Origin of the sequence: Streptomyces sp. NPDC127595, assembly GCF_042671685.1 — a bacterium.
Lineage (GTDB): Bacteria > Actinomycetota > Actinomycetes > Streptomycetales > Streptomycetaceae > Streptomyces.
In genome coordinates this window covers 548,788-606,458 of record NZ_JBHXWK010000001.1, presented here as the reverse complement: position 1 = coordinate 606,458, position 57,671 = coordinate 548,788, and the positions used below count along the sequence as shown (strand labels likewise).

The following is a 57,671-nucleotide window of genomic DNA, read 5'->3' as shown; positions in this document are numbered from 1 at the left end:
CGTCGACGAGGACACTGCTGCCTCCGCGCCAGGCGTCCGCGAAGTCGAAGGTGACGGCGGGGCGTTGGCCCGTGGTCCGCACCACCCAGCGGCGGGACGGCAGCCGGTCCTGGAGACCGAGGTGGTTCCAGGCGGTGTCGGAGGTCGCCGTGCCCTCCTCGTACCACTTCAGGCCGTGGCCGGTGTTGAAGGCGGTCGCGAAGGGGACGGCTGTCACGGTGGAGCGGTCGGCGACGGAGACGGCCGGCGCGCGCCAGGTGGCCGTCAGGTTGGGCTTGGAGGGGTCGAGGGTGGCACCGGTCCAGAACAGGTCGTCGGAGGCGTGGAAGTCGCCGGGGGTGCGGCTCGCGGGCAGGTGGTTGCGGGTCCACTCGGGCCGGTAGAAGCCGATGGAGGTGACATGGGCCCCGGTGGTCGGCACGATCGCGTTCCAGTTGACCGACTTGCTGGTGCCGCTGGCCTCGACATCGACGCCCGCCCACAACTCGTAGCGGTTGCGGCCGAGTTGCCCCGCCAGGGTGCCCGATGAAGCCAGGGTGGTCTGCGACCAGCGGAAGTCGATGAACATGGAGTCGGCGGACTGGAAGAAGGTCTGGTTCTGGCTGTTGAGCGCGCCCTGCCAGCTCACCGAGCCGCCCACGGTCATCGAGTCGTACCAGGTGACCCGCTGCCCCTTCGCCGTGCTGAGCGCCTTGAGCTCCTGCAGGAAGCCGAGCATGTCGGTGGCGAGCGCGGCGTTGCCGCCGCTCGTCTCGGCGTTCACGAACCAGCCGTCGAAGCCGTATGCCTCGGCGACCGCGACGAGTTGGGCGGCGAGCGGGTAGTGCCCGGTGGCGTCCTTCTGGACCAGGTCGCGGGTCCACTGGAGCTGTCCGCCGTAGGCGGCGGGCGGCAGGAAGATGTTGCCGAGGACGGGCACGCCGTGGCGGTGGGCCGCGTCGACGATGGGTGCGTTCGGGGCGAGGATCAGGCCCTCGCCCGAGGAGCCGCCCCAGAAGATGAGTTCGTCGACGTACGCCCAGTGGGTGAGGGCGTAGTAGTCGGCGGTGGCCGCGCCCTGTGAGGGGTTGCTCGCGGTGGGGCCGAAGGAGACGAGGGACTGGATGCGGGCCTGGTCGGTGCGGGCGGTGGTGTTCGCCGGGGTGGGCGTGAAGCGCGCGGCGAGCGGCACGGAGGAGGCGTTGAACGCCAGGTCGGCGTCGGTCGCGGCGCTCCAGGTCTTGAGGCTGCGCCAGGTGATGCCGGTACCCGGGGTGCCGGCGGGCAGTGAGTCGGGGTACCAGTAGGAGGCGTACGGCTGGAGGTCGCGGGTGGCGGCGACGGCCGTACCGGCGAGGCCGGGGACGAGTCCGGCGGCGACGCCGGCTCCGGCGAGCAGGACGGTGCGTCTGCTGAGGTTCACTGCGTGCTCCGTATGGTCGTGGGGGGCTACTCGTTGACCTGTTCGGGGGTGACGACTTCGGTGATGCCACGGGCCGCCAGGTGTTCCTTGTCTTCGGCGCGGCTCGCGAGAACGGTGGTGGGACGGACCCCGCCGGCGGTCAACCGGGCGAAGGCCTCGAAGACCTGCCCACCCGGAGCACAGACCGAACGGCCGCCCGAAGTGGTCTCGACCACTAGCGCCGTGGTCCGGGGTGCGGGTGCGTATGCGCGCCGCTCCTCGATGATGCGCGCGATGGTCTCACCGGCGGGCTTTGGCCGCCGGTCGTTGGTCAACAGGCCGAGGCTGTACTCGAGTTCGGGGAAGTCGGCGAGGTCGCGGCTCACGTCGTGCGAGCACCACCAGGTGACGCCCCAGACGTCGGTGCAGTCGAGGGCGTTCGCGACGGTCGCCTCGGTGAACGCCGCCGCGTGCCCGGCCGGGATCAGCGGGGCGGGCGCGCCGACCTCCTGGAGCCACACCGGACGGTGCGGGTCCTCCGCCCACGCCTTGGACAGCTCGATGAGGTACGCGGCGTGGTGTTCGGTGGCGACGCCGGTCCGGCCGTGGCGCTGAGCCGTGCCGTTGAACACCCAGGAGTGCACGGCGGTGACCGCGCCGAGCCGCGCCGAGTGCTCGGGGGTGAACGGCTGGTCGTCCTGGTACCAGGCGGCGTCGTACGAGGCGTGCAGATGCAGTTTGCCCGGCGCGCCCTCCTCGCAGGCGTCGAGCAGCCGCCGCAGCCAGGCCCCCGCCTGGTCCGGCGTGATGCGGTCCGGGTCGGGATGCGGCCCGGCCGCGAACTGGTTGACCTCGTTGCCGATCGTCATGCCGATGAAGTTCGGCCGGTCGGCGAGCGCGGCGGCGAGCACCCGCAGATACTCGGCCTCCCCCTCGACCACCGCCGGGTCGGTGAAGATGTTCCGCCGGTGCCAGGTCTGGGTCCACGCGGGCAGGAAGTCGAAGCTCGACAGGTGCCCCTGCAGACCGTCGACGTTGACGTCGAGTCCGCGTTCGGCGGCGGCGTCGGCGAGCGCGACGAGCTGTTCGACGGCGCGCGGGCGGATCAGGGTGCGGTTGGGCTGGAAGTAGGGCCACAGCGGGAAGACCCGGATGTGGTCCAGGCCGAGCGCGGCGATCGAGTCGAGATCGGCGCGTACGGCGTCGAGGTCGAAGTCGAGCCAGTGGTGGAACCACCCGACGCTCGGGGTGTAGTTGACGCCGAAGCGCACGGCAGCAGGCATGCGGGTTCCTTGCGGATCGGATGTACGGAAAGGTCCGGGGAGGTCAGCCCCACGGACAGGGAAGGTCAGTCCTATGGACAGGGGAGGTCAGCCCCATGGACGGGGGAGGTCAGCCCTTGACCGCGCCCTCGCCGACCCCGCGGAAGAAGTACCGCTGGAGACAGGCGAAGAGAGCGATCAGCGGTGCCACGGCGATGATCGTGCCCGCGGCGACGAGCCGTTCGTCGTTGGCGAAGGTGCCGTGCAGGTAGTTGAGGCCGATGGTCAGGGTGAACTTCGAGGGATCGCTGAGCACGATGAGCGGCCACAGGAAGTCGTCCCAGGCGCCCATGAAGGCGAAGATCGCGACGACGGCGAGAGTCCCCTTCACTGAGGGCAGCGCGATCCGCAGGAACCGCTGCCAGGCGTTCGCCCCGTCGACGAAGGCCGCTTCCTCGATCTCGTACGGCAGGTTGAGGAAGGCGTTGCGCATCAGCAGGACGTTCATGGAGCTGACGCAGGCCGGCAGCACCACCCCGATGAGGGTGTTGTTCAGGCCGAGTTCCCGCATGGTGGTGAACTGGGCGATGATGATGCTCTCCGCGGGGACCAGCATCGCGAGGATGAAGACGAGGGTGGCCACTCGTCGGCCCCGGTAGCGCATCCTGGCCAGGGCATAGCCCGCGAGGGCCGAACCGACGCAGTTCGTCACGACGTTGGCGCCCGCGACCTTCAACGAGTTGAGGGCGTAGTCCCAGACGGGGATGGTCTCGGCGACCCGGTCGTAGTTGTGGAGTGTCGGGTGGCTCGGCAGGAACTTGGGCGTCGAGCTGTAGATGTCCTCGGTCGGGCCCTTGAGCGAGGTGGACAGCTGCCACAGAAAAGGCCCGACGGTGAGGGCGAGGACGGCGAGCAACAGCAGGTAGCGCAGGGCGAGTTCCCAGACGCGTACGCGGCGGCCCTGCTCGTCGGTGACATGACGGCGGGGCTTGCGCGGTGCCACCGGTCGCTCGACCGGCGGCGCCTTCTCCAGCACACTCACGCGTCCTCCTTCCGATCGGCGCGCAGCACGAGCAGCATCAGCGCGACGGTGACGACGAAGACGACGACGGAGATGGCGGAGGCGTAGCCGACGCGGCCGGTCAGACCTGTGCCGGTGCGCTGGACCAGCATCACGAGAGTGGTGTCCTCACCCGCCGGACCACCATCCGGACCAGCCATCAGATAGACCTCGGAGAACACCTTGAAGGCGGCCACCGAGGACAGCGCGCCGACCAGCACCATCGTGGAACGGACGGCGGGCACGGTGACCGTGAGGAAGCGGCGCACCGCACCCGCGCCGTCCACCGCCGCGGCCTCGTGCAGCTCGCGCGGCACATTGGCGAGCGCGGCCAGGTAAATGATCATGTAGTAGCCGAGGCCCTTCCAGACCGTGACGGCCATGGCGCTCAGCAGTAGCAGCCACTGGTCGCTGAGGAAGCCGACCTTGCCGACCCCGATCGCCTCCAACAGCGAGTTCACCAGGCCGCGTTCGTCCAGGAGCCACACCCAGATGAGCCCGACCACGACGATCGAGGCGACCACCGGGGTGTAGAAGGCCGACCGGAAGAAGGCGATGCCGGGGATGTTCTTCTGGACCAGCAGGGCGAGCAGCAGCGGCAGCAGGACGAGCGCGGGGACGACCCCGAGGACGTACAGCGTGCTGTTGCGCAGCCCGATCCAGAACATGTCGTCGTGCAGCAGCTCCCGGAAATTGGCCAGGCCCACGAACTCGCCGGGGATCAGGGTCCGGCGGTCGGTGAAGGAGTTGACCAGGGTGGAGACGAACGGGTACAGGATGAAGATGCCGATGACCAGCAGGCCGGGGGCGGCGAACAGCCAGGGACTGGTGGGCAGTTGCCGCCGCACCCGCGCCCCAGGAGGCCGCGCACCACGCCGGGCTCCGCCGGAGACGGTGGAAGAACTCGCCATAACTGGTCAGCCCTGCTGTTCGAGCAGCTTGTCGCAGGCCTCGACAGCGTTGTCGAGAGCTTCCTTCGGGCTCTGCTTGCCCTGGAGCGCCTTGGCGACCTCGTTGCGCAGCGCGGTCTTCATCTGCTCGCTGAACAGGACCGGCGTGTAATTCACCGCGTTCTTCAGGGACTTGGCGGCAGCCACCCGCACCCGCGTCACGTCGGTCCCGTCCTCCTTGGTGAAGTACGGGTCGTCCAGCGAGCCCGCGGTGCTCGGGAAGATCGCGACCTGCTTGGCGAACGACATCTGGTTCTGCGCGTCGGTGACGAAGTGCGCGAAGGCGACCGCGGCCGGGGTGTGCTTGGTCTGCGAGTTGACCATCACACCCATCACGTACATGTTCACCTTGCCGGTGCTGGTGATCTGGTCCGTGATGCCGATGTTCTTGTACAGGTTCGGCGCCTGCTTCTTGAAGTTCTCGAGATCCAGGGCGCTGCCCGGGTTCATGGCGACGGCGCCGGTGAGGAACTTCTTGCCGGACGACTCCGGGGTCGCGGTCAGCGCCTGCGAGTCCAGCGCCTTGGCGTCGTACAACTCCTTGTACTTGGTGAGGAGTTCGATGCCCTTGGCGTCGTTGAAGGCGAAGCCGTTGCCCTCCTTGTTCATCAGCTCGACGCCGTAGCGCCCGAAGTCCTCGATGGTGGGTACGTTGGCGAGTGTGGCCACCTTGCCGTCGCTCTTCCGGGCGAGCTCCAGGGCGTCGCTGAAGAGTTCGTCGTACGTCGTCGGGGGCTTGTCGGGGTCGAGCCCGGCCTCCTCGAAGAGCGACTTGTTGTAGAAGAGCGGGCCGGTGTTGAGGTACCAGGGGAAAGCGTATGTCCCGGTCATGCCCGGTATCTGGTGGCTGGCCCAGGCGCCCTCCAGGTACTCCTTCTTGTACTTCGAGGCGGCCTTGTCGAGGTCGAGCGCGAACCCGGCCTTGGCGAGCGGCGCGACGAGGTCGGGCGAGACGTTCACGACGTCGGGCAGGGTGCCGCCGGCCGCGTCCGCGCTGATCTTGTCGGCATAGCCCTCGGCGGGCTGGTCGATCCACTTCACCTTCGTGTCCGGGTACTGCTTCTCGAAGTCGGCGATCACGCCCTCGAAGTACGACTTGAAGTTGGCCTGGAGGTTCCAGGTCTGGAAGGTGATGTCGCCCTCGACCTTGCCGGATGCGTCCGTGGAGCCGCCCCCGTCGCCCCCGGAGCCGCAGGCGCTCAGCGGCAGGACGAGTGCGATGGCGGCAGCGGCGAGTGCTCTGCGAGATGTGCGCACGGTGACCGGGCTCCTTTGCGGCAGGATGGGCGAACAGTGCCGGGGCAGACCTTGCAGGCAACTCGCCGGGCAAGTCAATGGATTGGCGCGAGCTAAATTCATTAGTAGCAGAACAGAGCAGGTCAGAGCCGTGCTGCCCGCCTCTTGCAATCGATCACTAATGCGCTTTAGATTGCCTCAACTCAAGCGCATTAGTACACGGCCCCGGATGACTCCGGAAGAAGGCCCCGAAAGAACGGGGAGCAAGGGTGCCAGCCAAGCGGTCTCCGGCACGCCGGCCGACGATGAAGGACATCGCGCGCCGCGCCGGAGTCTCCGAGAGCGCGGTCTCCTTCGCGCTCAACGACCGGCCCGGCGTCTCCGAGATCACCCGCGACCGGGTTCGCCGGGTCGCCGAACAGCTCGGCTGGCGGCCGAGTACAGCGGCCCGCGCGCTGTCCGGCGAGGGCGCGGCCACGGTCGGCTTCGTGCTGGCACGGCCCGCGGACACCCTCGGCGTGGACTCCTTCTTCCTCCAGCTCGTCTCCGGCATCCAGGAAGTGCTCGCGGAGCGTCATCTCGGCCTGCTCTTCCAGGTGGTGGAGGACGTGACCGCCGAGTGCGCGGTCTACCGGCGCTGGTGGGCCGAGCACCGGGTGGACGGGGTGCTGGTCGTGGACCCGCGCGTCGACGATCCGCGGCCGGACCTCCTCGACGAACTGGGCCTGCCCGCCGTGGTCATCGGCGGCGTGCCGGACGCCCGGCACCCCGGTCTGTCCATCGTCTGGGCCGACGACGCGGCAGCGATGGCCGCGGTCGTGGACGAGCTGTACGCGCTCGGCCACCGCCGGATCGTGCACATCGCGGGGCTGCCCGGGCTCGCCCACACCGAGCGCAGGATCCGTACCCTGCGCGCCGAGGCCGAGCGCCGGGGGCTGAGCGAGGTCCGCTCCGTGCCCACGGACTACTCCGACACGGAGAGCACCGCCGTCACCCGCCGCGTCCTGGAGAGCGGCACCCCGCCGACCGCGCTGGTCTACGACAACGACGTGATGGCCGTAGCCGGGGTCGCCGCCGCCACCGAGCTGGGCTTCGCCGTGCCGGGCGACGTCTCGGTCGTGGCCTGGGAGGACTCCGCGCTGTGCCGCATGGTCAAGCCGTGGCTGTCCGCGCTCTCCCGCGACACCGTGGAGTTCGGCCGCACGGCCGCGCAGGAACTGACCGCGCTGCTCGACGGCGGTCCGGCACGCACCGTGCAGGTGCCGGTGCCGCGGCTGATCGAGCGGGACAGCACGGGACCCCGCGGGAGATGAAGAGGGCGGACATCACCCAGGACGTCCGCCCCCGGCGGGTCAGCTCTGCCAGTCCACCTTGAACACCCACACATGCTGCCCGGCCTTACGGGCGGCCTGCGGCACGTCGATCACCAGCGAGCCGTTGCTGACCGTCCAGGTAAGCGGCCGGGGATAGCCGAGCATGGTGACCTTGTCCCCGCCGCGGATCGGTACCGGCGCCTCGACGGTCAGCTTGCTGCCGGGTGCGGTCAGCGAGTGGATGTAGAAGGCCTTGTTCTGCCGGACCGTGAAGCGCAGGTCCGCGCCGAGTTCCGCCATCCGCGACCAGTACGTCGTGTCGTAGATCGCCTCGCCGTTGGTCTTCAGCCATCGGCCGGTCTCGCGCAGCCGGGTCTCCATGATCTCCGGGATGGTGCCGTCGGCGCGCGGGCCGATGTCGAGGAGGAAGTTGCCGTTCTTGGAGACGATGTCGACGAGGCTGTGCACGACCTCCTCGGTGGTCATGTAGGCGTCGTCCGGGGTCGCCTGGTTGTAGCCGTAGCTGCGCGGGTCCAGACCACGGCTGGACTCCCACTTGGCGACGACGGTGTTCTCGTACGTCGTGTACTCGGGGGTGGTGAAGTCGTGGAAGCCGATTCCCGAGCGGTCGTTGACCGTCACCTCGTATGGCTTGCGCCTGTTCTTGCCATGGTTGAAGTATTCGGCGAGCACCTCGATGCTGTCGTTCGCGCCGCCGATGTCGCACCAGATCAGAGCCGGGTCGTAACCGTGGATCAGCTCCAGCATCTGCGGGGCCTGATAGTCCTTCACATAGTCCTTGCCCGCGGTGTATCCGGTGTAGGGAAGCGGCTCCAGGGTGTACGGGTTGCGCGGGGCGTGGCCCGTCCACGGGTTGTCCGGGTTGAACCACTCGGGCATCGAGAAGTACAGACCGCGCTTCAGCTCCGGTGTGAACTGCTTCGAGGCGTCGAAGAGTTCGCGGATCAGATCGCGCTTGGGGCCCATCTTCACGGAGTTGCGGTCGGCGAGCTTGGTGTCCCACAGTGCGAAGCCCTCGTGGTGTTTCGAGGTCAGCACGTGGTACTCCGCGCCCGCGTCCCGGAACAGCTCCACCCAGGCCCGCGGATTGAACTTCTCCGCCGTGAACATCGGGATGAAGTCGTCGTACGCGAAGTCCTCGCCGTACGTCGCCCGATGGTAGGCGTACACCTCGTTGTCCGGGTGCTCCAGGTGGTCCCAGTACCACTCGGCGTACTGCTTGCCGACCGGCGACCAGGCGGGCACCGAGTACACGCCCCAGTGGATGAAGATGCCGAACTTGGCACGGTGGAACCAGTACGGCGCCTGATGTCCCGTCAGTGATGCCTCGGTGGGCTGGTAGTCGGGGACGCCGAGGGTCAACTCACGACTGCTGCTGGTGACTTCTTTGCCGCGTCCGCTGACGATCACCTTGCCGTCCTGCGCCGTCCCCGGTGTCGTCCCCACGCGGTTGCGGATGCCTACGCGGACGCGCGCCTGTTCGCCGGGGTCGAGGCGGATCACGCTCGCGGGCTCCACGGTGCGGGCGCCGGGCACGTCGACGCCGACCGACACCCGGTCACCGGCGAGGACGGCGACGGTGCCGGCGTTCACGACGGTGGCCTCCACGCTCTGCGCGCCGCTCGACTCCAGGAGGGAGAAGGTGGAGTGCGCGTCCCGCACGGCCAACGCCCGCCCCTGAGCCGCCGGTTGGAGCGAGAGGGCGAAGACGTGCAGCGAGGTCTTGTTCTCCTCGGCGGGGTTGATGGTCGGCAGCGTCAGGGCGACCGCCTCGCGCCCCGGGTCGATCCAGACCTCCGCAGTGCCGATGCCGACACGGTGCTCGTCCTTGCTGCCGTCCGGCCGGTAGCGGTACGGCGCCGACAGCGACCCGCCCGCCGAGTACCAGTCCGAGCCGCCGAGCCCCGCGCTCGTCGTGGAGCCGTCCGCGTAGTGCACGGTGGCCTTGCCGGACGCGTTGCCATAACTGCCCGCCGTGAGGAACAGGGCCGACAGGTAGCTCCCTTTGGGCAGTTCGATGCGCTGGCCGAGGGCGACCACGTTGTTCTTGGCGCCCGCCCCGGCGGACGGGAAGAGGAAGGCGATGCCGTCGACCTCGACCGGGCCTGCCGGAAGTTCCTCACCCGGGAACGTGTAGCCGGACCCGTCGAAGCTCCCGCCCCGCGCGTCGGCGGTGTCGATGCCGTCGTTGTCGAGGTGAGCGTCGAGCGGCACGGGTACCGGATCGGGGACAGGGACCCACTGGTTCCCCTGTCCACTCTGGTCTCCCTGTCCGTCCACGGACCGCGCCTCCGCCGTGGCGGCGAGGGGAAGAGTGGCGGCCACGGCGACCGAGGCCGCGGCTCCCAGTACCTGACGTCTTGGATACGTACTCATGGGCGGCTCTCCCATTCATCGGATGTCTGATGATCGAGCTGCTGCCAGAGCCTGTCAATGGAGTGCGCAGGGAAGGAAGTTGAGCAAGTGATCGGATGATCTCGTGCGTGTCGCAGGAGACAGCCCTCGGTCGAAAGCCGCCGGAGAGCTATTCCCTGAGTTCCGAGGTCCCGGGCTCTCGACGGGGCGCCGCTCCGCGGGCAGAGTGCACCTCGTACTACCCACCAGTACGCAAGGAGTGCCCGTGACCACCTGGGTCGGCCGGACCGCCGCCGAGATCGCCGCTGCCGTACGGGAGAAGCGGGTCACGCCTCGTGAGGTGGTGGCCGAGCACCTGGCCCGGATCGACCTGCTGGACACCCGCGTCGGCGCGTTCCGCACGCTGCGGGCGGAGGCGGCACTCGCCGAGGCCGACGAGCTGGCCACGCGGGATCTCGGCCGGCTCCCGCTCGCGGGCGTGCCGGTGGCCGTCAAGGACAACCTCCCGGTCCGCGGCGAGTCCAACCGCCTCGGCTCCGCCGCCTCCCCGGACACGCCCGCCGACCACGACCATGTCACCGTGGCCCGGCTCCGCGCTGCGGGCGCCGTCGTCGTGGGCCTGACGAACGTGCCCGAGCTCTGTGTCTTCGGCACCACCGACGGTGTGCACGGCATCGCGCGCAACCCGTGGGACACCTCCCGCACGGCGGGCGGTTCCTCGGGCGGCAGCGCGGCCGCGGTCGCCGCCGGGATGGTGCCGCTCGCACTCGGCAACGACGGTATGGGCTCGCTGCGCATCCCGGCCGCCAACTGCGGCCTGGTCGGCCTGAAGCCGGGCCATGGCACGGTCCCGGCGGGAATCGGCCACGGCGACTGGTTCGGCATGTCGGAGAACGGGCCGCTCGCGACCACGGTCGAGGACGCGCGCCTGATGTTCGCGGTACTGGCCGGCGCCGAGGCCGTACGTCCGCCGGGTAAGGAAGTCCGCAGGGTTGCCGTCTCCGTACGCAGCCCGCTGGTCGGTGTGCAGATCACCCGTCCGTACCGGGCCGCGGCACGGGAGGCGGCCGCCCTGCTGGCCACGGCGGGCCACCAGGTAGGGTCCGCCGACCCGCCCTACCCGCTCTGGCTGAGCACGACCTCACTCGCGCACTGGACGGCCGGCACCGCCGTGGACGCCGAGGAACTCGACCCGCGCCTGCTCACCCGGCGCACCCGCGTGCACGCCGCTGTGGGACGCCGCTTCCTCAACAGCGTCCGCAAGGGGGATCGCCGCGAGCAGCTCCGCAGACGCCTGGAGCCGTTCTTCGCCGAGCACGACGTGCTGATCACTCCCGCGCTGGCCCGGCGGGGTCCGGCGGCAGCGGCCTGGCACGAGCGGGGCTGGCTGCGCAATCTGCTGGTCAACACCAGCTACTCGCCGCTGACTCCGCCGTGGAACCTCACAGGCTGGCCCGCGATGTCGGTGCCGTTCGGCACGCTGCCGGGCGGCGCCCCGTGCGCCGTACAACTGGTCGGACGTCCGGGTTCAGAGCTCGATCTCCTCGCGCTGGCGGGACAGTTGGAGGAACTGCATCCGTGGCGGCGTACGGCAGCACTGGATTGAGCTGCTGCGCCCGGTAGCTGGACTGAAGCTACAGCGCCCGGTACATGATGTGCAGCCCCACCCGTCCGTGCCGGGGGTGCTCGAACGCGTCCGGCACGGTGCCCAGGATGGTGAAGCCGAGCGAAGTCCACAGCTTGACGGCCGGGTTGGTCTCCACGACGGCGTTGAACACCATGCCCCGGTAGCCGGCCGCCTGCGCCGCGACGAGGACGTGTTCGGCGAGGGCGCGGCCGATGCCGCGTCCGGCGTGCTCGGGGTCGACCATGAATCCGGCGTTGGCGATGCGGTCGGCGGGACCGGCGTAGTTGGCGGTGACGAAGGCCGAGCCGACGACGGCTCCGGTCAGGTCCTCGGCGACGTAGACGCTCTTGCCCGGCGCCATCCACAGGGCGCGGGCGGCCTCCTCGGAGGTGTCCGGGTCCCAGGTGTAGGTCTCGCCGGCCGAGACGATCCGGTGCCAGAAAGGCCAGATCCGCGGCCAGTCGTCAGGTGTGGCTTCTCGGATCTCACTGATCAGCATGGGCGTGAGTCTCACACGCCCATGCTGTCAGGGTTCGCGATGGGTCCTGCCGGGGGATCGCGAGGGGTTCTGCCAGGGTCAGTCGACGCTGGGCAGGATGTGCGGCTCGGCGAGGTCGTCCTCGTAACCCGCCAGGCGGATCGGGGCCGACCTGGCCCACACGTCGAGGCTGCCGAGCTTCTTCTCGGGCCGACGGCCCGCACCCTCAGTGAGTTCACTGGGGCGTTGATCGCGATTCTTCTCCGGTGTCACCGCGCACTCCTTATGTGTCGGGTCACCCTTGGGACGTACAAGACCAGTCAACTGTCGGCCGCTTGACGTCCGCTCGGGTCTGGGTCGAAGGCAGTTAGGGACGCGGTGGCGCCGGTAACTCATGTGAGAGCAGGCCGTGATGACCGGCTTGTCCCGTGACGGACGTGGGTGTGGGTGGAACCCAGTATGGCTGCCCGTCCGATACAGACTAACCAAATGAGCGGGTGCCCGCTCGATGGGGCTGAAAACACGAGGTAACCGTCTCGCGTCAATCAGTGTCCACCCGGCCCCGGTCTGCGGCGATTTGAAATATTACGGCCTCTTCGTCGCCACCCATTCGGCTCAATACCGACTGTGGACGGCGGACACCGCAAGCCGGGCGATCACACTCGGCGCGGAAGACGGGGCGCAGTTCAGATCCCGTTGGCCGGTTCGCAAGGAGGCCATGATCTGCTGACGATCCGCAACGGCTTTTCTCGCGGGAGGACTGGCGTATGGAGCTGCGCAGCGTCGAGGAGCTGATGGATCTGCTGCACGCCTGCCGGGGGGCCTGGGACACCCCGGACCGCAGTGGCGACCCGGTCGACCTGCACGATCACGCCCTGCAGACCGCCGCGCTGCTGCGCCGCGGCCATCCCGCCGACAAGGAACTCCAGGTGGCAGGCCTGGTTCACGACATCGGGCATCTGCTCAGACCGGGCGAGGACGCCGGTCACGCCGACCTCGCGGCCGAAGCGGTACAGCCGCTGCTCGGCGAACGGGTCTCCCGTCTCGTACGACTGCATGTGGCGGCGAAGCGCTATCTGGCCACGACCTCGCCGGGCCGCGGGCTGTCCGCCCAGAGCGCGCTGACCCTGGCCGTGCAGGGCGGCGCGATGACGCCCCTGGAAGCGGCCTCGTTCGAGCGTGATCCGTACGCCGAGGACGCGGTCACGCTGCGGCAGGCGGACGACGCGGGCAAGGTCGTCGGCCTCGACGCCGGGGTCATGGAGGACTGGCGTACGGTCCTGGAGCTGGTGGCGACACAGCACTCACGGCTGAAGGCGGGGAACCGGCCGACGACGCGGGGCTGGTGACCGCCCGACGGCACAGGACCAGTGACCGCCCGACGGCTTGCCGCCGAGGGCTGTTGACTGACGGCCCGTCATGAGACCGTACGCGGATGATGCCGCCGCATGGGCTCGAGGGCAGGGCCGCGATCGTCACCGGGGCCTCGCGCGGGATCGGTCTGGCCATCGCCGAGGCGCTGGCCGGAGCGGGGGCGCGGGTATGCGTGACCGCTCGGAACGCGGACGCGTTGAACCTGGCCGCCGAGCGGCTCGGCGGCGTCGGGCTCGCGGGTTCGGTCGCCGACCCCGCGCACCTGCGGGAGCTGACCGAACTGACAGTGCGGGAGTTCGGGCGGATCGACATCGTGGTGAACAACGCGGCGGCCAACGAGCCGTACGGCCCCCTCATGGACACCGACCCGGACCGCTGGCGCGAGGCGTTCACCGTCAACGTGGAGGCGCCGCTGCGGCTGGTGCGGTGCGCCTGGCAGGCGTGGATGCGGGAGCACGGCGGCACGGTCGTGAACATCTGCACGGAGGGTGCCGGACACGTCGGCCCCAACGTGGGCGCGTACGGCACGAGCAAGGCCGCGCTGCTCCACCTCACCCAGCAGCTCGCGGGGGAGCTGGCCCCCAAGGTGCGGGTCAACTCGGTCTCCCCCGGACTCGTCCGCACCGAGATGGCCCGCTTCGTGTGGGAGGGCGCCGAGGACGAGCTCGGCGCCGGCCTCCCGCTGGGCCGCATCGGGCAGCCCGAGGACATCGCCAGGGCGGTGACCTGGCTGGCCTCGGACGCGGCCGGCTGGATCACCGGTACCGACCTGCTGGTCGACGGAGGGACGCGGGTCAGGGCCGCCTATGCCGGCTCCCCCGGCCACGGGGTGCACGAGCGGCTGAGGACGCGGGCGCCGGGTGTCTAGGGGGTGTCGTCTGGACTCGGCAGGACAAGGGCCGCGACCGCGCGTTGAATGGTGGGTATGGGTGTTCGGCGGAAGACGAGACCCCGCAGAAGGACGCCGTTGATCGCAGCGGCTGTGGCCTCCCTGCTGTCGGCGGGCTATGCGGCCTCCGGATCCGCTGCGGCAGCGGATGGACCACCGCCTCAGCCGCCCCCGCAGCTCACGCAGGCGAAGGTGGATGGCGCCGTCGACGCTCTCGACCGCGTCATCCAGGACGGCATGAAGAAGACCGGGGTTCCCGGCGTCGCCGTGGCCGTCGTGTACAAGGACAAGGTCGTCTACTTGAAGGGCTTCGGCGAGCGGCAGGTCGGGCGGTCCGGAGCCGTCGGCCCCGACACCGTCTTCGAGGTGGCGTCGCTGTCCAAGCCGCTGGCCTCGACCGTGGTCGCGGGCGCCGTCGGCGACAAGTCCATCGGCTGGGACGACCCGGTGGCCGGGCAGCTGCCGCGCTTCGCGCTCAAGGACCCCTGGGTCACCGAGCACGTCACCGTCGCGGACCTCTTCTCGCACCGCAGCGGCCTGCCGGACCACTCCGGAGACCTCCTCGAAGACCTCGGCTTCGACCGGACGTACATCCTGGAGCATCTGAAGTACGAGCCGCTCTCGCCCTTCCGCGCGAGCTATGCGTACACCAACTTCGGAGTCACCGCCGCGGGTCAGGCCGTCGCGAACGCGAACGGCACCACCTGGGAGAAGCTCGCCGAGGACACGCTCTACGACCCGGCCGGCATGAACTCCACCAGCTCCCGCTTCAGCGACTACGACAAGGCCGAGAACAAGGCGGTCATCCACGTGAAGGGCGCGGACGGCTCCTGGGAGGCCAAGAACGTCCGTGACGCCGACGCCCAGTCGCCCGCGGGCGGTGCGAGCTCCACGGCCCGCGACATGGCCACCTGGATGCGGCTGCAGCTCGCGAACGGCAAGCTCGGCGGCGAGCAGATCATCCCCGCGGACCCGCTGGAGCGCACCCATCTCCCCGAGATCGTCAGCACCCCGCCGCATGCCCCGGCAGGCCGCACCGGCTTCTACGGTCTCGGCTGGAACGTCAGCTACGACGACCAGGGCCGGCTGCGCCTGAGCCACTCCGGCGCCTTCGCACTCGGCACGAACACCAACGTGTCAATGCTGCCCGGCGAGCAGCTCGGCATCGTGGTGCTCACCAACGGAGCGCCCGTGGGTCTTGCCGACTCGGTCGCGCTCGACTTCTTCGACACCGCCCAGTACGGCAAGCCCACGGCCGACTGGCTCTCGCTGGCCGCGCAGATCTACCAGCAGGGAGAGGAGGCGGGCCGCTCCCCCACCGACTACACCAAGCCCCCCGGAGACGCGGCCGACGCCCAGCCCGACGACACGTACACGGGCACCTACGACAACGACTTCTACGGTCCGCTCACCGTCACGGCCGCGAAGAACGGTGAACTGACGATGAGCCTCGGTCCCGAGCCGACGACGTTCCGGCTCACGCACTTCGACGGCGACACGTTCTCCTTCGAGACGGTCGGCGAGAACGCGACCGGCCTGTCCGGGGTCACCTTCAACGGCGCCTCGAACGGCGCGAAGGCGGGGAAGGTGACCGTCGAGGCCTTCGACGAGAACGGCCTGGGCACCTTCACCCGCCCCTGAAACACCCGTCGGTCACCACTTGCCGGGCGCGTAGTCCTTCATGAAGACGCCGTACAGGTCCTCGCCCTGCTCGCCGCGGACGATCGGGTCGTACACCCGGGCCGCGCCGTCGATCAGGTCGAGCGGAGCGTGGAAGCCGGCGTCGGCGAGGCGCATCTTGTCGGGGTGCGGGCGCTCGTCGGTGATCCAGCCGGTGTCGACGGCGGTCATCAGGATGCGGTCCTTCTCGAACATCTCCTGGGCGCTGGTGCGCGTGAGCATGTTCAGGGCGGCCTTGGCCATGTTGGTGTGCGGGTGTCCCGCTCCCTTGTAGCCGCGGTTGAAGACGCCCTCCATCGCGGAGACGTTCACGATGTACGTGCGGTTGGCGTCGGCCGCGGACATCGCCCCGCGCAGGCGGCTGATGAGGATGAACGGCGCGGTGGAGTTGCAGAGCTGGACCTCCAGGAGCTCGACCGGCGTGACCTCCTCGACGGACTGGATCCAGCTGTTGGTGTCGTGCAGGTCGGGGACGAGCCCGCCCGCGTCGATCGCCGTACCGGCCGCGATCCGCTCCAGGGACGCGGAGCCGGACACCAGGGCGAGGTCGGTGACCTCCTTCGCGGTCAGCGCACCGCCCCCGGCGACCGGCAGCGCGGCCACGGCGCCCGAGCCGAAGGTGCCGATCACCTCGGCGGGCGGCAGCTCACCGGCGGGCAGCGGGCCCGACTCGGCGGCGAGCAGCTCGCTGTAGGCGCCCGGTGAGCGGCGTACGGTCTGGGCCGCGTTGTTGATCAGGATGTCGAGCGGGCCCTCGGCGGCCACCGACTCGGCGAGCGCGACGACCTGGGCGGGGTCGCGCAGGTCAAGGCCGACGATCTTCAGCCGGCCGATCCACTCGTCGCTGTCGGGCATGGCCTTGAAGCGGCGGATCGCGTCGTTCGGGAAGCGCGTGGTGATCGTCGTGTGCGCGCCGTCGCGCAGCAGCCGCAGCGCGATGTACATGCCGATCTTGGCGCGGCCGCCGGTGAGCAGCGCGCGCTTGCCGGTGAGGTCGGTGCGGGCGTCACGGCGAGAGCGGTTCTCGGCCGCGCACTCCTGGCAGAGCTGGTGGTAGAAGTAGTCGACCTCGACGTACCGCTTCTTGCAGATGTAGCAGGAGCGCGGGCGCTGGAGTATCCCGGCGATCTCACCGGCGTCGGTCACGGACGAGGGCAGGATGCCTTCCGTCTCGTCGTCGATGCGCTGGGCGGAGCCGGTGGCCGTGGACTCCGTGACCGCCTTGTCGTGGGCGGTCTTGGCGGCCCGCCGGTCCTGGCGGCGGCGCTGCTTCACCGTGCGGTAGACGCCCGCGGTGGCCCGGCGGACGGCGATGGCGTCCGGGTGGTCGACGTCGATCTTGTCGAGTTCGTCGAGCACGCTGAGACAGACGGCGAGCCGTTCCGGGTCGATGCCGGGTCCGTACGACGCCTCCGCGACCTCTGCCGTGTCCACGGCGGGGGTCGCCGGGCTGTCCTCTGTCACCGTCATCGCCGTTGCCGTTCCTAGGGTTCCGCGCCGCGCCGAACCGCGTTCGCTTTCGAAGGCGGAATTTTACGGAGCAATCGTGCGTGGACCAAACCCGCGATGATCACCGGCCTCCGCAGGGGGCGCGGGAGGCCTGCACCGGGAGCGCGGGCGGCGTCTTCAGGAGGCGCAGGCGGCGTTCAGCGCCGCCACCTCCTCGGTCAGTGCACGGGCCAGCACGTCGAGGTCCGGCACGGCCTCCGCGTCGGCCACGAGCCCGTAGTGGACCTGCCCGCGGTACGTCGAGACGGCCACGGAGAGGGCCTGGCCACGGGCCAGCGGGGCGAGCGGGAACACCGCGTCGAGGGAGCAGCCGCCGAGCTTCAGGCCCAGGCTGGGCAGCGGCACGCTGGTGACGAGGATGTCGAAGAGCAGCCGGGCCGCCTGGCCGACGACGGGTCCGCCGATCCGGTGCCCGAGCGGCGGCACATGGTCGGCGAGGAGTGCGACGGCGCCCGCGCCGCGGTTGGGCCCGGCGTCCTTGTTGCGGTCCATGGCCGTGCGGACCGCGCGCAGCCGTCCGAGCGGGTCCGGGTCGTCCACCGGGAGCCTTATCAGGTAGCCCGAGAGCCGGTTGCCCTGCGGGTGGGCGGTGCGCGGACGGCGCTTGGAGACGGGGATCAGGGCCCGCGGCGCGACGCCCTCGCTGCCGTCGCCGCGCTCGTCGAGCCAGCGGCGCAGGGCGCCCGCGACGACGGCGATCAGCACGTCGTTGACGGTGCCGCCCACGGTCTTGCGGACACGGTGCACATCGTCGAGGTCGACGACCACGCCCGCGGTGCGGCGGGTGCCGGTGGGCTCCGAGGTGAGGGCGGGTGAGGACCGTACGTCCAGGGTCGCGCGGGCGACGGAGGCGCCGATGTCGAGGGCCCGGCCCACGTCGGAGAGGGCGCCACGGACCAGTCCTGGCAGCTTGCGGATGTCCGGGAAGAGCCCGCGGGGCGGCTCGGCGGGGCGTGGGCGGGGCTCCGGCAGGTCCATCGGGTCCATGATCGCCGCAGCGAGCATCAGCGCCCGCAGACCGTCGGCTAGCGCGTGGTGGAACTTGAACAGCACGGCGAACGACACACCGTCCTCACCCGGCAGGACATGGGCCTCCCACGGCGGACGGTCCCGCTCCAGCGGGCGTTCCATGAGGCGGCCGGCGTCAGCGTGGAAGTCGGTGGTCGGCGCGTGCAGCGTCACGTGGTCGAACGGCTCGAAGTCGGGCGCGGGCTCGCGGGTCGCGCCGCCGAAGGCCGGCGGGAAGGTGAGCGGGAAGGCCAGCGGCTGCCATACGTCACGGATCCGCATGCGCAGTCCGGGGACTCCGGCCGCGCGGGCCGCGAGCAGGTCGGCGGCGTGCGCGCCCGCGGTGGGTGAGTGGGCCGCGAAGACCCCCAGGGCGCCGAGGTGCATGGGGTGCTCGGCGGACTCGATGTTCCAGAACGCCAGGTCGAGTGGTGCGAGCAGGTCGGAGGTCAAAGGCTTGCTCTCGCGTCGACGACGGGTGAACAAGCAGTCAAACCCGGACAGGCGATTACGGTCAAGTACGATCAAGCTACACACAGTTAACAGCAGATTAAGTCCAGCCACCTGTGGCTTCGGTCGGGCGACTCCTGTGACTTCGGGTCGGGCGACTCCTGTGATTTTGGTCAGGCGACTCCTGTGAGTCTGGTCGAGCGACTCCGCTGTGACTTCGGTCAGGCGGTCCCGCAGCCCGCCGGGGTCGCCCGTGACGCGTCACGGATCAGCGCCTCGTGCGCGGCGCGCATCCGCTGGACGTCCGGCTTCAGGACCTTGCGGTCGTAGGTCAGGAGCCCGTTGAGCTCGCCCTCTACGTCCGAGATCTGGGTGTAGACGGCGCCGTTGGATCCGCGGCAGGCCAGCCGGCGCACCTCGTCGAGGCGGGCCAGATAGTCGTCCGTGTAGGTCGCCGGGTCCACGTCGACGTACGACTGCTGCACCGACCAGGCATGACCCGGTACCGCAAGCCCGAGGCCGCCGTACTCGCCGGTGACCAGCGCCCGTCTCCCATCGGGGGCCGGTGGCAGCGCGGGGCTCGGATAGCCGTGCTCGTCCATGATGTCGCCGGTGCCGCCGTCGGCCCCCAGGTTGAGGCCTGACATGCTGTTCACGAGCCGCGTCGGATCCCAGGACTTGGCCTGGTCCGCGATGCGGGCCTCGTCGTACTGTCCCCAGCCCTCGTTGAAGGTCACCCACATGACGACCGACGGGCTGCTGATGTGCTCGTCGATCATCTGCTTCATCTCACGCTCGTACTCGGCGCGGGCGGCGGCGTCCGGGTTCACCCCGGCGGTCATCGCGGGCATGTCCTGCCAGACCATCAGTCCGAGCCGGTCGGCCCAGTAGAACCAACGGTCGGGCTCCACCTTGATGTGCTTGCGCACGGCGTTGAAGCCCAGCTCCTTGTGCGTCTTCAGGTCGTACGCGAGGGCCTCGTCCGTCGGCGCCGTGTGCAGGCCGTCGGGCCAGAAGCCCTGGTCGAGGGTGGCCATCAGGAAGACGGGCTCACCGTTGAGAACGGTGCGCGGAGTGCCCTCGACCTGCTCCACCGAGATCGACCGCATCCCGAAGTAGCTGCCGACACGGTCACGGCCGACGCTCACCCTGAGGTCGTAGAGGAAGGGGTCGTCCGGGGACCAGAGCCGCGGATCGGTGATCTTCAGTGTCAGGGGCTGCCCGGTGCGGCCGCGCACGGTGGCGACCTTGTGCTTTCCGGCGTACGCCGTCGCCGTGACCGCCAGTCCGTCCCGGACGCCCTTGACCTCTACGGCGAGTTGACCGTTCGCGACGTCGGGCGTGAGCTTGAGCGAGTCGACGTGGTCGGCCGCGACGGGTTCCATCCACACGGTCTGCCAGATGCCGGAGGACGGGGTGTACCAGATGCCGCTGGGGTCCAGGCGCTGCTTGCCGACGGGAGGGTTCTCGCCGCTCGCCGAGTCGGTCGGGTCGTACACGCCGACGATGAGTTCCTGGGTGCGGCCGGGCTTCAGCGCGTCGGTGATGTCGGCGCTGAACTTGTCGTAGCCGCCCCGGTGTTCGGCGACCTTGACGCCGTTGACGTACACCTCGGACCGCCAGTCGACGGCGCCGAAGTTGAGCTGGAGCCGTTTGCCGGAACCCACCTTCCAGTCGGCGGGGACGGTGAAGGTGCGGCGATACCACATGCGGTCCTCGTGCCGCTCGATGCCGGAGAGCTGTGACTCGACCGGGTAGGGGACGAGGATCCGTTCGCCGAGGGTTCTGCCGACCGGCGGCTGCTCGCCCGCCGTGGCCGCGGCGAACTGCCAGCTTCCGTTGAGGTTCCGCCAGGCGTCACGGGTGAGCTGGGGCCTGGGGTATTCGGGGAGCGCGTTGTCCGGTCCGACCTCGTCGGCCCAGGGGGTGCGCAGTTGGTACGTGGAGTGGTTGGGGCCGCTGCTCCAGAAGGCGCCGATCGCCTTGGCGGCGGTGGCGAGTCCGCCCTGGCCGTCGTAGCGGACGTCGGCGATGCCGGGGGCGGTGCCGGTCTTGTTGCCGACGACGGGTTCCTTGAGCGTGACGAGGAGGGCTTTGGGGTCGGCGGGGTCCAACTCAGCTGTTTCCAAGGGCCACTTGGCGCCGCCGATCACCGCTTCGAGGTGGTCGGTGAGTGTGGCCGGGGGCGCGGCGAGGGCGTGCGCGAAGTCGAGCCTGAGGGTACGGCCGTCGCCCAGGACCGTGGTCGCGACGGCGCCGTCGTAGTCGTAACCCTCGGGCAGGCGGAACGCGGACTGCGGGACGGCGGCCTTGCTGCCGCCGGGCTCGGTCCAGCGCAGGCGGAGGTTGGAGCCGCCGTAGTGCTCGAAGTACTCAAGCTTGAAGTCGTAGGCCTGACCTGCCGTCAGGTCGAGCGGCGCCGCGGTCTGTTCACGGTCCCAGTCGTCGACCCAGTGGTCGATGGCGAGCCTGCCGTCGATCCAGAGGCGGAAGCCGTTGTCGCCGATGACCGAGAACGTGGTGGGCCCGGTCTTGGCGGGCACGATCCTGCCGGTCCAGCGGACGCTGACATCGTTGTCCTGGCCCGTGGCGGACTTGAGGCGGGATTCCAGGTTGCCGAAGTCGAGGTTCGGGTCGAAGCCGGTGGCCTTGAGCTCGTGGAAGTCGAAGGCGCCGGGGGCGGACTGGGTGTAGTACTCGCCCTTGAGTCCGTGGATCTCCACGGGGTCGTCGGCCGCAGCGGGGACGGCGGTCAGGCCGGCCAGGCCGAGGGCCACGGCGAGCAGTAACGCGAGTCGGTCTCTGAGTCGTCTGATGCGCACGGATCCTCCTCGTTGAGGACGGGTGTGGCGGCTCTTGCTCAGGCGGAACAACGTTGTCATCAACGGCAGTTGGCATGACACCACAGACACCGCTTTCCGTCCAGGGACATGACAACGGACTTGACGACAGACATGGCAGCGGACATGGCAGCGGACATGACGACGGCCCTGATGGGCACCCCGCCCACCAGGGCCGTCGTCACGCGGTTACGACACGTGCTGGCCCTTGCCCAGCGCGATCACTCCGCCCTTGGAAACCGTGTAGAGCTCCGAGTCCCGCTCAGGGTTGACGCCGATCGTCGCCCCCGGCGGCACCTCGACGTTCTTGTCGAGAACCGCGCCGCGCACGACGGCGCCCCTGCCTATGTGGACGTTGTCGTGCAGGACCGAGCCCTGGACGACGGCTCCCGGGTCGACGACGACACCCGGCGAGAGCACGGACCTCGTGACCTGTCCGCGGATCAGGCAGCCCGCGCTGATGATCGACTCACTGGCGATGCCCCCGGCGTTGAATCTCGCCGGCGACAACTGCCCGGAGTGGGTGTAGATCGGCCAGCTCCGGTTGAAGAGGTTGAAGGCGGGGCGTTCGGCGATCAGGTCCATGTGGGCGTCGAAGTACGCGTCGAGGGTGCCGACATCGCGCCAGTAGCCCTGGTCCCGGGTGGTCTCGCCGGGCACGTGGTTGTCGCTGAAGTCGTACAGCTGAGCCTCGCCACGGTCGGTGAGCATGGGCAGGATCGAACCGCCCATGTCGTGCACGGAGTGCTCGTCCTCGGCGTCCCGCTGGAGCGCCTCGATCAGGGCCTTGGTGGTGAAGATGTAGTTGCCCATCGAGGCGAAGACGCGCTCGGGGTCGTCCGGCAGGCCGGGCGGGTCGGCGGGCTTCTCCAGGAAACCCTGCACGGTCTGGCCGTCCGAGCCCGGACTGATGACCCCGAACGACGAGGACTCGGCGCGCGGCACCCGGATGCCGGCCACGGTCACGCCCGCGCCGCCCTCGATGTGCTGGGCGAGCATCTGCCGCGGGTCCATCCGGTAGACGTGGTCGGCGCCGAACACCGCTATGTAGTCGGGCCGTTCGTCGTGCACCAGGTTCAGGGACTGCAGGATCGCGTCCGCGCTGCCCAGGTACCAGCGCGGGCCGAGCCGCTGCTGCGCGGGAACGGGGGTGACGTAGTTGCCGAGCAGGCTCGACATGCGCCAGGTCGTGGTCACATGGCGGTCCAGCGAGTGCGACTTGTACTGCGTCAGGACGCAGATGCGCAGGACGTCGGCGTTGACGAGGTTGGACAGGACGAAGTCGACGAGGCGGTATGTGCCGCCGAAGGTGACCGCGGGTTTCGCGCGGTCCGCGGTGAGGGGCATGAGCCGTTTGCCCTCTCCACCCGCTAGTACGATTCCCAGCACCGAAGGTCCACCGCGCCGCATGCCGCCGCCCCTCTGAACACGGTCGGGCCACACTCTCCTCGCGGAGCCTGGCCCCTGTTGCTGAACTGCGCCTGTCCGATGGTTACCCCGGTTTGAGGACTTCTTCGTACAACTGGACGGTGCGCCTGGCGACCGCGTCCCAGCCGAACTCCCGCACCGCGCGCTCCCGTCCGGCCTCGCCCATCCGCCGGGCGGCCTCCGGGTCGGCGAGCACCGAGTCGAGAGCGCGTGCCAGATCGGCCTCGAAGTCCTCCTCGACCTGCACCAGGACGCCGGTCACGCCGTCCTCGACCACCTCGGGAATCCCGCCGACCCGGGACGCCACCACGGCCGTTCCGCAGGCCATCGCCTCCAGGTTGACGATGCCGAGCGGCTCGTAGACCGAGGGGCAGGCGAAGACGGCGGCGTGGGTGAGGAGTTGGATCACGTCCGGGCGCGGCAGCATCTGCGGGATCCAGTGCACTCCTTCGCGTACGCCGCTCAGCTCCTGGAAGAGGTCGCGGAACTCCCGGTCGATCTCCGGGGTGTCGGGGGCGCCCGCACACAGCACCACCTGCACGGCCGGGTCGATGTTCCGGACCGCGCGCAGGAGGTGGGGCACGCCCTTCTGGCGGGTGATACGGCCGACGAAGAGGATGTACGGGCGGGAGGCGTCGATGCCGATGCGGTCCAGGACGTCCGTGCCGTGGTCCGGCTGGTAGAGGGAGGTGTCGATGCCGTTGTGCACGACGCGCACCTTGGCCGGGTCCAGGGCGGGATAGCAGGTGAGGATGTCCTCGCGCATGGCGCCGGAGACGGCGACGACGGCGTCCGCCGCCTCGATGGCGGTGCGCTCGGCCCAGCTGGAGAGGGCGTAGCCGCCGCCGAGCTGCTCGGCCTTCCAGGGGCGCAGGGGCTCGAGCGAGTGCGCGGTCATCACGTGCGGGATGCCGTACAGGAGCTTGGCGAAGTGGCCCGCGAGGTTGGCGTACCAGGTGTGCGAGTGGACGAGTTCGCGGCCTTCGAGGGCGGCCGCGATGGAGAGGTCCACGGAGAAGGTGCGCAGGGCGTCGTTCGCGCCGTCCAGTGTGGGCCAGGGACGGTGGCGTACGACTCCGTTCGCGACGCCCTCGCCCCAGCAGTGCACGTCCAGCTCGGTGAGGGCGCGCAGCTCCCGGGCGAGGAACTCGACATGGACGCCCGCACCGCCGTACACGTCCGGCGGGTACTCCCTGGTCAGCAGTCCAACTCGCACACAGAACCCCCGTCATAGCGGCTGGTGCCCTCATGGTCACTCACCTGGGGCGGATGGGGAAGAGCTGGGCTTCCCCAACGAGGCTTTCCCGCTCGGGGGTTTCATGAACACGACCGCCGTCAGTGCTTTGACGGTTTCGGCGGTCGGATGAACCAGCAGTCGCCACAGAGTCCCCCGCCCGGGACGCGGTAGTAGAGGCAGCAGCTGCGACGGCGGAGCGTGTTCGGATCAAGAGTGCCGGAGAGGTCGGAGTGGGAGAAGAGTTCGGCGGCGAGCATGCGGGCTCGGTCACCCACCTCCGCACGACCGTTGGCCCGCGCCCAGCGGTCGAACTGGCGCACGGCGCCGGCCAGCGCCGATCCCGCGTTGCCCCACAACAGACCTGCGGAGATACGGCAGCGGGAGCGCAGGGCAGCGGCCAGCGGGACGAGATGACCGGCTCGTACGACCTCGCCGATCGCCGACACGGGCAGGGGCCGTACCTCGGACAGCCACAGGTCGTCCGGAGCGCTGCCGTCCGGATCCCAGTGCAGCAGACGGGGATCGAGGTCGGGCAGGTGCCCGTACAGCGCGGCGGTGCCCAGCGCCACGGACCACAGCCGGGCGGCAAGGGCCTGGTGCGCCACGGAGGCGGCGACCCGCGGCTCGGGCGCACGAATACTCTCCGCCACTTTTCCGATTCGGAAAGTTACCGGATCCTCGTAAACATCCCCGTGTGCGTCGAGTTGAGGTGCCGCGTACGCCTGGGCGAGCGTGGGCAGCGGGCCTCGGGGCGGTACGCCGGTGCGTAGTACGAAGAAGCCGCCGAGCGGGCCGAGCGCCGCGAGTTGGGGGTCGAGGTCCACGAGGAGCAGTAGTACCAAGCCCCCTAGGGGGCTCCACCAGCGGGCCCGCCGCCTCTGTCGCCCACCTTGGGTATGACAGAGGGCGATTCGTACTCCATCGGCAGTAGGACCCAATGACTGCTCAGGTACGACGACGCGAACAGTTTCGCGAGGCATCGTAGTCACCATGGAAGCCGACCGTTCGTGGCGCCGGGCACAGCGCCCCCGCCGTACGCAGAGGAGGGACTCATGAGCGCCCTCGCTTTGTCCGTGTTGCTCTCATTCGTCTCCGCCGTCGCGTATGCCGGCGGAGCGATCGTGCAGGAGCAGGTCGCGGTGACCTCCCCCGAGCAGACGTACGCGCCGCTGCGCAGGCCCATCTGGTGGGCCGCGGTGGCGCTGAACGGCCTCGGCGGGCTGCTGCACGTGGTGGCCCTCGCCTACGGCCCGCTGAGCCTGGTGCAGCCGCTGGGCGCGCTGACCATCGTGTTCGCCCTCCCCATGGCGGCTCTGTTCGTCGGCCGCAAGGCCGGGGCGACCGCCTGGCGCGGCGCGATCATGGCCACGGTGGGCCTCGCGGGCCTGCTGTCGCTGGTCGGCTCCTCCGATTCACAGTCCCTGGGCAGCACCCAGCGCGTGGTGCTGGCCCTGGTGACCGGCGGCGCGGTGGTGGCGCTGATGGTGGCGGGACGCGCCGCGCACCGGCATCCCGCCGTGCGCAGTGTGCTGCTCGCGGTCGCGGCGGGCATCGCCTTCGGTATGTCCTCGGTGTTCACGAAGACGGTGGCGGTGGACTGGACGAACCAGGTCTCCCTGGCCGACCTCCCCAGCCTCGCCGTGATCGGTGTCTTCGCTACGGCCGGAATGCTGTTGTCGCAGGCCTCCTACAAGGGAGCCGGTCTCGCCGCACCGCTGGCCACGCTGACGGTCGTGAACCCCGTCATGGCGGCCGCCGTCGGCATCACGATGTTCGGCGAAACCTTCCGCTACGGCACGACGGGCACCGTTCTCGCGCTGGGCTGCGGGGTCGTCGCCGCGGGCGGCCTGATCCTGCTGACCACGGAGCGCATCGGCGGTACGCGGCGCGCGCCGGTATCAGCCGAGCTCGAGGACAGCTCGGCTGCTGTACCGATTGAGCCGATCCCGGTACCAGCCGCCGCACTGACGGCTGGTAGGACCACCATCGAGTCGAAGGCGGAGTCGGCGGTCGAGGGACTGCTGGCGGCGCTTCCCGAGCAGCCGGCCGGCGCGACCCGCGCGGACGTTCTCCAACCGGGTCCCCTGCCGGTCCCGGCACCGGAGAGCACACCCGGGGACGCGGAGCCGGCGGACGAACTGCCCTACTACTCCGCCCTGTACGGCGCTCCGTACGTGCCGCTGTCTTTCGTCGACCACCGCCGCACCCGCGTCAGATCCTGACGCCTCCGGCCCTCAGGTAGGCGACCGGGTCGATATCAGTACCGAAGCCGGGCCCCGTCCGCACCTCGAAGTGCAGATGCGGGCCCGTGCTGTTGCCGGTGGATCCGGAGCGCCCGATGCGCTGGCCGGCCGCCACGCTCTGCCCGGCCTTCACGGAGATCGCGGAGAGGTGGGCGTACTGCGTGTACCGGCCGTCGGCGTGCCGGACGACCACCTGGTAGCCGAAGGAGCCGCCCCAGCCTGCGCTGACGACACTGCCGGCCGCGACCGACTTCACGGAGGTGCCGGTGGGCACGGGGAAGTCGACGCCTGTGTGGTAGCCCTTCGACCAGGAGGAACCGGTGGCGTGGTAGGGCGTGCCGGTGGCGGCGTTCACGGGGGCGACGAGGGTGGCGGTCTTCGTGGCGGTCTTTTCGGAGGACGACTTGTCCGTCGAGGACTTCGGGGTGGTCGACGGCTTCGGAGTCGCCGTCGACTTAGGGGTCTGCGTGGACTTCGGTTTCGTTTCGGGCTTCTTGGGCGTGGTGGTCGTCGGGGCGGAGGCGCCGTCGGTGCCTGTTCTGGAGGCCGTGTCGCGCAGGCTCAGCCGCTGCCCGGGGAAGATCAGATCGGGGTCGGATCCAACCGTCGTGCGGTTCGCGGTGTAGAGCCCCTGCCAGCCGCCCTGGACGTCCCGGGAGTCGGCGATGCCAGACAGCGTGTCGCCGTGGACGACGGTGTACATCTCGGCGGTACCCGCCCGCGACTGGGGCGTGGTCTGGGGCTTCACGTCCTGCGCGGAACTCTTGGTGCCCTGGGCGCTCTTCGTGCTCGGGGAAGCGGCCGGGGAAGGGCTGATGTCGGGGGTGTCGCCGCCCCGGGTCAGACCGGCGCGGACGGAGCACACCGGCCAGGCGCCGGGCCCCTGGCCCTTGAGCACCTTCTCCGCGATGGCTATCTGCTGGTCCTTGGTGGCCTGATCCGCACGCTGCGCGTAGACGTTTCCGCCGTACGCCTCCCAGGTGGACTGGCTGAACTGCAGCCCTCCGTAGTAGCCATTGCCGGTGTTGATGCTCCAGTTGCCGCTGGACTCGCAGGCCGCGACCTTGTTCCAGGTGCTCACGTCGGCCGCGTGGGCGACACTGGTTCCGACGAGCGGGAGCGCGATCCCCGCGCCGCCTGCCGTGAGGGTGAGGGAGGCGCGGTTTATCCTGTTCGGCTGATACCGGCGGTGCCGGCCGCGTATGGCCATGAAGGAGCCCCCCTCGACATGCTCAGGAGCGGCAAAAGTAAGCGCCGCGAACAGGCCATGACAAGAGGGCAATCAGCCGTCCCCTCGCCTCAAGTGACCAGGAATCCACTCTGGTTGCGCGAACCACTGAGGCGAGTGGGCCCTTCGCCGCGTACAGAACACTGCCAAGCCAGGGTGCGCTGACGGCGAACCGGCCAACAGTGGTCTCGTCGGCCCGGTGACCGGTGTCTCGCCGATCGGGCGGGGCGGCGCGACACAGCCGCCGCGGCGCAATACTGGCGGGCAGCACGGCATTACCGATTACAGCAGCTATGGGAGCCAACCGTATGAGCACTTCAGCCCAGATCGGCGTCACGGGTCTCGCGGTCATGGGGCGCAATCTCGCCCGCAATTTCGCGCGCAACGGCTATGCCGTCGCGTTGCACAACCGCACCGTGGCAAAGACGAACGCGCTGGTGGAGGAGTTCGGTCACGAGGGCGAGTTCGTGGCGGCCGAGACCGCGAAGGAGTTCGTGGCGGCGCTGGAGCGACCGCGCCGCCTGGTGATCATGGTGAAGGCGGGCGAGCCGACCGACGCGGTGATCCAGGAGTTCGCCCCGCTCCTGGAGCCCGGCGACATGATCATCGACGGTGGCAACGCGCACTTCGCGGACACCCGGCGCCGGGAGGCCGACCTGCGCGAGCAGGGCATCCACTTCGTCGGCATGGGTGTCTCGGGCGGCGAGGAGGGCGCGCTGCACGGGCCGAGCATCATGCCGGGCGGTCCTGTCGAGTCGTACGACTCCCTCGGTCCGATGCTGGAGAAGATCTCCGCGAAGGCGGCCGACGGTGCGCCCTGTGTGACGCACGTGGGTCCCGACGGCGCAGGGCACTTCGTGAAGATGGTGCACAACGGCATCGAGTACGCCGACATGCAGCTCATCGGCGAGGCGTACCAGCTGCTCCGTGACGTGGCCGGCTACTCCCCCGCGCAGATCGCGGACATCTTCCGCACCTGGAACACCGGCCGGCTCGACTCCTACCTGATCGAGATCACCGCCGAGGTCCTGTCGCACGTGGACGCGGCGACGGGCAAGCCGTTCGTGGACGTGGTGGTGGACCAGGCGGAGCAGAAGGGCACGGGCCGCTGGACCGTGCAGATCGCGCTGGACCTGGGCGTTCCGGTGTCCGGTATCGCGGAGGCGGTCTTCGCCCGCTCGATCTCGGGGCACGCGGCGCTGCGCGAGGCCTCGCGGGGGCTGGCCGGGCCCAAGGCGACGGCGCTCAGCGAATCCGAGGCCGCGGCCTTCGCCGACCGGGTGGAGCAGGCGCTGTACGCGTCGAAGATCGTGTCGTACACGCAGGGCTTCCACGAGATCGCCGCGGGCAGCGACGAGTACGACTGGAACATCGACCTCGGCGCGGTCTCCGCGATCTGGCGGGGCGGCTGCATCATCCGCGCGGCCTTCCTGGACCGGATCCGCGCCGCGTACGACACCCGGGCCGACCTGCCGAGCCTGCTGTCCGACGAGACCTTCGCGCAGGAGATCGCCGCCGCGCAGGACGACTGGCGCGAGGTGCTGGTCGCCGCGACCCGCCAGGGCGTGCCCACGCCGGGCTTCTCGGCGGCTCTCGCCTACTACGACGCCCTGCGCGCGGAGCGGCTGCCCGCCGCCCTCACGCAGGGGCAGCGCGACTTCTTCGGCGCGCACACCTACCGGCGCACGGACCGCGAGGGCTCGTTCCACACGCTGTGGGGCGGGGACCGGTCCGAGGTGGCCGGCTGAGCAAGGCCCAGGACGACAGACCGGGCCGCCGGTCTGTGGTGCTAGTCCTGCAAGGCCGGTCCCGGCAAGGGTCCCGGGTCCTGCGAGGCCGGTCCCGGCAGGGGTTCCGGTGTCGGGTCGGGGCCCGGCGGCTGCGGGATCGGCGACGGCGACGGGAACGGCTCCGGTGCCGGTGACGGGCGGGGGCCCGGCTTCGGGATCGGGTCCGGGAAGGGCTGCGGGCGGTCGGGGCCCGGGGTGGGGTCCGGTTTCACAGGGTCGGGATACGGGTGGGTCATGGTGTTGTCCTCCAGCCAGTCGGTACGTCGGCCCTGGACTTTTCCCACGCGTACCCGGCTCCCGCGCACCCACTCACCCCCTCGTGCGGAGGATGGCGACCAGGTGGGCCAGGCAGCACGGCGGATTCAGCTCCCCCGTACCGCCCGAGCCCCAGCGGCGAGACCCGGGCGAGGGCTCGACAGAACCGGGATCGTGGTCGTGGTCAGCCGCTGGGCCGAGGCCATGGACCCCTGGGCGAGGACGATCGCATCGGCGTCGGTGACCGCGTCGGCGGCCGCCGCGACCGTGCGGGCACAGCCGTCGAGGTCACCCGCCTCGAAGAGCGCCCACGCGCCCTCGACGAGGACGGTACGGACGTCGAGGGCACGTCCGGCGGCGCGGGCCTCCTCCTCGACGAGGGCGACCGTCGGCTCCAGGGTGCTCTCCAGCGACGCGAGGACGACGACACGCGGTCCTGCGGCCACCGCCGCGGCGGCCATCGGACGGTCCGCGCGCAGTACGGGCACCTCGGCGCCCGCGCGCTCGACGACGGCGCCGATGGTCGAGCAGGTGCACAGCACGGCCGCCGCGCCCTGTGCGACGGCCCGGTCGAGCACCGCCCGCACCTCGTCGGCCACCGCCTCGGGCCCTTCCCGCCGGGCCCTGGCCAGCAGTTCCCCGTCCACCAGATGCCGCAGTTCCAGCCCCTGGTGGTCCTCGTCGCGCAGGGCGTCGAAGACGGGGATGTGCGCGGGCGAGGTGTGCAGCAGGGCGAGCGGACCGGGCCCGGAGGCCGTCGCCGACCGCGGAGGCATCAGAAACGTCCCGGGTGCGCGTCGAGCCACTTGATCGCCGCCGTCTGCAGCTCCGGGTCGGCCGCCGGAGCCTCCTCGGGATGGCGCGCCGCCCACTTCACGACGTACGGGCACAGCGGCGCGACCGTGATGCCCTCGCGCGCGGCGATGGCGTACAGCTCGCGGGCGAGTGAGCCGGCGATGCCTTTGCCCTCGTGCGCGGGTTCCACGATGGTGTGCACCGGGACGAGTGCGCGGGCGGGGGCTTCCAGGACGAAGTACTCGATGTGGCCGACGACTTCGCCCCCGGCGAAAGCCTCCAGACGGCCCGCCGCCCGGTCGTCGCGGATCTCGATGTCGCTCATGGGCACCACTCCTCGTCTTCCTCTGCTGAGGTCACGTTCCGCCGGTGAGGTCAGGCCGAGACGGCCTGCGGGCTGCGCTGCTGGTCCGAGTCCGGTACCGGCTCGGACGGGTCGGTGCCCAGCGCCACGATCCGGTTGTCGCGGTCCACGTGCACCACCCGCGGCCGCAGTGCCCGTGCCTCGGCGTCGGAGACCTGAGCGTAACTGATGATGATCACCAGATCACCGGGTTGCACCAGATGGGCCGCCGCTCCGTTGATGCCGATGACTCCCGAACCGCGTTCGCCCTCGATGACGTACGTCTCCAGGCGGGCACCGTTGGTGACGTCGACGATGTGGACGAGCTCGCCGGGCAGCAGATCGGCCGCGTCAAGGAGGTCGGCGTCGATGGTGACGGAGCCGACGTAGTGCAGGTCGGCCTGGGTGACGGTGGCGCGGTGGATCTTGGACTTGAATACTGTACGAAGCACGAAGAAACTCCCGATTCGTCTGCTCCCTGCCTGCCATTGCAGGTCAAGGGCGGTCTTCGGAGATTACATCGTGCGCATGTTCAATCGGCTGTCGCCAGGTGTTCGAGGACTCGCACTGACCCCTTGCTGACTTTTCTGATGCCGCGCAAGACGAGAGCCGGCCAGGTCAGGGGTCATGCGAGCCATGCGGACTCCTTGTGACGTGTGCGTGGGGAGACGTCCGAGCCGCCCGCGGCGGACGTGCCTGTGGTGCCGGGTGCGGCCGAGTGGCCCAGGTGCCGGTGCACGAAGTGGATGGCCATCGCGCCCTCACCGGCCGCCGAGGCCACTCGCTTCACCGAGCCGCTGCGGACGTCCCCTACCGCGAAGACCCCGGGCAGGCTGGTCTCCAAGGTCATGCACGAGCGCCCGCGGCCGTGCCACACCTCCGGGTAGGCGCAGGCTTCCTGGGCCCCCGGGCCGGTGAGGACGAAGCCGCGGGAGTCGAGGGCGATGGCGCCGTCGAGCCACTCGGTGTGGGGGTCGGCGCCGGTGAAGACGAACAGGCCCCGTACCGCGAGCCGGCGGTGCCCGCCCGTGCGGTTGTCGACCACGGCGAGCTCCTCCAGCACCTCCTGGCCGATGACCTCGGTGACCTCGGTGTGCAGCATGACCTCCACCCGCGGATGGCGCTCGACCTGGTCGACCAGGTAGCGGGACATGCCGGCCTCAAGGCTGGGCCCTCGGACCAACAGGTGCACCTTCGGCGCGTACCGGGCGAGGAACAGCACCGCCTGGCCCGCCGAGTTGCCTCCGCCGACGACTGCCACCGGGTCGGTGCGGCACTGCTGGGCCTCGTAGACGGTCGCCGAGTAGTGGACGCTCGTTCCCTCAAGGTGTTCGATGCCGGGCACTTGGAGCCGACGGTAGCGGGCACCGGTGGCCAGGACGACGGCGCGGGCGGCGATCTCGCTGCCGTCGGCGAACGCCACCACGTAGTGGTCCTCGTCCTTGGGACGGAGACCGGTCGCCTCCACCGGAATGCTGATCCTGGCGCCGAACTTGTCGGCTTGGAGCACGGCGCGTTCGGTGAGTTCGGCGCCTGAGATGCCGGCGGGGAAGCCGAGCAGATTCTCGATACGGGACGACGTGCCGGCCTGGCCGCCGGTGGCCATCGCCTCCACCACGGTGGTGCTCAGGCCCTCGGAGGCGGCGTACACCGCGGCAGCGAGGCCGGCTGGTCCGGAGCCGACGATGAGGACGTCCCCGTGGCGGCTTCCGGCGGGCAGTGACGGCAGGCCGATGAGCCGGGCCAGTTCGGCGTTGCTGGGGTTGCGCAACAGGGTGGTGTCCCGCCAGATGACGAGCGGTGTCTCCTCCGGGCCGACGCCGAAGCGGCGCAGCAGGTCCTCGGCCTCCTTGTCGGTCTCCAGGTCGATCCAGCGGTGCGGCAGCCGGTTGCGGATGGCGAACTCGCGCAGCCGCCTGGTGTCGGGCGAGTAGCGCGAGCCGATGACGCGGAAGCCGGCGCCCTGTCCGACGAGCAGCGCACGACGGCCCAGACAGGCGCGCAGCACGATGTCCCCGAGGGTGGAGTCCTGGGACACCAGCCGGCGCAACTGGTCCAAGGAGACGACGAGGACCTCGCCCGGCTCCCTGGCGACAGCGCTGTAGAAGGCCACCTGTCCGTGCAGCAGCCCGAGTTCGCCGATGAAGCGACCGGGGCCGTGCACGCGCAGCACGTGCTCGTCGGGAGTCCCGTAGTCCTCGACGACGGCGACGGTACCGCTGAGGACGACGTAGAACGTCTCGCACCGCTCCCCTTCCCGGATCAGCACGTCGTTCGGAGTCATGCTCCGGCGTTGCCCGTGCTCCGCCAGACGTGCTGTCAGGTCCTCCGTGAGGCGTGGATACGCGCCGTAGATGTCCGGGGTCTCCCAGAAGACGGCCTCGTCCGCTTCCGCCGGCACCGGTCCTCCGCCCGGCAGCGACTGGTCGTCGGGCATCAGACGAACGCCTCGTGGACGTAGCACCAGCGCCAGTCCTCGCCCGGCTGGAACGACTGCACGATCGGATGGGCGTCGCCAGCCGCGTGCCTACGCGCGTGCTTGTTCGGCGAGGAGTCACAGCAGCCGACGTGCCCGCAGGTCAGGCAGAGCCTCAGGTGGACCCACGGGGAGCCGAGCAGCAGGCACTCCTGACACCCTTCCGGGGTCAGCGGCTGGACCGGCCGGACAAGCGCGAGGTGGGGGTCTGCGTGCAGGGTCATCCTGATCACCCTTCCCGGGTCGTGATCGACTGTTCCACCCACTGGCGCAGAGCGGGGGCGGGGGCGGCACCCGCCTGCCGGGCGATGGTCTGTCCTTTGTCGAGGACCAGCAGCGTCGGTACGGCCTGGACCTCGAACCGCCGCGCCAGGCGCGGGTTCTTGTCGATGTCGACCTTGACGAGTTTGATTCGGCCGGCGAGATCGGTGGCGACCTTCTCCAGCGCGGGGCTCACCATGCGGCAGGGGCCGCACCAGGTGGCCCACAGGTCGACGACGACGGGCACGGTGGCCTGCTCGACGACCTCGGTGAAGTCGTCGTCGCCCGCGTCGGCCATCCACGGCAGAGGCTGCTTGCAGTTGCCGCACCTGGGGCGGCCCTCGGCGGCCACGGGTACCCGGTTGGTGCGCCCGCAGTGCGGGCAGGTGACGGTGGTGGCCTGGACGGTACTCATGCCGCCCTCGCTCCCTGTACGTCCCCGGACCGGTCGTAGGTGACCACCAGCTCGCCGTGCTCGGCGTCGACGCGCACCGTCGCGCCGTCCTGAACGTCGCCGCGCAGCAGGGCGCGTCCGACCAGTGTCTCGACCTCGTGGGAGATGTAACGCCGCAGCGGCCGGGCTCCGTACACCGGGTCGTAGCCCTGGTGGGCGATCAACTCCCGCGCTGCATCGGTGAGTTCGACGGTGATGCGGCGTTGGGCGAGCCGCTGCCGCAGCTCGTCGAACTGGAGCTCCACGATCCGCTCGATCTGCCGCTCACCGAGCGGCTTGAACAGCACGATGTCGTCGACGCGGTTGAGGAACTCCGGGCGGAAGTGCCCGCGCAGCTCGCCCATCACCAGGGCGCGGGCGTCCGGCTTGATCTCCCCCTCGGCGGTGGCGCCGTCGAGGAGGTGCTCGGAGCCGATGTTGGACGTCATGATGATCACGGTGTTGCGGAAGTCGACCGTGCGGCCCTGTGCATCGGTGATGCGGCCGTCGTCGAGGATCTGCAGCAGGGTGTTGAAGACATCGGTGTGCGCCTTCTCGATCTCGTCGAACAGCACGACCGAGTACGGCTTGCGGCGCACGGCCTCGGTGAGCTGGCCGCCTTCCTCGTAGCCGACGTATCCGGGCGGTGCGCCCATGAGCCGGCTGACGGTGTGCCGCTCCTGGTACTCGCTCATGTCGAGGCGGATCATGTTCTCCTCGGAGTCGAACAGGGTCCGGGCGAGGGTCTTGGCCAGCTCGGTCTTCCCGACGCCGGTGGGGCCGAGGAAGATGAACGAGCCGATGGGGCGGCGAGGGTCGCGGATGCCGGAGCGGGCGCGGATGATGGCGTCGGTGACGAGCTTGACGGCCTCGTCCTGGCCGATGACGCGCTCGCGCAGGATGTCGTCGAGGCGCAGCAGTTTCTCGCGTTCGCCCTCCTGGAGGCGGGAGACGGGGATGCCGGTCCAGGCGGCGACGATCTCGGCGATCTCCTCCTCGGTGACGACCTCACGCAGCAGCCGGTTCTGCCCTTGTTTGGCTGCCAGTTGCTCCTCCTCCGCGGCGAGTCGGCGTTCCAGGTCCTGGAGGCGGCCGTAGCGGAGTTCGGCCGCGCGGTTGAGGTCGTAGGCGCGTTCGGCCTCCTCCGCCTCGTGGCGGACCTGTTCCAGTTCCTGGCGCAGCTCCTGTACGCGGCGGATCGCCTGCCGTTCGGCCTCCCACTGGGCGTGTTTGGCGTCGGCCTCGCCGCGCAGGTCGGCCAGTTCCCTGCGCAGTTCCTCCAGGCGGGCCTTGCTGGCGGGGTCGGTCTCCTTGGACAGGGCGGCGTCCTCGATCTCCAGGCGGGTCACCCGGCGGGTGATCTCGTCGAGTTCGGCGGGCATGGAGTCGATCTCCGTACGCAGCCGGGCACAGGCCTCGTCGACGAGGTCGATGGCCTTGTCGGGCAGGAAACGGTCGGTGATGTAGCGGTGGGAGAGCGTCGCTGCCGCGACCAGCGAGGTGTCCTGGATCTTGACACCGTGGAAGACCTCCAGGCGTTCGCGCAGGCCGCGCAGGATGGAGATGGTGTCCTCCACGCTGGGTTCCTCGACCAGGACCTGCTGGAAGCGGCGTTCGAGGGCGGCGTCCTTCTCGATGTGCTTGCGGTACTCGTCCAGGGTGGTCGCACCGATCATGTGCAGTTCGCCGCGTGCCAGCATGGGCTTGAGCATGTTGCCCGCGTCCATGGCTCCTTCGGCGGCGCCCGCGCCGACGACCGTGTGCAACTCGTCGACGAAGAGCAGGATCCGTCCCCCGGCGGCCTTGACCTCGCTCAGCACGGCCTTGAGGCGTTCCTCGAACTCGCCGCGGTACTTGGCACCCGCCACGAGCGAGCCCATGTCGAGGGCGAACACCGTCCTGTCGCGCAGGCCTTCGGGGACGTCGCCGCGAACGATGCGCTGGGCCAGGCCCTCGACGATGGCGGTCTTGCCGACGCCGGGGTCGCCGATCAGAACGGGGTTGTTCTTGCTCTTGCGGCTGAGGATCTGGGTGACGCGGCGGATCTCGGCGTCCCGGCCGATGACGGGGTCGAGCCGCCCGGACCTGGCCTCGGCGACCAGGTCACGGCCGTACTTCTCCAGGGCCTCGTAGGCCACCTCGGGGTTGGCGGAGGTCACGCGCTGGTTGCCGCGGACCTGGGTGAGCGCGCCGAGGAAGGAGTCCCGGGTCACGCCGTGCTCCTTCAGCAGGCGCCCGGCGGCGGTCGCCGAGCCCTCCTCGGCCAGCGCCAGCAGCAGGTGTTCCACGGACACGTACTCGTCCTTGAGGCGTTTGGCCTCCCGCTCCGCCGCGTCCAGCAACCGGGCGAGGCGCTGTGTGACGAAGACCTGGCCCGGTGCCGCGCCCGGGCCTGTCACCTTGGGCCTGCGGGAGAGCTCCTCGCGTACAGCCGCACGCACCTCCTTGGGCTCGGTGCCCGTCTGCTGCAGCAACCGCGGGATCAGGCCCTCCTCCTGGTCGAGGAGGGCGAGCAGCAGATGCTCGCCGTCGACCTCGGTGTGCCCCAGGCCGACGGCCGCGGTCTGGGCCTCTTGCAGGGCTTCCTGGGACTTCTGGGTCAGGCGGTTCATGTCCATGGTGGTAGATCACTCCTCATGCCTGCACGCCGCAGCGCGGCTTCGAGCAAGCTGATGTGGTCGAGCAGGTCGAGCACCAGACCGATGGATGCGTAGTTCAGGCACAGCCCTGTGCGCAACCGCTCGACGCGGGCCAGGGCGGCCGGGGCCGTGGGAGCAAACACCAGGCGCCCCGCGGCGTCGCGTTCGGCGTCGACAAGGCCGAGGGCTACGAACCGGCGGATCAGATCGGGGTGGAGGCCCGAGCGACGGGCCACGGTGTCGAGGGAGAGCCTGGGGGCGGGCACGAGCGCGTACCGGACAGCCGTCGAGGCGGTGAGGTCGGCGCCCGTCCGCACCGGACGGGCGCCCACGCCGGCCCGGCCGATGCCTGCTCCCGCGGATCGGTCGTTCATCACGTCCTCCTGGGGTCGAACGAGGAGGTGGCGGCGAGCTCCTCGAACAGTTCGCGCTCCCGGTCGCCGAGGGTGGGCGGCACCATGACGCGGAGTTCGGCATAAAGGTCGCCGTTCGCGCCCCGCGGGTTCGCCATCCCCTCGCCGCGCAGCCGCAGCCGCCGGCCGCTGGACGAGCCCGCGGGCACCGTGACTTTGGCCGTGCCGCCGCCGGGGGTGGGCACCGGAACGGTCGCACCCAGGGCAGCCTCCCAGGGGGTGACCGGGAGTTGGATGTGCACGTCGCGGCCGTCCAGCCGGAACCGGGGGTGGGGCTGGATACGCACCCGCAGGTACAGGTCGCCCGCTGCGGCGTCACCGCTGCCCTGGCCGCCCTCGCCCGCCAGCCGGATGCGCTGCCCGTCGGTGACGCCCGGCGGCACGTCGACCTCGTACCGCCGCGGCTGCCCGGTGGGACCGGCGAGCGTGACGGTGCGACGGCCGCCTCGGTACGCCTCCTCGACGGTGAGCGGCAGCTCGGCCTCCTGGTCCGCGCCGGGGACGCCGCCTCGGGCGGCGCCGGCTCCGAACATGGAGCCGAACAGGTCCTCGATGTCGATGCCCTCCGCGCCGAAGTCGTCGCCGAAGCCAGTGGTGTACCGGACGCGAGGACCGCCCCCGCCTGCGGTCCTCCGACCGCGGAAGCCGCCGCCCGCTCCGGCCGCGACCCGTTCGTCGAAGTCCTCGGGGATCTTGCGGAAGTCCTCACCGAAGCGGTCGTAGCGGGCCCGGGTCTCGGGATCGGACAGGACGCTGTGTGCCTCGTTGAGGTCCTTGAAGCGCTCCTCCGCCCCGGGGTCCTTGTTGACGTCGGGGTGGTATCTGCGGGCGAGTTTGCGATACGCCTGCTGGATCTCGTCCTGGCTCGCGCTCCGCGACACGCCCAGCACCTCGTAGTAGTCCCGCGCCATGGCCCGTCACTCCCGCTTCGCGACGGTCACCGCGGCGGGCCTGAGCTGCCGCTCGCCGTCCCCGTAGCCGGGGCGCAGCACCTCGACGACGGTGCCCGGTGGGGCGTTGGGGTCCTGGACGACGCCGACCACCTCGTGCCGGGCCGGGTCGAAGGCGACGCCGGTCTCCGCGTGCCGCGGGTAGCCGAGCAGTTCCAGGACGTTCACCGCCTGGTCGCGTACGGCCCGGATGCCCTCCACGATCGCGCCCGGATCGGCTCCGGCGTGGGTCAGGGCGAGTTCGAGGTTGTCGAGGACGGGCAGGAAGGCGGCCGCCGTGCGGGACCGCTCGACCGCCCGTTCGCGCTCCAGTTCCCTGGCGTGACGCTTGCGAAGATTGTCGAGGTCGGCGAGCGCGCGCCGCCAGCGGTCCTCCAGTTCCTTGATCGCGGTCGTGTACTCGTCCTCGGCGGGCGCGGGACCGGCGGCGTCGGGTCCCGGTTCACCGTTCGCCGCTTCGGGCCGGGGCGGGCCCGGTTGGGGCAAATCCCCGCGGGGAGAGCGTCCGGCACCTTCCGGGACCGGTACGGCCTGATCCGACGCGGCCGGGTCGGGTTCCTGGGGGCGGGTGGGCATGGCGCGCCTCAGCCCTTGTCGAACTCGGCGTCGATGACATCATCGTCACCGCCACCGCCACTCGTGGGACCGCCGGCTGGGGCGTCCTGTCCGGGACCGCCGTCCGCGGCGCCGGCGCCCTGATGGGCCGCCAGCCCGGAGAGCACCTGCTGGAGTTCGGAGGTCAGGGGCCGCACGCGCTCGACGCCCGCCTCTTCCTGGACCGCCGTCCGGGCGTCGGACACGAGCATCTCGGCGCGTGCCTTCTCGTGCGCCGGGGCTGCGTCGCCGAGTTCGGCGAGGCGCTTCTCGACCTGGTACGCGACGGCGTCGAGTTCGTTGCGGGCGTCGACGGCCTCGCGGAGCGCATGGTCCTGGCCCTGGTTGCGCTCGGCCTCCTGGACCATGCGTTCGACCTCACTGCGGTCCAGGTTGGAGCTCTCGCTGATGGTGATGCCCTGTTCCTTGCCGGTGTCCCGGTCGCGGGCCTTGACTTCGAGGATGCCGTTGGCGTCGGTGTCGAAGGTGACCTCGACCTGCGGTTCGCCCCGCGGCGCCGGCCGGATGTCGGTGAGCTGGAACCGGCCCAGTACCCGGTTGTCGGCGGCCCGCTCGCGCTCGCCCTGGAGGACCACCACATCGACGGCCGGCTGGTTGTCCTCGGCGGTGGAGAAGGTCTCGCTGCGGCGCACCGGAATGGTGGTGTTCCGCTCGATGATCTTCGTCATCACGCCGCCGCGCGTCTCCACGCCCAGCGACAAGGGTGTGACGTCGAGCAGCAGGACGTCCTTCACCTCGCCCTTGAGCACCCCGGCCTGGATCGCGGCACCCATCGCCACGACCTCGTCGGGGTTGACACTCATGTTGGGTTCCTTGCCGCCGGTCAGCCTGCGGACCAGGGCCTGGACGGCGGGGATGCGGGTGGAACCGCCGACGAGGATGACCTCGTCGATGTCGCTCTCGCCGACCTTGGCGTCGGCCATCGCCTGCTGCACCGGTCCCAGGCAGCGCTCCACCAGGTCACCGGTGATCTGCTCGAACGTGGACCGCATGATCGAGTCGGTGAGGTGCTTGGGTCCCGAGGCGTCTGCGGTGATGAACGGCAGGCTGACCTGCGTCTGCGTCACCGAACTGAGCTCGGTCTTGGCCTTCTCCGCCGCCTCGAACAGTCGCTGCAGCGCCTGCGGGTCCTGGCGCAGGTCGATGCCGTTCTCCTTCTGGAAGTCGTCCGCGAGGTAATCCACCAGACGCCGGTCGAAGTCGTCGCCGCCCAGATGGCTGTCACCGGCGGTGGAGCGCACCTCCACCACGCCGTCGCCGACGTCGAGGATGCTCACGTCGAAGGTGCCGCCGCCCAGGTCGAAGACGAGGACGGTCTCGTGCTCCTTCTTGTCCATGCCGTACGCGAGGGCGGCCGCGGTCGGCTCGTTGATGATCCGCAGCACTTCCAGGCCCGCGATCCGTCCGGCGTCCTTGGTAGCGGTGCGCTGAGCGTCGTTGAAGTAGGCGGGCACCGTGATGACCGCCTCCGTGACCCGCTCCCCGAGTTGCTTGGACGCGTCGTCGGCGAGCTTGCGCAGCACCTGCGCGCTGATCTCCTCAGGCGCGTGCAGCTTGTCGCGCACCTTGAAGCGGGCCGCCCCGCCGTCGCCCTCGACGACGTCGTACGCCACCGCCCTGGCCTCGTCGGAGATCTCGTCGAAGTGCCGGCCGATGAAACGCTTGGCCGAGTAGATGGTGCCCTTGGGGTTGAGGATCGCCTGGCGCCGGGCCAGCTGGCCCACCAGACGCTCCCCGGTGTCGGTGAAGGCCACCACGGACGGTGTCGTGCGGTTGCCCTCGCTGTTGGGCACGACGGACGGCTCGCCGCCCTCCCACACGGCGATCACCGAGTTCGTGGTACCCAGGTCGATGCCCACTGCCTTGGCCATGAGGAACTCCTCCTGTACGGCGCCTGCGCCGACTCTCCGGATCACATTCGTTCGGGTACGGGTGGGACCTCCGCCGGTTTCCCGCCCATGCGCACGGAGGGTCTCGAGCACTCCCCAGGGTGACGAACCGGGTGGCTCCACACCTCCGCCTGGCGAGTCAGGAATGCACGGGTCCGGTCGCCCTACGAGTACGAGAGAACGCATCAGGACATCTCGGATAAGCTGCCCGGAAGCGGGTACCCGAATACCACTCGCCTCCCTGAAAGCTCAGGGAGAACGGAGTGATCCCATGGCCGGCAGTCGGACGCACAGCCTGTACCACCGCCGCTCCATCCGGGCGAGCAGCCTTCCGCGGGGCAGCGCCCTGCGGCACCCGGCGACCGCGCGCACACGGCCCCGCCCACCCGCTCGCACCCCGGCCGACCATGCCCTCCGCGACCTGACGGTGCTCTCCCGCACCCTGTTCGACACCCCGGACGAAGGCGAGATCCTGCGACTGGCCATGGACCACATAGCCGCCACGGGGCCCTATCGCGCCGAGGCCGGATACCTCCAGGTGGGCGGCGACCTGGTCCTGAGCCCGAGGAACGGGCAGACGCACGCCTCGGCCGTGGGCCGGAGGGTGCGAGAGCTGGCCGGGCAGGACGGCCCTGTGACCGTACCCGGCAGCCCCTGGGGCCGGATCCTGGGGCTACGCGGACTCGATGGACTCCACGGCTACCTCGTGGTGACGTCCCGCTCCCGGCCCACCGAGGCCGAGAGATCCCTGCTCGCCACGCTCGTCCGGCACACCGCTGCCGCGCTGTCGGTTGCCCTCGCACACCACCGCCAACGCGATGACGCGCTGGAGCTGCACCGCTTGAGGGACGAACGCACAACCCTCCAGCAGCAGTTGAGCTGCGTCGTGACTGAGCTGGTTTACCAGCGAGCCGTTCACGCACTCATGGCCGACATCGCTGCGTCGAGCGGCGGCGAGGAAGCCGTCACCCGCGCACTGCACAGGCTCACCGGACTCCCCGCGCTGGTCGAGGACCGCTTCGGCCGACTGAGGTCCTGGACCGGCCCCAGGCGCCCCGACCCCTATCCCGAGCCCGACCCCGTGCGCCAGGACGAAATGCTGCACGCCGTCGCCCGTCAGGCCGGGCCGGTGCGGGTGAAGGACCGGCTGATCACCCTGGTCCGCCCGCACGGCGAGATCCTGGCCGTACTGGCCCTGGTCGATGCCCGGGACGAGGCCGACGAGCACACCGTTCTCGCGCTGGAGCACGCCGCCGCGTCGCTCGCCCCGGAGCTGACGCACCTGCGCAGTCTGGCCGAAGTGGAGCTGAGGCTGAACCGGGAGCTGGTCGACGACCTCCTGGCGGGGACGGACGAGGCGAGCGCCTACGCCCGGTCCGAGGCAGTCGGACACGACCTGCACCGCAGCCATTACATCGTCGTGGTCCAGTGGCCGAACCGGACTGCGGACGATTCCTTCGCGCAGACCGTGGGACGGGCGGCCTCTGCCGTGGGCATGCGCTCGCTGCTGACCCGACGTTCCGACCACGTGGTCCTGGTCGCCGACGACAGGCCGCACGCCCACGCGTTGTACGAGGCGCTCGCCCGGGAGACCGGGACACGGTCCGGGACGATCGGGGTGAGCGCCCCTTGCGACTCCCTGGACGACATCCCCCACCGCTACCAGGAGGCGCAGCGTGCGCTGGAAGTGCGCCGTCACTCCCGCGAGCGCTACGGCACGATGTTCTTCGACGAGCTCGGCCTCTACCGCATCCTGGGGCCTGGCAACGATTACCAGGAACTGGAGACGTTCGTCCAGGAATGGCTCGGGCAGCTCATCGAATACGACTCCCGGCACCACACGGCCATGGTGGAGACTCTGTCCCGGTACTTCGACTGCGGCGGCAACTACGACGAGACCGCGGAATCCCTCGCGATCCACCGCAGCACGCTGCGCTATCGGCTTCAGCGCATCCGCGACATCAGCGGCAACGACCTCACCAACGTCGAGGACCGGCTGAACCTCCAGGTGGCCACCCGGGTGTGGAAGATCGTGCTGGGCGGGCCCGGCTGATCGCCTCGCTGGGCCCTGTCGTCAGGAGCGCGCGAGCCGGGCCGCGAGATAGGGCGCGGTGGCGCTGCGGCGGGCCCTCGCCACCTTGGCCGGCGGACCCGCCGCGACCACCTGCCCGCCCGCGTCACCGCCGCCCGGCCCGAGGTCGATGACCCAGTCGGCGGTGGCGACCGTGTCCAGGTCGTGCTCGACGAGGACGACCGTGTTCCCGGCGTCGACGAGCCGGTGCAGCTGTCGCAGCAGCAGCGCGATGTCCGAAGGGTGCAGCCCCGCTGTCGGCTCGTCGAGCAGGTAGAGCGCGTGCCCGCGGCGGGCTCGCTGCAGTTCGGTGGCCAGTTTGATGCGTTGCGCCTCACCACCGCTGAGTTCCGTCGCGGGCTGGCCCAGCCGCAGATACCCCAGTCCCACCTCGCGCAACGTCTCCAGACTGCGGGAGGCGGCCGGGACGGCGGACAGGAATTTGGCGGCGGCGTCGACGGACAGCCCCAGCACTTCCGCGATGTTCTTGCCGCGGTAGGTGACTTCCAGCGTTTGGGCGTTGTACCGGGCGCCCTGGCAGGTCGGGCACGGCGCGTAGGTGCCGGGCAGGAACAGCAGTTCCACCGCGACGAACCCTTCACCCTGGCAGGTCTCGCACCGTCCTTCGGGCACGTTGAAGGAGAACCGCCCCGCCGAGTAGCCGCGCGCCCTGGCCTCGTCCGTCGCCGCGTACAGCTTGCGCACCGCGTCGAACATCCCCGTGTACGTCGCCAGGTTGGACCGGGGAGTTCGGCCGATGGGCCGTTGGTCCACCCGGACCAGCCGGTCGAACGACTCGACCCCCGACGCGTCCTGGACGTCGACCTCCAGCCGCGCCTCCTCAGGCTCTTCCGGCACGAGCCCGAGGTGGCGGCGGACGACCTCGGCGAGCACCTGCGTCACCAGCGTCGACTTCCCGGAACCGGAAACGCCCGTCACCGCCGTCAGTACGCAGAGCGGTACGTCGACGGACACGTCGTGCAGGTTGTGGCGGGAGACGCCGCTCAGGTGCAGCCAGCCGTGCGGTGTGCGCGGGCGGTGATCGAGCGGCTGGGCTCGCCCGAACAGGTACTGGCTCGTGGCCGACTCCTCGACCTGCTCAAGACCGGCGACCGGGCCGCTGTACAGCACGCGCCCGCCGCCCTCGCCCGCGCCGGGGCCGATGTCGACCACCCAGTCCGCCCGCCGTACGACGTCCATGTCGTGCTCCACCACGAACAGCGAGTTGCCCGCCGCCTTGAGGCGGTCCAGTACGTCCAGCAGCGGTTCCGCGTCGGCCGGGTGCAGGCCCGCGGACGGTTCGTCGAGGACGTAGACGACGCCGAACAGCCCAGAGCGCAGTTGGGTGGCGATCCGCAGGCGCTGTGCTTCGCCGGGCGACAGGGTCGTCGAGCGGCGCCCGAGGCTGAGATATCCGAGGCCCAGGTCGAGCAGTACGTCGACCCGCGCGACCAGATCGCCGCAGATCCGGACCGCGGCCTCGGTCGTCTCCCCGGACCGGGCGGTCGACGTGGTGGCGCCGGCCTCGGACCGCGCCGCGACGGGCCGCAGCAGCGCCACGACCTCGGTGAGCGGCATCGCGTTGATCTCGGCGATGGAACGTCCGGCGAAGGTCACGGCGAGCGCCTCGGGCCGCAGCCCGCTGCCGTGACACTCGGGGCAGGGCACACTCCTGACGAACCGGAGCGCCCGTTCCCGCATCTTCTCGCTCTTGGAGTCGGCGAGGACGTGCATGACGTGCTTACGGGCGCTCCAGAACTTGCCCTGGTAGCCGTAGTCGATGCGGTCCTCCTCCGGCTCGATGTACACGGAGGGCTGCTCGTCCGTGTACAGCAGCCAGTCCCGGTCCTTCTTCCGGAGCCTGCGCCACGGCCGGTCGATGTCGATCCCCAGGCCGCTCACGACGCTGCGCAGGTTGGCGCCCTGCCAGGCGCCCGGCCAGGCGGCGATCGCCCCCTCGCGGATGCTCAGCGAGGGGTCCGGGACGAGCAGGTCCTCGGCGACATCGTGCACGACGCCCAGTCCGTGGCACTCCGGGCAGGCGCCGGCCGCCGTGTTGGGTGAGAACGACTCGGCATCCAGCCGAGCGGCCCCGGGCGGATAGGTGCCGGCGCGGGAGTACAGCATGCGCAGCAGATTGGACAGCGTGGTGATGGTGCCGACCGTCGAGCGCGAGCTGGGCGACCCGCGTCGCTGCTGCAGGGCCACGGCCGGTGGCAGTCCGGTGATTTCCTGTACGTGCGGTGCGCCGACCTGTTGCAACAGCCTTCGGGCATACGGTGCAACGGACTCGAAGTACCGGCGCTGGGCCTCCGCGTAGAGCGTGCCGAACGCGAGCGAGGACTTGCCCGAACCGGAGACACCGGTGAAGGCGACCATCGCGTCCCGTGGAACGTCGACATCGATGTTCCGCAGGTTGTTCTCACTGGCGCCCCGGACATGCACGAAGGGGTCGGTCGCGTCCTTGTTCACCGTTCCTGATTACCTGATCGCGCCGGGAACCGCGCGGCAGGCGCCGTCACCGGGTCCCGCTCACGGCCGGTGGCGGGCCATGGAGGCGGTGATACCCATGAAGGTGATCACGGTGGCGAGGTTGAACCGGAGGCAGCCTGCTGCCGGTCGATCTCGTCGCGGTCCCCAGGGTGGCGCCGACAGGGGCTAGCGTGTCACGCGGCGTCGGCGTTCCCTCGGGGGCATCCTGTGGGCACGGGCGAACGCGGGGGCAGCCGACGAGAAGGAGTCATGCGGATGTCGTCTCAGGGCGTTACGGTCGTGGCGCTCCTGGCGGATCCGGACGCGCCCACGGAGATCGCGCGCCGCTTGGCCCGAGTGCTTCCTGCTCGGCTCGCCGACAAGTCAGGGCAGGGACGACGGTTCGACGTCGAGGTGGTCAGTGAGCCCTTCACCGCAAGCACCGAGGACCCGCCCACCTTGATGCGCCGGATCATGGACCGCGGAAGAGCGGAGAGCTGGGACATCATCGTGGCCCTCACCGATCTTCCGCTGCACTCACACGGGCGCAAGCTCGTTGTGGATCTGAGTCACGAGCACGGCTTGGCGCTGCTGTCTCTTCCCACGCTGGGCGGCTTGCGGCTGCAGACGAGGGCCCGGCGGGCCGTGGAAGAAGCGGTGCTCAGCTTGGCGGGTCCGCAGGCCTCCGGGGTGGAGGGACCTGCGCAGAGTCAGCCGTCGCTGGCTCCCTTCGTCAGTCGTTTCGCGCCCATTCACCCGGGCCAGGTCGGTGCGGAGGAGACCGCTGATCTGCGGTACGTCGTCAGGGGGCCGCGCGGCTACCTGAGGGTGCTCGTCGGTATGGTCCGCGCCAACCGGCCGTGGCGCTTGGTGCCTGGCTTGTCGAAAGCCCTGGCGGCCGCACTCGCCACGGGAGCCGTCGCCACCGTGAACTCCACCATCTGGAGCCTGGCCGAGTCCCTGAGCGCGCCGCGCCTCGTGATCGCCACGGTCGGGTCTGTCGCGCTCATGATCGGTTGGCTGATCGTGGACGCGAACCTGTGGCATCGAACCGCGGAGCACTCGCCTGAGGCGAGGCAGAGGGCGAGGCTCTACAACGCCTCGACGGTCATGACCGTGGGTATCGGCGTGCTCGTCTGCTATCTGGGTCTGATCGTCATCAACTTGGTGTGGGCCCTGTTCATCCTCAACGGCCAAGTGTTCGCCGCCACGACACGAAACCCGCTCCACGCCGCGGAATACTGGGCTTTGTCCTGGTTCGTCGCTTCGGTCGCCACGGTGGGCGGCGCGCTGGGATCAGGCTTGGAGAGCGACGAGGCGATCCGGGCAGCCGCCTACTCCAAACGCGAACAGGAACGCCGCCGCATGCTCCAGGACGACGACGGTGACCAGCTGGCGACCTGAGTCGGAGATTCGCTGGTGATTGGTGGTCGGTGGTCGTCCGGAGGGCAAGTCAGGCCTTCGACTTGAACATGGTGCGCAGCATGAGCCACTGCTCCTGTGGGTATGGAGGGTCGCGTCCCGGTGAGGGGTACGCGCCGGCGCCCGCCGGGGTACGGCGGGCGCCGGTCCACTGCTATGCCACGGCGTCCTCCGTGACAGCGATCTCCGTCACGCCTTCGCCGGCCTCAGTGCCCTCGCCGGCCGTGCCCGACTTCTTGAACTGAGTCCGGTACAGCTCCGCGTACCGCCCGTCCACCGCGAGCAGTTCGCCGTGTGTGCCCCGCTCCACGATCTGCCCGGCCTCGACGACAAGGATCATGTCAGCGGCCCGCACGGTGGAGAGCCGGTGCGCGATCACCACTGCGGTCCGTCCTTCCAGAGCTTCTGTCAGTGCCTCCTGGACGGCCGCCTCGGAGGTGTTGTCGAGGTGGGCGGTGGCCTCGTCGAGGATGACGACGCGCTGGCGGGCCAGGAGCAGGCGGGCGATGGTCATGCGCTGGCGTTCGCCGCCGGAGAGGCGGTAGCCGCGTTCGCCGACCACGGTGTCGAGACCGTCGGGCAGCAAACGTACGAGATCTTCGAGGCGGGCGCGGCGCAGGACGTCCCACAGCTCCTCCTCCGTCGCGGCCGGGCGGGCCAGCAGCAGATTGGCCCGCACCGAGTCGTGGAACAGGTGACCGTCCTGCGTGACCATGCCGAGGGTCTCCCGCATCGACTCCGCGCTCAGGTCGCGTACGTCGACGCCGCCGATGCGGACGACGCCCTCGTCGGTGTCGTACAGCCGCGGCAGGAGCTGCGCGATGGTCGACTTCCCGGCGCCGGACGAGCCGACGAGGGCGACGGTCTGGCCGGGTTCGGCGCGGAAGGAGACGCCGTGCAGGACTTCGGCGCCGCCGCGGGTGTCCAGGGACGCGACCTCCTCCAGGGAGGCGAGGGAGACCTTGTCGGCGGACGGGTAGGCGAAGCGGACGCCGTCGAACTCCACGGCTGCGGGGCCATCCGGCACCTTCCGCGCGTCCGGCTTCTCGTCGATGAGGGGCTTGAGGTCGAGCACCTCGAAGACCCGCTCGAAGCTCACCAGGGCGCTCATGACCTCGACGCGTGCTCCCGCGAGCGAGGTGAGCGGCGCGTAGAGGCGGGTCAGCAGCAGGGCCAGGGAGACGACGGCGCCCGGCTCCAGGCTGCCGCGCAGCGCGTACCAGCCGCCGAGGCCGTAGACAAGCGCGAGAGCGAGGGCGGACACGAGCGTCAGGGCGGTGATGAACGCCGACTGCGCCATCGCCGTACGCACGCCGATGTCCCGGACCCTCCTGGCGCGCTCCGCGAACTCGGTGGACTCGTCCTCGGGGCGCCCGAAGAGCTTGATGAGCGTGGCGCCGGGTGCGGAGAAGCGCTCGGTCATCCGGGTGCCCATCGAGGCGTTGAGGTCGGCGGCCTCGCGCGCCAGGCGGGCCATCCGGGTGCCCATCCGCCGCGCGGGCACCACGAACACGGGCAGCAGCGCGAGCGCGAGCAGCGTGATCTGCCAGGACAGGGTCAGCATCACGACGAGGGTGAGCAGCAGCGTCACAACATTGCTGACGACTCCGGACAAGGTGTTGCTGAAGGCGCGTTGGGCGCCGATGACGTCGTTGTTGAGACGGCTGACGAGCGCGCCCGTACGTGTACGTGTGAAGAACGCGACCGGCATGCGCTGCACATGATCGAACACAGCCGTCCGCAGATCGAGGATCAGTCCCTCGCCGAGCGTCGACGAGAGCCAGCGGCCGAGGAGTCCGAGCGCCGCCTCGGAGAACGCGATGAGGGCGATGAGCGCGGCGAGGCGCACGACGGTGCCCTCGTCGCCGCCGGACACGATCACGTCCACGACGCGCCCCGCGAGCACCGGCGTCGCGACGGCGAGCAGCGCGGTCAGCACGCTGAGCACCACGAACTGGCCGATGCGGCGGCGGTGCGGACGGGCGAAGACGGCGATACGGCGCAGGGTCGCGCGGGCGAAGGGGCGGCGTTCCTGCCGGGCGTTCATGACACTCTGCAGCTGTGTCCAGGCTGTGGTCTCCATGCTCATGGCAGTGAAGGTATGACCTCAAGCAATATTGAGGTCAATCATTTGGCGGCACTTCCCTCGGCCCACTCCGCACTTCTCTCATCTCGTCCGATATGTCGGATGGCACCTCCCGCACCTTGCCCAGCACGTCAGCCGCCGTCTCCACGCCCGCAACCCCCCGTTGGTGCGAAGTGGAAAAGCTCTCCCAATGTGATAGCCGTACGACTCCCTCAGGGGTTCCCCAGTCGCACCGCCTTCCGGTCGGCTCTCCGCTCGTCCGTCCGGCCGGTCCTCTGCCTGCTCCCGCTCGCCCTCGTGATCGTGGTCGCCACACAGCACTGGTCAGTGCTGGCTGAGGGCTTCCACCATCTGGCGACGGCCCAGTGGCCCTGGCTCGTGGCCGCCGCCGCCGCGACCTGCGGAACCTGGGTGGCGGCCGCCGTCACCCGCCAGGGCGCGGTCATGGAGCGGCTGCCCGTACGCCGGCTCCTCGCCACGCAGGTCGCCGCGGGCGCCGCCAACCACCTCTTTCCCACGGGACTGGGCGCGAGCGCGGTCAATCTGCGGTTCATGACGGTGTGCGGGGTGCCGCTCGCCCGGTCGTCGGCCGCCCTCGCGCTGTACCTGCTCGCGGAGTCGATAGCCCGGTTGACCCTGCTGGCGGGCCTGCTGATCGCCTTCCCGGGCGCGCTGCGGCTCGGAGGCCTCCTTCCGGACGGCGCGGTCGGGCCCCTGCTGGCCGGCGGCGCCGTGGTGCTGTGCATCGCGGCGATGGCTCTCCTGCTGGTACGGCGGCTGCGTACCGCTGTCTTCTCCTTCCTGCGTACCGCGCTCGGCGAGGCACGCTCGGTGCACACCCGGCCGATGCGCGCGCTGGCCCTGTGGGGCGGTTCGCTCGCCTTCCCCACTCTCCAGGCTGCCGGACTGGTCGCCGTGGGAATGGCGTTGGGGCTTCCGGTACCGCCCGCGTACATCGTGGTCGCCTATCTCGCGGCGACGGTCGCGGTCGCGCTGGTGCCGACGCCGGGCGGTATCGGCTCGGTGGAGGCCGCGCTGATCATCGCGCTGGTCGCGGCGGGCGGCCCGGTCGCCGTGGCGACGGCGGTGGTGCTGGCGTACCGGATCATCACGGTGTGGGTGCCGTTGCTGCCGGGGGCGCTGACGCTGGGGGCGCTGGTCCGTCTGAAGGTGATCTGAGCCCACGCATCCTGTGCGGGGTCGCGAACCCGCGGCTAGCCTCGGAGCAGAGCAGCCCGCGGAAGGGGTCAGCGATGCCGGTCCGGACCGAACGGCAGGGTTACGTCACCACGGTCGTCCTCTCGCGTCCCGAGGCCCGGAACGCGGTGGACGGCCCGACCGCCGCCGAACTCGCGGACGCCTTCCGGAAGTTCGAGGCCGACGAGACCGCACGGGTCGCGGTGCTGTGGGGCGAGGGCGGCACGTTCTGCGCGGGCGCCGACCTCAAGGCCATCGGCAGCGAGCAGGGCAACCGGGTCGCCGAGGACGGTGACGGGCCGATGGGCCCGACCCGGCTGCGCCTGTCCAAGCCGGTGATCGCGGCCGTCGCGGGGCACGCGGTCGCCGGGGGCCTGGAGCTGGCGCTCTGGTGCGATCTGCGGGTCGCCGAAGAGGACGCGGTCTTCGGGGTCTTCTGCCGCCGCTGGGGCGTTCCGCTCATCGACGGCGGTACGGTACGGCTCCCCCGGCTCATCGGCACCAGCCGCGCGATGGACATGATCCTCACCGGCCGTCCGGTGCCCGCCTCCGAGGCCTTCGAGATGGGCCTCGCCAACCGTCTCGTGCCGGCCGGCCGGGCCCGTGCGGCGGCCGAGGAACTTGCCGCGGACATCGCCGACTTCCCCCAGGAATGCCTGCGCAGCGACCGTGCCTCCGTCCTGGACCAGGACGGCCTGGTCGAGGCCGCGGCGATGCGCGTCGAACTCCGGCGCGGCATGGGCGTGTTGGCCGAGGGACTGGAGGGAGCGGCGCGCTTCGCGGCGGGAGCGGGGCGGCATGGCTCGTTCGGTGAACCCCGGTGAGTTACGGCGAGTCCCTTTCCGTTCCTGTCAGTTGTTAGTAGGGGGCGGGTCGCGAGCCGGATCTCGCCATGCCTGGTGACGGGCATACCCGCTGATGCGGCAGGATGAGCGGTCGCCCCGGATGACGAACACCAGTCCGGGCATGATCGCGCATTCCCGGATTCGAGCAGGTGGCAAGTGACGACACAGCACACCCGGCCCACGGGCCTTCCCTCCGGCCACAAGGGAGAACGCCGATGAACCGCTCCCTCACCCTGGACGACTGGATGCTCGCCGGAATCGCCGTGGCCGCGGGCCTCATCGCGGCGTTCCTGTCGCGCATGCTGCTGCGCTGGCTCGGCAAGCACGCGCTGCGCACCAACTGGAGCGGCGACGACCTCATCGTCGCCGCGCTGCGAACTCTCGTGCCCGCGGCGGCCGTTGCCGGCGGGATCGCGTCGGCGGCCGCGGTGCTTCCGCTGACCTCGTCGGTCGGGCACAACGTCAACCGGACCCTGACCGTGCTCCTGATCCTGGTCTCGACCATCGCCGCGGCCCGGTTCATCTCCGGGCTCGTCCGGTCGCTGGCCCAGTCCCGGTCGGGCGTCGCCGGGTCGGCCACCATCTTCGTCAACATCACCCGGGTCGTGGTGCTGGCGATGGGCTTCCTCGTCATGCTCCAGACGCTGGGCATCTCGATAGCCCCGCTGCTCACCGCCCTGGGCGTGGGCGGTCTCGCGGTGGCGCTGGCCCTCCAGGACACCCTTGCCAACCTCTTCGCGGGCGTGCACATCCTCGCCTCGAAGACGATCCAGCCCGGCGACTACATCCGCCTCAGCAGCGGTGAGGAGGGCTACGTAGTCGACATCAACTGGCGCAACACCACGGTCCGTCAGCTCTCCAACAACCTGGTCATCATTCCCAACGCCCAGCTCGCGGGCACCAACATGACCAACTTCAACCGCCCCGAGCAGCAGATGACGCTCCTCGTGCAGGTGGGCGTCGGGTACGACAGCGACCTCGACCATGTCGAGCGCGTGACCGCCGAGGTCGTCGCCGAGGTGATGACGGAGATCACCGGCGCCGTCCCCGACCACGAGCCCGCGATCCGCTTCCACACCTTCGGTGACTCCCGCATCAGCTTCACCGTGATCCTCGGCGTGGGCGAGTTCAGCGACCAGTACCGGATCAAGCACGAGTTCATCAAGCGCCTGCACAAGCGGTACCGGGACGAGGGGATCCGGATTCCGGCGCCGACCCGGAGCGTGGCGTTGCATCCGGGGGGAGCGGCGCTTCCCGAGTCGGCGCTCATCGAGGCGGTCATTCCGCAGCAGGCGGGGGTTCCGCAGCAGGCGGGGGTTCCGCAGCAGGCGGGGGTTCCGCAGCAGGCGGGGGTTCCGCAGCAGGCGGGCATCCCGCAGCAGCGGGAGGGGAGCATCTCGGTGCAGCAGCCTCCTACGGGTTCTCGGGGCTGACCAGGTCGACGATGCGCGGGGCGGGGCGGCGGCTGGGCCATGAGGTTTTTCGCCCCCTCCGCCCCTTCCCGTCCCTTGCTTCCTGGGGGCTGCCGCCCCCAGACCCCCGCCGTCGGCCTGGACGGCCTCGTCCTCAAACGCCGGACGGCGACTTCCTCTAAAGACAATGTACCCGCTGAATGCGCCCGGAAACCTGTCTGACCTGGGATTTTCTGGCTAATGGCGGCGGCTAGTCTGCGGCGGTGGGAGGTTGGCGGAGAGAGTTTGAGGTCTGGCGGTCTGCGGGGCAGGAGCATGGCAGGGGGCCCGTAAGCTGGCGGCGAGGTGGGGCCGGATGGCTTCACCTTGTCTTGGGTTCCACCGGGCCCCCTGTCTTGCTCCTGGAGGGGCCCCGCTGATCGCCAGACCTTAAAGTCTCGGAGCCGACCGGCTCTCGGACTGTTGTGACAGGCAGCGGCCCCGGCCGGATCTTGTGTGATCCGGCCGGGGCTGTCTGCGGTGCGAAACCCCGCCGCCAGCTCTCCGGCTACGGAACCGGGGCTCTCGGTCCATCTCGCCGCCCTCAGGGGTTCTCAGGCTAGTACTGCGGGACCACATGGGCGGGACGGGCACAAGGGGGCACAGGCCCAAAGCTCGACATTCTCGGTGTACTTTCTGCACGCGCTGGCGCGGGTGACAATGCCGAGTAGTTGATCTCCATACAGCCGTGCGCCACACAGCACGCATGCCCAACCCCGGAGCTGGTCACCATTCAGGGTGTCGAGATCCAGATCCAGGGCTTTGGCGGTCACCGCGTTCGCCCCTGCGAGGCTCGCTTAACGATGCACTGGGGGCATGTGCCCGAGCGCTCACCCAAGGAGTAGGGGCCGCAGTAGCCCGTTCAATGAACCTCACCCTTCATGAGCTTCTGGGTAGTGCGCCAGAGGCCAACCTCAATGAGCTGAACTATGCAATTCGTCGTTTTGATGTCCCTGGTGAGCCGCCCTCTGCCCCTGAGCGGCTATCACAGGAAGTCGACGAACTGAATGCTCTGAGGTGGAAAACGGAGCTAGCGGCGATTCGGCTACGTCTACCGTCCCTGCTTACCAGGGCTACCAACCATGCTCACCTGACAGGCGAGCCAAGAGATTGGACTTTGGTAGCTGACATCTACGGAGTCGTCTACTGGCTTGCTGCACGGCATAGGTGGATGCACCTTGCCGAGTTGGCCACCATGAAGCAGAAGACTGCGGCAGAGAGGGCAGACCCGATTGCGGCTATCGTCGCAGCTCGCGATGACGCGGGAACGTTCCTCAATTCCGGTGACTTCTCCGGCGGGTTGGCCATCATTGACCGTGCGATTGTTCAGGCTGAGTCGACCCTGAGCGGACGAGAAAAGGCTTTCGGGCTGGGAGTCCTACACCTGCGAGGCTTGACCCTTGCCGGACGGCTGAAGGACAAGCAGACGACCAACCGGCACATTGAGGCGGCCTGGTGTGCGGCTGAGGAAATCCCGGAAGAGGTTGCCAAGCACGGGATGCAATTCGGTCCAGAGCAGACGGCTACCCATGTCATTTCTACAGCTTCCGACATGGACCAGCACCGCAGGGCACTGGATACAGCGGAAGATCTGATCCAAGGCGGTCTGACGCTTCCGGCTAACCGAGTAGCTCCGCTGTATATGAACCTCGGCCGTTCTCAGCTTGCCTTGGGAGACCAGGACGGAACTCTAGAGAGTCTGGAGAAGGCCTGGGCTGAGGCCCCCGAGATGGCCGCCGTACACCCCACCAGTCTTGAATTGACTCGGGTGTTGGTGTCGCAGCACAAGCGGAGTAACGAACGGCTCACCAAGCTGGCGCAGAGGGCTGGTATCTCCGTCTGACCTATGCCTAGACGGAGAAACCCCCTGCCCCAGGCGCTCCGGTAGCCGTGAAGGGCTGGGCCCGTGGCGGGTCTACGGTCCAATGTGTCCGGCCGAATCGGAGCAAGCTGCGGCGCCGCAGGGTCATCCGCCCGACAAGCCCTCCGCGCGGGTCCTCGACCCGGTCGACGGCGGGGCGCTCGTGCTTGGCCCGAGAGGCTCTCTGACCCCTTGGTGTGACATCGGGGATGAGCTGAAAAGGTGCAGACAGAGCGGTACCGGTCCGGCGCGGGACCGTTGGCATCACGGCAGAGCCAGACAGCTCCGCTTTCCTCAGCATGTTGACCTTGACTAAAAGGCTCAGCGAGTGAGGCATGCGATGCGTCAGAGGCGCTTCGTCGGCGCACTAACCTCCGCAGAGCCGTTGGATCGACTGCGCCGAGCGCACCACCAGCTCCACACCGTGTGACCGACGAGAGCCACGGCGACAACACCCGCTACGACGCGAATCGCATTCCAAGTTATTTCGACAACAGGACTTTGCGAGTCCGCCTCGGTACCCAGCCGCTGAGAGGTCTCAAAAAATGCGATTAGCGGAACAAGCAAGCGGAACCAGAGACCACCGATGCCGGGAGTTCGTGCCAAATTCCCCAGGAACCCCACAGGTCCCCCGCAGACGAAAGCCGCTATTCCCCAGAGCAGGATTCTGGAAGAAAGTTCATCTCCGGACCCATCAGAGATGACCCGTCCGAGCGGAGCGGCGGGATTCAGAAACTTGAAGAGGTAGTACACAACCACGCCGACGGCCAACGCCGAAGAAGCCAGCAGCGCCGACTCAACCTTAGATCTGCGGTAGTAGCCCACAATAAAGGCAAAAAGCGCCCACGACCATCCCCCGGAAAAGGCAAGGCTCACAGCACGGAAAATCGGATTTTCGAATTCACCCGCGAGCGGGCCAATTGCTCCAAGTATCACACCCGCCCCGAGAGCTACCGTGATAGGCGCGACACGATCACGCGGAAAGTAAATGATTTTCTTACCCTATTCTGTGGTCAATCCCTAAGGTGCAGCTTGTACTCTTCCTGGGTTTCTGTGAGGGCGCCCGCACAGAAACCCAGGAGTGGAGCGAACTTCACCTTATCCAGCCCCAGGTGCCACGCCGGGGGTGTTTGGAGATGAAGATTTAGTACTTAGCGTAGTAGGCGTTGCACGTGTAGCCTGCGCCCCCCGTGAGATGGGCGTTGGAGTATTCCCCAGCAACCACAACGTGCTTGATCGAACTGCCGCCTAGCTCCGCAGTCGAGCCGTGCATCACGTCGTGGTGGTAGTAGTTCGAGTAGCAGTACTTACCGTCCGCGGTGAGGTACCAGCCGTAGCTCCAAGTTCCGCCACCGATCTCGACGATGGTCATCGGCGAAATGCTTCCCGCCGAGTCGTTCATCGTGAGCTCCACCACGCCCCATTCCGTGGGGTTGCCCAGTTCCGCAGGCGGCTGAGTGCCGTCCCCCCGGATGTGGGTGGTGGTACCGACGGCGCTTACCTGAGAACCGTCCGCAGTGGCCGGCGCGGCGAGAACGCCAGTAGCCAGGGCTGCGCCCGCAACGGCGAGAGCTATGGATCTACCGGAAACCTTCATGAAGTACCCCTCCCATCAGCCCCCCGTGTGGGGGCTGCAAAGGGATCTTCGCACAGGTCTAGACCTTACTGTAAAGGGGGTAAAGTGATTGACCTGAAAGGATCCCCGACTGGCTTGTTTACCTGATTCGGACATTAGTTAACTGCACCTGATTGTTTTGGCGCAAATCTTTCTAATATCTTCCTCGAGTCGGGCACTCCTGACGGCCCCGCCGCCTGTACTTCCAGCTACAGCTGTTGGCTGAGTTAAGGGCTGCGAACTGCCCGCCTGGGCCGAGTGGCTACCGGATCCCCCTGGTCGCCGCGCGAGCGGGGGCCGCCGCCGCACTTGGCACGGCAACCCTCTTGACGTTTGCTATCGCAACCAACATGCTCGTGACTCGTCAGGACGAGAACCGGTCGGATGAGTCCGCCGGGACTCGTCATCGTGCGAGTTGGAAGGTCATGCATGTACAAGATCAGAAGGAAGCTGGGGGTGGCCCTGGCGGCAATGGTGGCCGTGCTGCTGGCCGTCGTGGGGGTGACAGCCTCCGGTGCGGCTGCTGCTCCGGCCGGTGGCGGTGGCGTCGTGACGGCCGTGCGGGCGGGGTCGACGGCTTCAGTTGCGGCCAACGGGCTCCGCCTTCGGTCCAAGCCGGGCTACAACGGGTGGGTCAAGGGCCTGCTGTACAAGGGTGATCGCGTGTTCATTCGCGAGACGTACCACCCGTCGTACAACGCGGACTGGGTGGGCGTGGTGCTCAAGCAGCGTTCGGCGGGCGGTCTGCCGAGGCTGACGCGGGGTTACGTCTACAAGAGCTACCTGAGGTAGCTGCCATGCCGGGAAGGCGCCCCCGGTGCTGGCCTTGTGCGCGGTCCTCTCCCCTGGTGGGAGGGGGCCGCGTTTGTTGTGTGCGGAGTTTGCTTGGGCGCACATGTTCCCGTGGTGCCCCTGAGCGTGCGGCGGTTGAGCGCAACAGTCCTTGCTTCCCTGTGAGTTGTTGTATGCGGGGCGAGTGAAACCGATGTGCGGGAATCGGTCGTCTGTATGGCTGAGGTGCGTTAGATTTTGCTTCTGCAAGCGACATGCGGGTGTCGGTGGGGAGTGTGTGCGGGGATGGACGACAGAGAGTCGGCAGAGAACTGGGGCAAGGATCTGGGCAGCATGCCGTGAGTGCGCGGGCTCGACTACATGCCGGACTGTCTCGACGCGTTGGAGGCAGCGGCGGAGGTGAACGCCGCTCTCGTGGCGGCGGGCTTGGCCAGGGGCGACGCGTGGGCGGTGGCGGGCACGGATGATGAGGGGCGCGGGGTGGTGCGGCTGCGCGGTACGCCTGCTGGTGCTCGGCTTGTCGCAACGGCGTTGCGGCGCGGGCTGGCTTCCTGAACTAGTCGAGATGTCCGCCCGCGCGTGCGTACGTGGCCGGCGGCATGGGGCTTTGGGCGGGAGCTGCCATGGGGCGAGTGATCATGGCCCCGCAAGCTTCCGGATCGTCGGGCAGTCTGTGGACCTGCCCGGTGAAGTACGACGTTGGGGCCATGATCTTCGAGGCTCGCCCCATGGTGGCTGCCTAATCCCTCAGGCTGCCGTCCACCCCTAGCCGTACGTGGGTTGAGCCTCGCATCATGGGCGGGGCAGAGATGCGGAGGGTTCCGGGATGACGCAGAGGCGGAAGGCGATCGGGCGGTCGCTACGGACCCGGGGGCGTGGCACGGTCCGTGTCGAGGAAGACGACAAGGGATACGTGTGGGTGACGTGCACGGGCTGTCGTCTGGACGAGAAGGCGTCCCGTGGTCCCGCACAGTCCCGGGCGCGCAAGCACGCGGATTCGTGTATCCGCTGACCGCTGGGCCGTGGGTTCCTCGGCCGGGGCCTGGCGGCGGCCTTCCTGCGGTTCGGGCATTGTCGGCTGCCGGGCGGCGGACGTCCGGCCGGGACCGGCGGTCACGCCGCAGCCCGGCCGGGGCGCCCGGCCGTCGGCGCGCCGCAGGCGCGCCCTTGAGCAAGTAGAGAAGAGTTAGACCGATCGAGGCCCGTCACAGAGGCCCGTCACTGGATGGTTCAGAGCGCCACATGGGGACAGAGCTGGTCACAGGCGTGCGAGATAGGCGCCGATGAGATTGCCGCGAAAGATTCGCGTGGAGGGGTGCTTGTCGCCGAGGATCCGCGTGGCGTCAGCAAAGGTGGTCTCGTAGAGGGGGATGGCGCGGGCCAGGTCCCCGCCAGCCTGATAGGCGCCCGCGAGGTTGTTGCGGGAGGCGG

At 69.6% G+C, this 57,671-nt stretch carries 46 protein-coding genes (1 of these 46 running past the window's edge); 15 read left to right on the top strand and 31 right to left on the bottom strand.

Features of this window, described 5'->3' with window-relative positions:
- The 5 genes from ACFVKT_RS02615 to ACFVKT_RS02595 all read right to left on the bottom strand — a co-directional run.
- Positions 1-1,402 carry the 5' portion of an endo-beta-N-acetylglucosaminidase gene (locus tag ACFVKT_RS02615; protein WP_385726763.1) on the bottom strand. It extends 599 nt beyond the left edge of the window, so only the first 1,402 of its 2,001 coding nucleotides appear in the window; the start codon lies at positions 1,400-1,402; the stop codon falls past the left edge of the window.
- Between the two features lie 26 nt (positions 1,403-1,428).
- Positions 1,429-2,664, bottom strand: coding sequence for a glycosyl hydrolase (locus ACFVKT_RS02610; protein ID WP_385726762.1), 1,236 nt, complete (start codon positions 2,662-2,664; stop codon positions 1,429-1,431).
- A 109-nt stretch (positions 2,665-2,773) separates the two neighbouring features.
- Complete coding sequence (locus ACFVKT_RS02605; RefSeq protein WP_385726760.1) at positions 2,774-3,685, bottom strand: carbohydrate ABC transporter permease; 912 nt, start codon at positions 3,683-3,685, stop codon at positions 2,774-2,776.
- Positions 3,682-4,614: a carbohydrate ABC transporter permease gene (locus ACFVKT_RS02600; protein ID WP_385726759.1), complete on the bottom strand. Its 933-nt coding sequence runs from the start codon at positions 4,612-4,614 to the stop codon at positions 3,682-3,684. Before ACFVKT_RS02600 ends, ACFVKT_RS02605 begins: the two co-directional genes overlap by 4 nt.
- Positions 4,615-4,620: 6 nt before the next feature.
- The gene (locus tag ACFVKT_RS02595) at positions 4,621-5,910 is read right to left on the bottom strand and encodes an ABC transporter substrate-binding protein (RefSeq protein ID WP_385726757.1); all 1,290 of its coding nucleotides are present in this window, start codon (positions 5,908-5,910) and stop codon (positions 4,621-4,623) included.
- A 248-nt stretch (positions 5,911-6,158) separates the two neighbouring features.
- On the opposite strand from ACFVKT_RS02595, the gene ACFVKT_RS02590 reads away from it, so the two are divergent.
- A complete protein-coding gene (locus tag ACFVKT_RS02590) occupies positions 6,159-7,202 on the top strand; it encodes a LacI family DNA-binding transcriptional regulator (protein WP_385726755.1) in 1,044 nt (347 codons plus the stop codon).
- 39 nt (positions 7,203-7,241) lie between these two features.
- Here ACFVKT_RS02590 and ACFVKT_RS02585 read toward each other — a convergent pair whose 3' ends face one another.
- Complete coding sequence (locus ACFVKT_RS02585) at positions 7,242-9,599, bottom strand: alpha-L-fucosidase (protein ID WP_385726753.1); 2,358 nt, start codon at positions 9,597-9,599, stop codon at positions 7,242-7,244.
- 244 nt (positions 9,600-9,843) lie between these two features.
- Here ACFVKT_RS02585 and ACFVKT_RS02580 point away from each other — a divergent pair, with 244 nt between their 5' ends.
- Entirely contained in the window at positions 9,844-11,184 is a 1,341-nt protein-coding gene (locus tag ACFVKT_RS02580; protein WP_385726751.1) for an amidase, read from the top strand.
- Positions 11,185-11,212: 28 nt separating this feature from the next.
- On the opposite strand, the gene ACFVKT_RS02575 is transcribed toward ACFVKT_RS02580, so the two are convergent.
- Positions 11,213-11,704 carry a GNAT family N-acetyltransferase gene (locus ACFVKT_RS02575; protein WP_385728106.1) on the bottom strand — a complete coding sequence of 164 codons (492 nt, stop codon included), beginning with the start codon at positions 11,702-11,704 and terminating at the stop codon, positions 11,213-11,215.
- Positions 11,705-11,782: 78 nt separating this feature from the next.
- On the bottom strand, positions 11,783-11,956 hold the full coding sequence (locus tag ACFVKT_RS02570) for a hypothetical protein (RefSeq protein ID WP_266472427.1): 174 nt from the start codon (positions 11,954-11,956) through the stop codon (positions 11,783-11,785).
- A gap of 494 nt (positions 11,957-12,450) precedes the next feature.
- Here ACFVKT_RS02570 and ACFVKT_RS02565 point away from each other — a divergent pair, with 494 nt between their 5' ends.
- The 3 genes from ACFVKT_RS02565 (at position 12,451) to ACFVKT_RS02555 (ending at position 15,587) form a co-directional block, all read left to right on the top strand.
- Entirely contained in the window at positions 12,451-13,032 is a 582-nt protein-coding gene (locus ACFVKT_RS02565; protein WP_385726748.1) for an HD domain-containing protein, read from the top strand.
- An 86-nt stretch (positions 13,033-13,118) separates the two neighbouring features.
- Positions 13,119-13,925 carry an SDR family oxidoreductase gene (locus ACFVKT_RS02560; RefSeq protein WP_385726747.1) on the top strand — a complete coding sequence of 269 codons (807 nt, stop codon included), beginning with the start codon at positions 13,119-13,121 and terminating at the stop codon, positions 13,923-13,925.
- 57 nt (positions 13,926-13,982) lie between these two features.
- On the top strand, positions 13,983-15,587 hold the full coding sequence (locus tag ACFVKT_RS02555) for a serine hydrolase (protein WP_385726746.1): 1,605 nt from the start codon (positions 13,983-13,985) through the stop codon (positions 15,585-15,587).
- A gap of 12 nt (positions 15,588-15,599) precedes the next feature.
- Here ACFVKT_RS02555 and ACFVKT_RS02550 read toward each other — a convergent pair whose 3' ends face one another.
- From ACFVKT_RS02550 to ACFVKT_RS02525, 6 genes are all read right to left on the bottom strand, one after another.
- The gene (locus tag ACFVKT_RS02550; protein WP_385726744.1) at positions 15,600-17,096 is read right to left on the bottom strand and encodes an SDR family NAD(P)-dependent oxidoreductase; all 1,497 of its coding nucleotides are present in this window, start codon (positions 17,094-17,096) and stop codon (positions 15,600-15,602) included.
- Positions 17,097-17,252: 156 nt separating this feature from the next.
- Positions 17,253-18,596, bottom strand: coding sequence for a wax ester/triacylglycerol synthase family O-acyltransferase (locus ACFVKT_RS02545; protein WP_385726742.1), 1,344 nt, complete (start codon positions 18,594-18,596; stop codon positions 17,253-17,255).
- 218 nt (positions 18,597-18,814) lie between these two features.
- Entirely contained in the window at positions 18,815-21,415 is a 2,601-nt protein-coding gene (locus ACFVKT_RS02540) for a PA14 domain-containing protein (RefSeq protein WP_385726740.1), read from the bottom strand.
- 207 nt (positions 21,416-21,622) lie between these two features.
- Complete coding sequence (gene glgC / locus ACFVKT_RS02535) at positions 21,623-22,843, bottom strand: glucose-1-phosphate adenylyltransferase (RefSeq protein WP_385726738.1); 1,221 nt, start codon at positions 22,841-22,843, stop codon at positions 21,623-21,625.
- An 82-nt stretch (positions 22,844-22,925) separates the two neighbouring features.
- Positions 22,926-24,077 carry a glycogen synthase gene (gene glgA, locus ACFVKT_RS02530; protein WP_385726736.1) on the bottom strand — a complete coding sequence of 384 codons (1,152 nt, stop codon included), beginning with the start codon at positions 24,075-24,077 and terminating at the stop codon, positions 22,926-22,928.
- A 119-nt stretch (positions 24,078-24,196) separates the two neighbouring features.
- Positions 24,197-24,940 carry a (2Fe-2S)-binding protein gene (locus ACFVKT_RS02525; protein WP_385726734.1) on the bottom strand — a complete coding sequence of 248 codons (744 nt, stop codon included), beginning with the start codon at positions 24,938-24,940 and terminating at the stop codon, positions 24,197-24,199.
- 210 nt (positions 24,941-25,150) lie between these two features.
- Here ACFVKT_RS02525 and ACFVKT_RS02520 point away from each other — a divergent pair, with 210 nt between their 5' ends.
- Positions 25,151-26,320 carry a DMT family transporter gene (locus ACFVKT_RS02520; RefSeq protein ID WP_385726733.1) on the top strand — a complete coding sequence of 390 codons (1,170 nt, stop codon included), beginning with the start codon at positions 25,151-25,153 and terminating at the stop codon, positions 26,318-26,320.
- Here ACFVKT_RS02520 and ACFVKT_RS02515 read toward each other — a convergent pair.
- Positions 26,310-27,551 (bottom strand): transglycosylase family protein, encoded by a 1,242-nt coding sequence (locus tag ACFVKT_RS02515; RefSeq protein WP_385726731.1) that lies wholly within the window; start codon positions 27,549-27,551, stop codon positions 26,310-26,312. The two genes, ACFVKT_RS02520 and ACFVKT_RS02515, sit on opposite strands and share 11 nt — an antisense overlap.
- Positions 27,552-27,877: 326 nt before the next feature.
- Between ACFVKT_RS02515 and gndA the strand changes: the two genes are divergently transcribed.
- Positions 27,878-29,317, top strand: a complete 1,440-nt coding sequence (gene gndA / locus ACFVKT_RS02510; protein WP_385726730.1) for an NADP-dependent phosphogluconate dehydrogenase — start codon at positions 27,878-27,880, stop codon at positions 29,315-29,317.
- 404 nt (positions 29,318-29,721) lie between these two features.
- Here the strand turns inward: gndA and ACFVKT_RS02505 are convergent, their stop codons facing one another.
- The 11 genes from ACFVKT_RS02505 to dnaK all read right to left on the bottom strand — a co-directional run bounded on the left by ACFVKT_RS02505 (position 29,722) and on the right by dnaK (position 40,410).
- Positions 29,722-30,390 carry an arylsulfatase gene (locus ACFVKT_RS02505; protein ID WP_385726728.1) on the bottom strand — a complete coding sequence of 223 codons (669 nt, stop codon included), beginning with the start codon at positions 30,388-30,390 and terminating at the stop codon, positions 29,722-29,724.
- Positions 30,390-30,734, bottom strand: a complete 345-nt coding sequence (locus ACFVKT_RS02500; RefSeq protein WP_385726726.1) for a GNAT family N-acetyltransferase — start codon at positions 30,732-30,734, stop codon at positions 30,390-30,392. Before ACFVKT_RS02500 ends, ACFVKT_RS02505 begins: the two co-directional genes overlap by 1 nt.
- Positions 30,735-30,784: 50 nt before the next feature.
- The gene (panD, locus tag ACFVKT_RS02495) at positions 30,785-31,204 is read right to left on the bottom strand and encodes an aspartate 1-decarboxylase (protein WP_385726724.1); all 420 of its coding nucleotides are present in this window, start codon (positions 31,202-31,204) and stop codon (positions 30,785-30,787) included.
- Between the two features lie 173 nt (positions 31,205-31,377).
- Positions 31,378-33,189 carry an FAD-dependent oxidoreductase gene (locus tag ACFVKT_RS02490; RefSeq protein WP_385726722.1) on the bottom strand — a complete coding sequence of 604 codons (1,812 nt, stop codon included), beginning with the start codon at positions 33,187-33,189 and terminating at the stop codon, positions 31,378-31,380.
- Entirely contained in the window at positions 33,189-33,452 is a 264-nt protein-coding gene (locus ACFVKT_RS02485; protein ID WP_385726720.1) for a UBP-type zinc finger domain-containing protein, read from the bottom strand. Before ACFVKT_RS02485 ends, ACFVKT_RS02490 begins: the two co-directional genes overlap by 1 nt.
- A gap of 5 nt (positions 33,453-33,457) precedes the next feature.
- A complete protein-coding gene (gene trxA / locus ACFVKT_RS02480) occupies positions 33,458-33,904 on the bottom strand; it encodes a thioredoxin (protein ID WP_385726718.1) in 447 nt (148 codons plus the stop codon).
- On the bottom strand, positions 33,901-36,540 hold the full coding sequence (clpB, locus tag ACFVKT_RS02475; protein ID WP_385726716.1) for an ATP-dependent chaperone ClpB: 2,640 nt from the start codon (positions 36,538-36,540) through the stop codon (positions 33,901-33,903). The genes trxA and clpB overlap by 4 nt, the downstream gene beginning before the upstream one ends.
- Entirely contained in the window at positions 36,531-36,935 is a 405-nt protein-coding gene (locus ACFVKT_RS02470; RefSeq protein WP_385726714.1) for a chaperone modulator CbpM, read from the bottom strand. The genes clpB and ACFVKT_RS02470 overlap by 10 nt, the downstream gene beginning before the upstream one ends.
- Positions 36,935-37,885 (bottom strand): DnaJ C-terminal domain-containing protein, encoded by a 951-nt coding sequence (locus tag ACFVKT_RS02465; protein ID WP_385726712.1) that lies wholly within the window; start codon positions 37,883-37,885, stop codon positions 36,935-36,937. Before ACFVKT_RS02465 ends, ACFVKT_RS02470 begins: the two co-directional genes overlap by 1 nt.
- Positions 37,886-37,891: 6 nt before the next feature.
- Positions 37,892-38,500: a nucleotide exchange factor GrpE gene (gene grpE / locus ACFVKT_RS02460; protein WP_385726711.1), complete on the bottom strand. Its 609-nt coding sequence runs from the start codon at positions 38,498-38,500 to the stop codon at positions 37,892-37,894.
- Between the two features lie 8 nt (positions 38,501-38,508).
- On the bottom strand, positions 38,509-40,410 hold the full coding sequence (gene dnaK, locus ACFVKT_RS02455) for a molecular chaperone DnaK (RefSeq protein ID WP_385726709.1): 1,902 nt from the start codon (positions 40,408-40,410) through the stop codon (positions 38,509-38,511).
- Between the two features lie 289 nt (positions 40,411-40,699).
- Between dnaK and ACFVKT_RS02450 the strand changes: the two genes are divergently transcribed.
- Positions 40,700-42,481 (top strand): PucR family transcriptional regulator, encoded by a 1,782-nt coding sequence (locus ACFVKT_RS02450; protein ID WP_385726707.1) that lies wholly within the window; start codon positions 40,700-40,702, stop codon positions 42,479-42,481.
- A 21-nt stretch (positions 42,482-42,502) separates the two neighbouring features.
- Here ACFVKT_RS02450 and uvrA read toward each other — a convergent pair whose 3' ends face one another.
- On the bottom strand, positions 42,503-44,971 hold the full coding sequence (gene uvrA, locus ACFVKT_RS02445) for an excinuclease ABC subunit UvrA (RefSeq protein ID WP_385726705.1): 2,469 nt from the start codon (positions 44,969-44,971) through the stop codon (positions 42,503-42,505).
- Between the two features lie 276 nt (positions 44,972-45,247).
- On the opposite strand from uvrA, the gene ACFVKT_RS02440 reads away from it, so the two are divergent.
- The gene (locus ACFVKT_RS02440; RefSeq protein ID WP_385726703.1) at positions 45,248-46,375 is read left to right on the top strand and encodes a hypothetical protein; all 1,128 of its coding nucleotides are present in this window, start codon (positions 45,248-45,250) and stop codon (positions 46,373-46,375) included.
- A gap of 172 nt (positions 46,376-46,547) precedes the next feature.
- On the opposite strand, the gene ACFVKT_RS02435 is transcribed toward ACFVKT_RS02440, so the two are convergent.
- A complete protein-coding gene (locus ACFVKT_RS02435; protein ID WP_385728104.1) occupies positions 46,548-48,476 on the bottom strand; it encodes an ABC transporter ATP-binding protein in 1,929 nt (642 codons plus the stop codon).
- Between the two features lie 195 nt (positions 48,477-48,671).
- Here ACFVKT_RS02435 and ACFVKT_RS02430 point away from each other — a divergent pair, with 195 nt between their 5' ends.
- The 4 genes from ACFVKT_RS02430 (at position 48,672) to ACFVKT_RS02415 (ending at position 53,815) form a co-directional block, all read left to right on the top strand.
- Complete coding sequence (locus ACFVKT_RS02430) at positions 48,672-49,658, top strand: YbhN family protein (protein WP_385726701.1); 987 nt, start codon at positions 48,672-48,674, stop codon at positions 49,656-49,658.
- 74 nt (positions 49,659-49,732) lie between these two features.
- Positions 49,733-50,500: a crotonase/enoyl-CoA hydratase family protein gene (locus ACFVKT_RS02425; RefSeq protein WP_385726699.1), complete on the top strand. Its 768-nt coding sequence runs from the start codon at positions 49,733-49,735 to the stop codon at positions 50,498-50,500.
- 236 nt (positions 50,501-50,736) lie between these two features.
- A complete protein-coding gene (locus ACFVKT_RS02420) occupies positions 50,737-51,954 on the top strand; it encodes a mechanosensitive ion channel family protein (RefSeq protein ID WP_385726697.1) in 1,218 nt (405 codons plus the stop codon).
- A gap of 883 nt (positions 51,955-52,837) precedes the next feature.
- Positions 52,838-53,815, top strand: coding sequence for a hypothetical protein (locus tag ACFVKT_RS02415; RefSeq protein WP_385726695.1), 978 nt, complete (start codon positions 52,838-52,840; stop codon positions 53,813-53,815).
- 363 nt (positions 53,816-54,178) lie between these two features.
- Here the strand turns inward: ACFVKT_RS02415 and ACFVKT_RS02410 are convergent, their stop codons facing one another.
- On the bottom strand, positions 54,179-54,709 hold the full coding sequence (locus ACFVKT_RS02410; protein ID WP_385726693.1) for a hypothetical protein: 531 nt from the start codon (positions 54,707-54,709) through the stop codon (positions 54,179-54,181).
- Between the two features lie 268 nt (positions 54,710-54,977).
- Positions 54,978-55,430: a lactococcin 972 family bacteriocin gene (locus ACFVKT_RS02405; protein ID WP_385726691.1), complete on the bottom strand. Its 453-nt coding sequence runs from the start codon at positions 55,428-55,430 to the stop codon at positions 54,978-54,980.
- A 447-nt stretch (positions 55,431-55,877) separates the two neighbouring features.
- Between ACFVKT_RS02405 and ACFVKT_RS02400 the strand changes: the two genes are divergently transcribed.
- Both ACFVKT_RS02400 and ACFVKT_RS02395 read left to right on the top strand, forming a co-directional pair.
- Entirely contained in the window at positions 55,878-56,240 is a 363-nt protein-coding gene (locus tag ACFVKT_RS02400; protein ID WP_385726689.1) for a hypothetical protein, read from the top strand.
- A 360-nt stretch (positions 56,241-56,600) separates the two neighbouring features.
- Entirely contained in the window at positions 56,601-56,795 is a 195-nt protein-coding gene (locus ACFVKT_RS02395) for a hypothetical protein (RefSeq protein ID WP_385726688.1), read from the top strand.
- Between the two features lie 703 nt (positions 56,796-57,498).
- Here ACFVKT_RS02395 and ACFVKT_RS02390 read toward each other — a convergent pair.
- On the bottom strand, positions 57,499-57,671 hold a 173-nt coding region (locus ACFVKT_RS02390; RefSeq protein WP_385728102.1), incomplete at its 5' end, for a tetratricopeptide repeat protein.

Excerpts from the sequence above, each read along its gene's own strand:
- ACFVKT_RS02490 (WP_385726722.1), bottom strand. The coding sequence starts at position 33,189 with ATGCCCGACGACCAGTCGCTGCCGGGCGGAGGACCGGTGCCGGCGGAA.
- ACFVKT_RS02465 (WP_385726712.1), bottom strand. The coding sequence starts at position 37,885 with ATGGCGCGGGACTACTACGAGGTGCTGGGCGTGTCGCGGAGCGCGAGC.
- ACFVKT_RS02415 (WP_385726695.1), top strand. The coding sequence starts at position 52,838 with ATGAACCTCACCCTTCATGAGCTTCTGGGTAGTGCGCCAGAGGCCAAC.
- ACFVKT_RS02405 (WP_385726691.1), bottom strand. The coding sequence starts at position 55,430 with ATGAAGGTTTCCGGTAGATCCATAGCTCTCGCCGTTGCGGGCGCAGCC.
- ACFVKT_RS02450 (WP_385726707.1), top strand. The coding sequence starts at position 40,700 with ATGGCCGGCAGTCGGACGCACAGCCTGTACCACCGCCGCTCCATCCGG.
- ACFVKT_RS02600 (WP_385726759.1), bottom strand. The coding sequence starts at position 4,614 with ATGGCGAGTTCTTCCACCGTCTCCGGCGGAGCCCGGCGTGGTGCGCGG.
- ACFVKT_RS02555 (WP_385726746.1), top strand. The coding sequence starts at position 13,983 with ATGGGTGTTCGGCGGAAGACGAGACCCCGCAGAAGGACGCCGTTGATC.
- dnaK (WP_385726709.1), bottom strand. The coding sequence starts at position 40,410 with ATGGCCAAGGCAGTGGGCATCGACCTGGGTACCACGAACTCGGTGATC.
- ACFVKT_RS02515 (WP_385726731.1), bottom strand. The coding sequence starts at position 27,551 with ATGGCCATACGCGGCCGGCACCGCCGGTATCAGCCGAACAGGATAAAC.
- ACFVKT_RS02425 (WP_385726699.1), top strand. The coding sequence starts at position 49,733 with ATGCCGGTCCGGACCGAACGGCAGGGTTACGTCACCACGGTCGTCCTC.
- ACFVKT_RS02550 (WP_385726744.1), bottom strand. The coding sequence starts at position 17,096 with ATGACGGTGACAGAGGACAGCCCGGCGACCCCCGCCGTGGACACGGCA.
- ACFVKT_RS02500 (WP_385726726.1), bottom strand. The coding sequence starts at position 30,734 with ATGAGCGACATCGAGATCCGCGACGACCGGGCGGCGGGCCGTCTGGAG.
- ACFVKT_RS02420 (WP_385726697.1), top strand. The coding sequence starts at position 50,737 with ATGAACCGCTCCCTCACCCTGGACGACTGGATGCTCGCCGGAATCGCC.
- ACFVKT_RS02400 (WP_385726689.1), top strand. The coding sequence starts at position 55,878 with ATGTACAAGATCAGAAGGAAGCTGGGGGTGGCCCTGGCGGCAATGGTG.
- glgC (WP_385726738.1), bottom strand. The coding sequence starts at position 22,843 with ATGCGGCGCGGTGGACCTTCGGTGCTGGGAATCGTACTAGCGGGTGGA.
- ACFVKT_RS02520 (WP_385726733.1), top strand. The coding sequence starts at position 25,151 with ATGAGCGCCCTCGCTTTGTCCGTGTTGCTCTCATTCGTCTCCGCCGTC.
- ACFVKT_RS02435 (WP_385728104.1), bottom strand. The coding sequence starts at position 48,476 with ATGGAGACCACAGCCTGGACACAGCTGCAGAGTGTCATGAACGCCCGG.
- trxA (WP_385726718.1), bottom strand. The coding sequence starts at position 33,904 with ATGAGTACCGTCCAGGCCACCACCGTCACCTGCCCGCACTGCGGGCGC.
- ACFVKT_RS02565 (WP_385726748.1), top strand. The coding sequence starts at position 12,451 with ATGGAGCTGCGCAGCGTCGAGGAGCTGATGGATCTGCTGCACGCCTGC.
- gndA (WP_385726730.1), top strand. The coding sequence starts at position 27,878 with ATGAGCACTTCAGCCCAGATCGGCGTCACGGGTCTCGCGGTCATGGGG.
- ACFVKT_RS02585 (WP_385726753.1), bottom strand. The coding sequence starts at position 9,599 with ATGAGTACGTATCCAAGACGTCAGGTACTGGGAGCCGCGGCCTCGGTC.
- clpB (WP_385726716.1), bottom strand. The coding sequence starts at position 36,540 with ATGGACATGAACCGCCTGACCCAGAAGTCCCAGGAAGCCCTGCAAGAG.
- ACFVKT_RS02395 (WP_385726688.1), top strand. The coding sequence starts at position 56,601 with ATGCCGGACTGTCTCGACGCGTTGGAGGCAGCGGCGGAGGTGAACGCC.
- ACFVKT_RS02610 (WP_385726762.1), bottom strand. The coding sequence starts at position 2,664 with ATGCCTGCTGCCGTGCGCTTCGGCGTCAACTACACCCCGAGCGTCGGG.
- ACFVKT_RS02505 (WP_385726728.1), bottom strand. The coding sequence starts at position 30,390 with ATGCCTCCGCGGTCGGCGACGGCCTCCGGGCCCGGTCCGCTCGCCCTG.
- ACFVKT_RS02470 (WP_385726714.1), bottom strand. The coding sequence starts at position 36,935 with ATGAACGACCGATCCGCGGGAGCAGGCATCGGCCGGGCCGGCGTGGGC.
- ACFVKT_RS02485 (WP_385726720.1), bottom strand. The coding sequence starts at position 33,452 with ATGACCCTGCACGCAGACCCCCACCTCGCGCTTGTCCGGCCGGTCCAG.
- ACFVKT_RS02575 (WP_385728106.1), bottom strand. The coding sequence starts at position 11,704 with ATGCTGATCAGTGAGATCCGAGAAGCCACACCTGACGACTGGCCGCGG.
- grpE (WP_385726711.1), bottom strand. The coding sequence starts at position 38,500 with ATGCCCACCCGCCCCCAGGAACCCGACCCGGCCGCGTCGGATCAGGCC.
- ACFVKT_RS02440 (WP_385726703.1), top strand. The coding sequence starts at position 45,248 with ATGTCGTCTCAGGGCGTTACGGTCGTGGCGCTCCTGGCGGATCCGGAC.
- ACFVKT_RS02560 (WP_385726747.1), top strand. The coding sequence starts at position 13,119 with ATGATGCCGCCGCATGGGCTCGAGGGCAGGGCCGCGATCGTCACCGGG.